This is a genomic window from Stenotrophomonas sp. YJH_SMC_69 (assembly GCF_059370495.1).
Genome location: NZ_JCAFTS010000013.1, coordinates 56,012 through 103,511, shown reverse-complemented (window position 1 = coordinate 103,511; position 47,500 = coordinate 56,012). Strand labels below are relative to the sequence as shown.

Annotated in this window: 34 protein-coding genes and 1 riboswitch (1 of these 35 only partly in view); of the genes, 13 read left to right on the top strand and 21 right to left on the bottom strand. The window is 67.0% G+C overall.

Annotated elements, in window-relative coordinates; translation table 11 throughout:
- The first annotated feature begins 339 nt into the window (after nucleotides 1–339).
- A complete protein-coding gene (locus AC5P8F_RS18705) occupies nucleotides 340–2,304 on the top strand; it encodes a M2 family metallopeptidase (RefSeq protein WP_032960031.1) in 1,965 nt (654 codons plus the stop codon).
- 120 nt (nucleotides 2,305–2,424) lie between these two features.
- On the opposite strand, the gene AC5P8F_RS18700 is transcribed toward AC5P8F_RS18705, so the two are convergent.
- The 3 genes from AC5P8F_RS18700 to AC5P8F_RS18690 all read right to left on the bottom strand — a co-directional run bounded on the left by AC5P8F_RS18700 (nucleotide 2,425) and on the right by AC5P8F_RS18690 (nucleotide 5,146).
- Complete coding sequence (locus AC5P8F_RS18700; protein ID WP_014648016.1) at nucleotides 2,425–2,817, bottom strand: hypothetical protein; 393 nt, start codon at nucleotides 2,815–2,817, stop codon at nucleotides 2,425–2,427.
- Nucleotides 2,818–2,885: 68 nt separating this feature from the next.
- On the bottom strand, nucleotides 2,886–3,779 hold the full coding sequence (locus tag AC5P8F_RS18695; RefSeq protein WP_046431970.1) for a siderophore-interacting protein: 894 nt from the start codon (nucleotides 3,777–3,779) through the stop codon (nucleotides 2,886–2,888).
- 140 nt (nucleotides 3,780–3,919) lie between these two features.
- Complete coding sequence (locus AC5P8F_RS18690) at nucleotides 3,920–5,146, bottom strand: multidrug effflux MFS transporter (protein WP_032960036.1); 1,227 nt, start codon at nucleotides 5,144–5,146, stop codon at nucleotides 3,920–3,922.
- Between the two features lie 299 nt (nucleotides 5,147–5,445).
- Nucleotides 5,446–5,548: riboswitch (glycine riboswitch) on the top strand.
- A gap of 62 nt (nucleotides 5,549–5,610) precedes the next feature.
- Here AC5P8F_RS18690 and gcvP point away from each other — a divergent pair.
- Nucleotides 5,611–8,478: an aminomethyl-transferring glycine dehydrogenase gene (gcvP, locus tag AC5P8F_RS18685; protein ID WP_032960028.1), complete on the top strand. Its 2,868-nt coding sequence runs from the start codon at nucleotides 5,611–5,613 to the stop codon at nucleotides 8,476–8,478.
- Nucleotides 8,479–8,569: 91 nt separating this feature from the next.
- Here gcvP and AC5P8F_RS18680 read toward each other — a convergent pair whose 3' ends face one another.
- The 3 genes from AC5P8F_RS18680 to AC5P8F_RS18670 all read right to left on the bottom strand — a co-directional run bounded on the left by AC5P8F_RS18680 (nucleotide 8,570) and on the right by AC5P8F_RS18670 (nucleotide 11,291).
- Nucleotides 8,570–8,980, bottom strand: coding sequence for a VOC family protein (locus tag AC5P8F_RS18680; RefSeq protein WP_005418291.1), 411 nt, complete (start codon nucleotides 8,978–8,980; stop codon nucleotides 8,570–8,572).
- A gap of 138 nt (nucleotides 8,981–9,118) precedes the next feature.
- Nucleotides 9,119–10,486 carry an amino acid permease gene (locus tag AC5P8F_RS18675; RefSeq protein ID WP_126411255.1) on the bottom strand — a complete coding sequence of 456 codons (1,368 nt, stop codon included), beginning with the start codon at nucleotides 10,484–10,486 and terminating at the stop codon, nucleotides 9,119–9,121.
- 82 nt (nucleotides 10,487–10,568) lie between these two features.
- Nucleotides 10,569–11,291 (bottom strand): AraC family transcriptional regulator, encoded by a 723-nt coding sequence (locus tag AC5P8F_RS18670; RefSeq protein ID WP_014038112.1) that lies wholly within the window; start codon nucleotides 11,289–11,291, stop codon nucleotides 10,569–10,571.
- Nucleotides 11,292–11,405: 114 nt separating this feature from the next.
- Here AC5P8F_RS18670 and AC5P8F_RS18665 point away from each other — a divergent pair, with 114 nt between their 5' ends.
- Entirely contained in the window at nucleotides 11,406–13,496 is a 2,091-nt protein-coding gene (locus AC5P8F_RS18665; protein ID WP_049441934.1) for a catalase, read from the top strand.
- A gap of 22 nt (nucleotides 13,497–13,518) precedes the next feature.
- On the top strand, nucleotides 13,519–14,007 hold the full coding sequence (locus AC5P8F_RS18660) for a hypothetical protein (RefSeq protein ID WP_014648023.1): 489 nt from the start codon (nucleotides 13,519–13,521) through the stop codon (nucleotides 14,005–14,007).
- Nucleotides 14,008–14,015: 8 nt separating this feature from the next.
- Here AC5P8F_RS18660 and AC5P8F_RS18655 read toward each other — a convergent pair whose 3' ends face one another.
- Nucleotides 14,016–14,717: an alpha/beta fold hydrolase gene (locus tag AC5P8F_RS18655; protein WP_495228735.1), complete on the bottom strand. Its 702-nt coding sequence runs from the start codon at nucleotides 14,715–14,717 to the stop codon at nucleotides 14,016–14,018.
- Between the two features lie 133 nt (nucleotides 14,718–14,850).
- On the opposite strand from AC5P8F_RS18655, the gene AC5P8F_RS18650 reads away from it, so the two are divergent.
- Nucleotides 14,851–15,138, top strand: coding sequence for a hypothetical protein (locus AC5P8F_RS18650; protein ID WP_032960023.1), 288 nt, complete (start codon nucleotides 14,851–14,853; stop codon nucleotides 15,136–15,138).
- Nucleotides 15,139–15,224: 86 nt separating this feature from the next.
- On the opposite strand, the gene AC5P8F_RS18645 is transcribed toward AC5P8F_RS18650, so the two are convergent.
- Nucleotides 15,225–17,348, bottom strand: coding sequence for a methyl-accepting chemotaxis protein (locus tag AC5P8F_RS18645; RefSeq protein ID WP_495228733.1), 2,124 nt, complete (start codon nucleotides 17,346–17,348; stop codon nucleotides 15,225–15,227).
- A gap of 233 nt (nucleotides 17,349–17,581) precedes the next feature.
- Between AC5P8F_RS18645 and AC5P8F_RS18640 the strand changes: the two genes are divergently transcribed.
- The 3 genes from AC5P8F_RS18640 to AC5P8F_RS18630 all read left to right on the top strand — a co-directional run bounded on the left by AC5P8F_RS18640 (nucleotide 17,582) and on the right by AC5P8F_RS18630 (nucleotide 21,400).
- The gene (locus AC5P8F_RS18640; protein ID WP_049441936.1) at nucleotides 17,582–19,585 is read left to right on the top strand and encodes a CARDB domain-containing protein; all 2,004 of its coding nucleotides are present in this window, start codon (nucleotides 17,582–17,584) and stop codon (nucleotides 19,583–19,585) included.
- Nucleotides 19,586–19,755: 170 nt separating this feature from the next.
- Nucleotides 19,756–20,718 (top strand): L,D-transpeptidase family protein, encoded by a 963-nt coding sequence (locus AC5P8F_RS18635; protein ID WP_049441943.1) that lies wholly within the window; start codon nucleotides 19,756–19,758, stop codon nucleotides 20,716–20,718.
- A 4-nt stretch (nucleotides 20,719–20,722) separates the two neighbouring features.
- On the top strand, nucleotides 20,723–21,400 hold the full coding sequence (locus AC5P8F_RS18630) for a M23 family metallopeptidase (RefSeq protein ID WP_495228732.1): 678 nt from the start codon (nucleotides 20,723–20,725) through the stop codon (nucleotides 21,398–21,400).
- On the opposite strand, the gene AC5P8F_RS18625 is transcribed toward AC5P8F_RS18630, so the two are convergent.
- The 5 genes from AC5P8F_RS18625 to hflK all read right to left on the bottom strand — a co-directional run bounded on the left by AC5P8F_RS18625 (nucleotide 21,330) and on the right by hflK (nucleotide 26,618).
- Complete coding sequence (locus tag AC5P8F_RS18625; protein WP_049407584.1) at nucleotides 21,330–21,992, bottom strand: hypothetical protein; 663 nt, start codon at nucleotides 21,990–21,992, stop codon at nucleotides 21,330–21,332. The two genes, AC5P8F_RS18630 and AC5P8F_RS18625, sit on opposite strands and share 71 nt — an antisense overlap.
- A gap of 116 nt (nucleotides 21,993–22,108) precedes the next feature.
- Nucleotides 22,109–23,401: an adenylosuccinate synthase gene (locus tag AC5P8F_RS18620; RefSeq protein WP_014648029.1), complete on the bottom strand. Its 1,293-nt coding sequence runs from the start codon at nucleotides 23,399–23,401 to the stop codon at nucleotides 22,109–22,111.
- 971 nt (nucleotides 23,402–24,372) lie between these two features.
- On the bottom strand, nucleotides 24,373–24,558 hold the full coding sequence (locus AC5P8F_RS18615; protein ID WP_005414170.1) for a DUF2065 domain-containing protein: 186 nt from the start codon (nucleotides 24,556–24,558) through the stop codon (nucleotides 24,373–24,375).
- A 66-nt stretch (nucleotides 24,559–24,624) separates the two neighbouring features.
- Nucleotides 24,625–25,488: a protease modulator HflC gene (hflC, locus tag AC5P8F_RS18610; protein ID WP_014648031.1), complete on the bottom strand. Its 864-nt coding sequence runs from the start codon at nucleotides 25,486–25,488 to the stop codon at nucleotides 24,625–24,627.
- A complete protein-coding gene (gene hflK, locus AC5P8F_RS18605) occupies nucleotides 25,485–26,618 on the bottom strand; it encodes an FtsH protease activity modulator HflK (protein WP_005418335.1) in 1,134 nt (377 codons plus the stop codon). Before hflK ends, hflC begins: the two co-directional genes overlap by 4 nt.
- A 153-nt stretch (nucleotides 26,619–26,771) precedes the next feature.
- Here hflK and AC5P8F_RS18600 point away from each other — a divergent pair, with 153 nt between their 5' ends.
- A complete protein-coding gene (locus tag AC5P8F_RS18600) occupies nucleotides 26,772–27,767 on the top strand; it encodes a YhdH/YhfP family quinone oxidoreductase (RefSeq protein ID WP_053495211.1) in 996 nt (331 codons plus the stop codon).
- Between the two features lie 88 nt (nucleotides 27,768–27,855).
- On the top strand, nucleotides 27,856–28,227 hold the full coding sequence (pilH, locus tag AC5P8F_RS18595) for a twitching motility response regulator PilH (RefSeq protein WP_014648033.1): 372 nt from the start codon (nucleotides 27,856–27,858) through the stop codon (nucleotides 28,225–28,227).
- Nucleotides 28,228–28,325: 98 nt separating this feature from the next.
- On the opposite strand, the gene AC5P8F_RS18590 is transcribed toward pilH, so the two are convergent.
- Nucleotides 28,326–29,213, bottom strand: a complete 888-nt coding sequence (locus AC5P8F_RS18590) for a DnaJ C-terminal domain-containing protein (protein WP_012511838.1) — start codon at nucleotides 29,211–29,213, stop codon at nucleotides 28,326–28,328.
- A 260-nt stretch (nucleotides 29,214–29,473) separates the two neighbouring features.
- On the opposite strand from AC5P8F_RS18590, the gene AC5P8F_RS18585 reads away from it, so the two are divergent.
- Both AC5P8F_RS18585 and AC5P8F_RS18580 read left to right on the top strand, forming a co-directional pair.
- Complete coding sequence (locus tag AC5P8F_RS18585) at nucleotides 29,474–29,956, top strand: peroxiredoxin (protein ID WP_111206448.1); 483 nt, start codon at nucleotides 29,474–29,476, stop codon at nucleotides 29,954–29,956.
- 29 nt (nucleotides 29,957–29,985) lie between these two features.
- Complete coding sequence (locus AC5P8F_RS18580; RefSeq protein ID WP_014648036.1) at nucleotides 29,986–30,561, top strand: ferritin-like domain-containing protein; 576 nt, start codon at nucleotides 29,986–29,988, stop codon at nucleotides 30,559–30,561.
- Nucleotides 30,562–30,678: 117 nt separating this feature from the next.
- Here the strand turns inward: AC5P8F_RS18580 and pbpC are convergent, their stop codons facing one another.
- The 7 genes from pbpC to prpB all read right to left on the bottom strand — a co-directional run bounded on the left by pbpC (nucleotide 30,679) and on the right by prpB (nucleotide 45,884).
- The gene (pbpC, locus tag AC5P8F_RS18575) at nucleotides 30,679–33,060 is read right to left on the bottom strand and encodes a penicillin-binding protein 1C (protein WP_495228731.1); all 2,382 of its coding nucleotides are present in this window, start codon (nucleotides 33,058–33,060) and stop codon (nucleotides 30,679–30,681) included.
- Between the two features lie 49 nt (nucleotides 33,061–33,109).
- Nucleotides 33,110–38,017, bottom strand: coding sequence for an alpha-2-macroglobulin family protein (locus AC5P8F_RS18570; RefSeq protein WP_495228729.1), 4,908 nt, complete (start codon nucleotides 38,015–38,017; stop codon nucleotides 33,110–33,112).
- A 227-nt stretch (nucleotides 38,018–38,244) separates the two neighbouring features.
- Nucleotides 38,245–39,705 carry a bifunctional 2-methylcitrate dehydratase/aconitate hydratase gene (locus AC5P8F_RS18565; protein WP_329768557.1) on the bottom strand — a complete coding sequence of 487 codons (1,461 nt, stop codon included), beginning with the start codon at nucleotides 39,703–39,705 and terminating at the stop codon, nucleotides 38,245–38,247.
- A gap of 146 nt (nucleotides 39,706–39,851) precedes the next feature.
- Nucleotides 39,852–41,030, bottom strand: a complete 1,179-nt coding sequence (gene prpF, locus AC5P8F_RS18560) for a 2-methylaconitate cis-trans isomerase PrpF (protein ID WP_495228727.1) — start codon at nucleotides 41,028–41,030, stop codon at nucleotides 39,852–39,854.
- 51 nt (nucleotides 41,031–41,081) lie between these two features.
- Nucleotides 41,082–43,700 carry a Fe/S-dependent 2-methylisocitrate dehydratase AcnD gene (gene acnD / locus AC5P8F_RS18555; RefSeq protein WP_495228725.1) on the bottom strand — a complete coding sequence of 873 codons (2,619 nt, stop codon included), beginning with the start codon at nucleotides 43,698–43,700 and terminating at the stop codon, nucleotides 41,082–41,084.
- Between the two features lie 97 nt (nucleotides 43,701–43,797).
- Nucleotides 43,798–44,955 (bottom strand): bifunctional 2-methylcitrate synthase/citrate synthase, encoded by a 1,158-nt coding sequence (prpC, locus tag AC5P8F_RS18550; protein ID WP_005418357.1) that lies wholly within the window; start codon nucleotides 44,953–44,955, stop codon nucleotides 43,798–43,800.
- A gap of 35 nt (nucleotides 44,956–44,990) precedes the next feature.
- Nucleotides 44,991–45,884 (bottom strand): methylisocitrate lyase, encoded by an 894-nt coding sequence (gene prpB / locus AC5P8F_RS18545; protein ID WP_495228723.1) that lies wholly within the window; start codon nucleotides 45,882–45,884, stop codon nucleotides 44,991–44,993.
- Nucleotides 45,885–46,037: 153 nt separating this feature from the next.
- Here prpB and prpR point away from each other — a divergent pair, with 153 nt between their 5' ends.
- A protein-coding gene (gene prpR / locus AC5P8F_RS18540; protein ID WP_049441273.1) for a propionate catabolism operon regulatory protein PrpR crosses the window boundary here: on the top strand, nucleotides 46,038–47,500 show its 5' portion. It continues 121 nt past the right edge of the window; only the first 1,463 of its 1,584 coding nucleotides appear in the window; its start codon is at nucleotides 46,038–46,040; its stop codon lies beyond the right edge, outside the window.

Genomic DNA, 47,500 nt, shown 5'->3' with positions numbered 1-47,500 from the left:
CCCGGGTGCGCGACGCTGAAAACGGGCTGGTCCCTGCCTGAGGCCAGCCAGGGCGCAGACCAAAGGCTGCCGGCCAGCGGCCGGCACTACCGTGCCCGTCTCCTGGAGGGGCCAAGCCCCTCCATCAACACAGTTGCTACACGGACGTACTTGCGGCGTCCCCGCACTCCGACACCGCCCCGCCAAACCACGGATAGTCCGCTGTTGCTGTTGCTTCGGCTTTGCCGTTTGTTGAAGGCCTCTGCGGGTGCCGGGCGCCGCCCGGCCGACTTCCGCCACTTGCGGAGGCAGCGGCTGCCCACTAGCCTTCGGCCGTCGTTCACCACCCAAGGACCGCCCGTGAAACACCGTCATCTCCTGCTGGCCTCGGCAATCGCCGCCGCCACGCTGGCCCTGGCCGCCTGCAAGAAGGAAGCTGCCCCAGGCACCGATACCGCCAGCAGCAGCGCCCCGGCCGGCGAAACCGCCGACCAGTTCGTGGCCCGCATCAATGCCGAGTTCAAGGCCGCCTACCCGGAGATGACCTCGGCGCAGTGGCTGTCCTCCACCTACATCAACAGTGATTCGGAACGCATCGCGGCCAAGGCCAACGAGCGCTCGCTGACCCAGCTCAACAGCTGGATCGAACAGGCTGCGAAGTTCGACGGCAAGCCGATGAGCGAGGACAGCAAGCGCGCCATCCACCTGCTGAAGCTGATGTCGTCGATGCCGGCACCGCGCGACCCGGCCAAGCTGGCCGAGCTAACCCAGATCGCCACCCGCATGGAAGGCAGCTATGGCGCCGGCAAGTACTGCACCGATGCCAACGATCCGAACTCCTGCCGCCAGCTGGGCGAGCTGGAGCAGGTGCTGGCACGCAGCCGCGACTACGACAAGCAGCTCGACGCCTGGCAGGGCTGGCACAGCACCACCAAGAACATGCGCGGCGACTACCAGAAGTTCGTCGGCCTGGTGAACGAAGGCGCCAAGGGCATGGGCTTCACCGATGCCGGCCAGATGTGGCGCAGCGGCTATGACATGCCGCCGGAGCAGATCGGCCCGGAAACCGACCGCCTGTGGGAACAGGTCAAGCCGATGTACGAGCAGCTGCACTGCTACGCACGCGGCAAGCTGGACAAGACCTACGGCAAGGACAAGGCCGAAGTGGGCAACGGCCTGATCGCCGCGCACCTGCTGGGCAACATGTGGCAGCAGGACTGGTCGAACCTGTGGGACCAGCTGGAACCGTACCCGGGCGCCGGCAGCCTGGACATCACCGCGGCGCTGGAGAAGCAGTACCAGACCAACCTGAGCGCGGCGCTGGCCAAGGCCGGCAAGGATGCCAACGTGGCCGCGCAGTACAAGGCGCAGCGCGAGGCCGAACTGCGCACCGCCAAGCAGATGACCGAACGCGCGCAGGACTTCTACGTGTCGCTGGGCATGCCGTCGCTGCCGCAGTCGTACTGGGAACGCACCCAGTTCATCAAGCCCGATGACCGCGATGTGGTCTGCCACGCCAGCGCCTGGGACATGAACATGGAAGGCGACGTGCGCACCAAGATGTGCATCAAGCCGAACGAAGAGAACTTCACCACCATCTACCACGAGCTGGGCCACATCTATTACGACCTGGCCTACAACCCGCTGCCGCCGCTGTTCCAGGGCGGTGCCAACGATGGGTTCCATGAAGCGATCGGCGACACCATCGTGCTGGCGATGACCCCCAAGTACCTCAGCTCGATCGGCCTGGTCGATGCGCCGACCGAAAGCCGCGAAGCGGTCATCAACAACCAGATGCGCATGGCGCTGTCGGGCGTGTCGTTCCTGCCGTTCGGGCTGATGATCGACCGCTGGCGCTGGGGTGTGTTCGATGGTTCGATCACCGCCGACAACTACAACAAGGCATGGTGGGACCTGAAGGCCAAGTACCAGGGCGTGGCGCCTGCCAGTACCCGTGGCGAGGAGTTCTTCGATCCGGGCGCGAAGTACCACGTGCCAGGCAACACCCCGTACACCCGCTACTTCCTGGCGCGCATCCTGCAGTTCCAGTTCTACAAGGGCCTGTGCGACGCGGCCGGCTACAAGGGCCCGCTGCATGAGTGCACCTTCTACGGCAACAAGGAAGCCGGCCAGAAATACTGGGCGATGCTGAGCAAGGGTGCCAGCCAGCCGTGGCAGGCCACGCTGAAGGAGCTGACCGGCACCGACAAGCTCGATGCCGGCCCGATGATCGAGTACTTCACGCCGGTCAACGAGTGGCTGAAGCAGCAGAACGAAGGCCAGATGTGCGGCTGGCAGGCCAACGCGGCACCGGCGGCGAAATGAGAAAAGGGGCGGGTCCGCAAGGATCCGCCCCTTCCTGGTAGTGCCAGGCCGCTGGCCGGCAACCACGCGATGAAGACCCCGCGGGCAGCCGGCCAGCGGCCGGCTCTACCGGAATGCCTGTCAGCTGTCCTTCTTCGCCGCCATCGCCGCGGCCAGGTCCGCCTTGAACTCCTCGAAGGTCTGGCCCTTTTCCTTCGCTTCGGCCTGTGCGGCGTCGCGCAGCGCATCGGAGTACATCAGGCGCACCGGCGTGCCGTTGCGCTCGTGCAGTTCACCGGCCTGCATGATCAGCGCCAGTACCTGCGCGGCGGAGTCACTGTGGCCGGCGATACGGCCGTCCATGCCCAGCACCCATTCGCCATCGCGGCGCACGACACCGGCCAGCAGGGTGCGCTGCGCGTCGCGCAGTTCCGCATGCGGCTCCACCGGCGAGGCCTGGGCAGCGGCCTTGTTGGCGGCCTGCTTTTCCTGGCGACGGCGCTGGTCGCGGCGGGTCTTGGAGCTGGTGGACATGGTGCGGTACCGCTGCGAGGGGGGCGCAAGGATAGCGCACCCCGCCCGCCACACCGCTTCACACCCCCTCAGTCCAACACTTTCCCGTGCCGCCAGTAACCCATGAAGGTGATCGTGCGGCGGTCCAGCCCGCACTCGCGGACCAGATGGCGACGGATCGCCATCACCGCTCCCGCCTCGCCTGCCACCCAGGCATACAGCGGCCCCGCCACGCTGGCATCGGCCTGTTCCCAGAGAATCTGCGCGTCGACGTCGATCTCTTCCAGTTCTTCGCCAGCGACCACGCTCGAGGCGGCCAGGCGCGCCTGCACCGCCTGCAACAGGGGCGCCCCGTACGCCGCCCGCCCGCGCGGCAACCAGACCAGCTCGGCCGTGGCCGGCGCCTTCAGGCGAACCGCATCACCGGCCTGCGCCACTTCCAGCAGGGCCAGCGTACGTGGCGGATCCACCCTGGCCGCCAGTTCCTCAAGAATGCCGGCCACTGCCGGCAGCGCGGTCTCGTCAGCCACCAGCAGCACCTGGCCAACGCCGGCCGGCGGCTTCCATTCCCAGCCCTCGCTGCTGTCGGCGCAGTCGGCATCCGGGGCCAGCAGCACCACGCGGTCGCCCGGCCGTGCATGGATGGCCCATCGCGAGGCCGGCCCGGTCTCGCCATGCAGCACGAAATCAACATCGACCTCGCCCTGCTCTGCACGCAGCTGGCGGAGGGTGTAGGTGCGCATCGGCGGGCGCTGATCGTCCGGCAGGGCCCGATAGCGTGGGTACCAGTCCTCGCCGCTGGGGACCTGCGGCACCTCCTGGCCGGGCAAGGGGAAGAACACCTTGATGCGCTGGTCCGGCCCTCCGGTCGTCATCCGCGCCACATCGGCACCGGTGAACACCATGCGGTCCAGGGAAGGGGAAAGAACGCGGCGCTCCTTCAGCGCCACCTCGAACAGGCGGTAGGTCTGCTGCGCAGCCATGGGGAACCTCATGCAACGACAGTGGATCGGCTGGCTGTCGTGCACCTGCGCACCGGCTGGCTGGAGTGTCCAGCCTAGTCCGGCGGTTTCCCGTCGCAAGCGTTGCGGGCGTCGTAGCCTGCCCTACCCCTGCGCGCTGCTCAGTGACCCGTGCAGGCTGCCTGCGCCGCGCGTTCGCGCCGGTGTTCCCAGTACCAGAACACGAAGCCGGCGCCGAAGAACCCAGCCTGGCCCAACGCCAGGTGCAGCGGGCTGGCGCTGAGCAGCGGCGACACCACGCCGGCCACCACGGTGCTGATCATCAGCTGCACGAAGGCCTGCAGCGACGAGGCCAGGCCGCGCTGGTGCGGGTACATGTCCAGCACCGCCAGCGCCAGGATCGGGAAGATCAGCGCCATGCCCATGCCACCCAGGAAGATCGGCAGCACCGCCCACGGCAGCACGAACTGCGGCGCCAGCGCCACGTAGCCGACGTTCAGCAGCACCGACAGCGCGCACAGGCCGAAACCAATGGATACCTGGCGGGTGGGCGTGGTGTGCCCGGCCATGCGCCCGGACAGGAACGAGCCGGTGGTCATGCCGCCGATGGTGGGGATGAACAGCCAGGCGAAACCGCCCTCGCCCAGGTGCAGGTGTTGCATCACGAACACCGGTGCCGAGGAGATGTACAGGAAGATGCCACCGAAACCGATGCTGCCGGCCAGCGCCAGGCGCAGGAAGCGCGGATTGAAACCGATGCGCACGTAATCACGCATCAGCACCCGCGGCGACAACGGAACGCGCGCTTCGAGCGGATGGGTCTCCGGCAGGTAGCGGGCGGTGGCCGCCAGCAGAACCAGTGCGAACACCACCAGGAACCAGAAGATCAGCGGCCAGCCAGCACCGCTGAGCAGGATCCAGCCACCGATGATCGGCGCGATCGCCGGGGCGATGCCGAACAGCATCGACACCTGGCTCATCAGCCGCTGCGCGTCGTGACCGTGGTACAGGTCGCGGATCACCGCGCGGCCGACGATCATGCCGACGCCTGCGGACAGGCCCTGCAGGGCGCGGAACCCCAGCAGCGTGGTCAGATCCGTGGACAGCGCACAGCCGACCGAGGCGCCGACGAACACCACCAGGCCGCCGAGGATCACCCGCTTGCGGCCCCAGGCATCGGACAGCGGGCCGTGTGCCAGGCTCATCAGGCCGTAGAACAGCAGGTACACGCTGATGGTCTGCTGCACCGCCACCTCGTCCACCGCCAGGCGCTGGGCCAGCTGCGGGAACGCTGGGAAGATGGTGTCGATCGAGAACGGACCGAACATGGCCAGGCCGGCGAGCAGCAGGGCCATGCGGCGGGTGGAAGGAGCAACAGCGGCGGTCATGGAGAAGGCGTCCGGCAGGGCCATGCGCGGCACGCACGGCGGGCGCCAGTCCCCTGCAGCAGGGACGGCGCCAGATGAATTCGGGTATCCGCCCATCATAGGTGGGGATTGCGCCTGATGCCATGCAGCAGTGCACAAAACGCACGGGCGGGCCATCGGCCATTCAGGCGCCGCGGCCGGGCCCGCAGGCGGCTGGCGCGCCCGCAACGGGCTATAATCGGCGGGCAACACGGTGGGAGAAGCGGAACACCGCTGCCGAAGGCGCAACGCCCGTAATCGCTCAGGCCCGATACCACCCGTAACACAACTCTGGAGAGACCGGTTCGATCCGGCGCCGAAGGGGCACGAAGCCGCGGTTTTCCGCGCTTCCAAACTCTCAGGCAAAAGGACAGAGGGGCGCCCCGCAGACCGCCGACCGGCGGCTTGTGCCCGTGCGTGTGCCCTTTCCTGACGGATCCTTCGCCATGTCCCAGAACACCCCTTCCCTGCGTGAGCTCGAGCACCACAATGCGTTCGTCGAGCGCCACATCGGCCCCAACGATGCCGAGATCGCGCAGATGCTCGACGTCGTCGGCCACGCGTCGCTGGATGCGATGACCGATGCCATCGTACCGGCCAAGATCAAGTCGCCGGCGCCGCTGGCACTGCCGGAATCGATGACCGAAGTGCAGGCACTGGCGAAGATCCGTGCGATCGCCGACAAGAACACCGTGCTGCGCAGCTTCATCGGCCAGGGCTACTACGGTACCCACACGCCGAACGTGATCCTGCGCAACATCCTGGAAAACCCGGCCTGGTACACCGCCTACACCCCGTACCAGGCCGAGATCTCGCAGGGCCGCATGGAAGCGCTGATCAACTTCCAGACCCTGTGCGCCGACCTCACCGGCATGGAAATCGCCAACGCCTCGCTGCTGGACGAAGCCACCGCCGCAGCTGAAGCGATGACCCTGGCCAAGCGTTCGGCCAAGTCGAAGTCGGACACCTTCTTCGTGCACGACGCCGTGCACCCGCAGACCCTGGAACTGCTGCGTACCCGCGCCGAGCCCATGGGCATCGTGCTGCGCGTCGGCACCCCGGCCGAGGCACTGGAAGCAGAAGCCTTCGGCCTGCTGCTGCAGTACCCGGACACCTTCGGCCAGATCGGCGACTACAAGGCGCTGGTCGAGGCCGTGCACGCGCGCGGCGGCCTGGTGGCCGTGGCCACCGACCTGCTGGCGCTGACCCTGCTGGCCGCCCCGGGCGAATGGGGTGCGGACATCGTGGTCGGCAACAGCCAGCGTTTCGGCGTGCCGTTCGGCTTCGGCGGGCCGCACGCCGCATTCATGGCCTGCCGCGACGCCTACAAGCGCTCGATGCCGGGCCGCCTGATCGGCGTCTCGGTCGATGCCCAGGGCAACCCGGCCTACCGCCTGACCCTGCAGACCCGCGAGCAGCACATCCGCCGCGAGAAGGCCACCTCCAACATCTGTACCGCACAGGTGCTGCTGGCGGTGATGGCCTCGATGTATGCCGTGTACCACGGCCCGGAAGGCCTGACCCGCATCGCCCGGCGCACCCACCGCCTGGCCTCGATCCTGGCCGCCGCGCTGCGCGAGGCCGGCGTGCAGGTCGGTGGCGACTTCTTCGACACCCTGCATGTCACCGGCGTGCACGCCGATGAGATTCACGCCAAGGCCCGCGCCGCCGGTTACAACCTGCGTGCGATCGACAGCGACTCGGTCGGCATCAGCCTGGACGAGACCGCCACCCGCGCCGACGTGGTCGCACTGGCCGCCGTGTTCGGTGCGCAGGCCGACGTCGACGCGCTGGATGCCAGCACCGCCGATGCGCTGCCGGCCGGCCTGCTGCGCCAGTCCGCATTCCTGACCCATCCGGTGTTCAACACCCACCACAGCGAGCACGAACTGCTGCGCTACCTGCGCTCGCTGGCCGACAAGGACCTGGCGATGGACCGCACGATGATCCCGCTGGGCTCGTGCACCATGAAGCTCAACGCCACCGCCGAGATGATCCCGGTGACCTGGCCGGAGTTCTCGCAGATCCACCCGCTGGTGCCGGCCGACCAGGCGCTGGGCTACAAGGAACTCATCGACACGCTGGAAGCGATGCTGGTGGAATGCACCGGCTATGACGCGGTCAGCCTGCAGCCGAACTCCGGCGCGCAGGGCGAGTACGCCGGCCTGCTGGCGATCCGCGCCTACCACCGCTCGCGCGGCGAAGGCCACCGCGACATCTGCCTGATCCCGGATTCGGCGCACGGCACCAACCCGGCCTCGGCGCAGATGTGCGGCATGAAGGTGGTGGTGACCAAGACCGATGCCAACGGCAACGTCGACGTCGAGGACATCCGCCTCAACGCCGAGAAGTACAGCGACCGCCTGGCCGCGATCATGATGACCTACCCGTCCACGCACGGCGTGTTCGAGGAAGAGGTGGTGGAGATCTGCGAGATCATCCACAAGCACGGCGGCCAGGTGTACACCGACGGTGCCAACATGAATGCCCTGGTCGGCGTGGCCAAGCCGGGCAAGTGGGGGTCGGACGTTTCGCACCTGAATCTGCACAAGACCTTCTGCATCCCGCACGGCGGTGGCGGCCCGGGCGTCGGCCCGTGCGCGGTCAAGGAGCACCTGGCCCCGTTCCTGCCGGGCAAGCTGGGTGACAACGGCCCGGTCGGCATGGTCAGCGCGGCCAGCTTCGGCAGCGCCTCGATCCTGCCGATCAGCTGGATGTACATCGCAATGATGGGCCGCGACGGCCTGCGCAAGGCCACCCAGGTCGCGCAGCTCAACGCCAACTACATCGCCAAGCGCCTGGCCCCGCACTTCAAGACCCTGTACACCGGCCGTAACGGCCTGGTGGCGCACGAGTGCATCCTGGACGTGCGCCCGCTGGAGAAGACCAGCGGCATCGGTGCCGAGGACGTGGCCAAGCGCCTGATCGACTTCGGCTTCCACGCCCCGACCCTGAGCTTCCCGGTGGCCGGCACGCTGATGGTGGAGCCGACCGAGAGCGAATCGCTGCACGAACTGGATCGCTTCATCAACGCGATGATCCAGATCCGCGAGGAGATCACCGCGATCGAAGACGGCCGCCTCGACCGCGAGGACAACCCGCTGAAGAACGCGCCGCACACTGCCACCGCAGTGACCGCCAGCGAGTGGACCCACGCCTACCCGCGTGAACTGGCCGCCTTCCCGCTGGCCAGCCTGAAGCAGAGCAAATACTGGCCGCCGGTGGCGCGTGTCGACAATGTGTACGGCGACAAGAACGTGATGTGCGCCTGCATCCCGGTCGATGCCTACAAGGATGATGAAGTCGAGGCGTGATTCCTCACTGCATCGGTAAAGAAAACGGCCCGCGCAAGCGGGCCGTTTTCATGGGGCGTGTGGACCAAGGCCCACACCCACAAGCATCCGATCACGGGTCCGGCATCTGCCCCAGGCTCAACTGCCACGACACGCCAAAGCGGTCCTGCACCCAGCCGTAGCGATTGCTGAAGTCATAGTCGCCCACCGGCATCAACCAATGGCCGCCCTCACCCAGCACGCGTGCCGCGCGCTCGAACTGCTCGGCACCGGAACACTCGACGAACAGCGAGATCGACGGCGAGAAGGTAAAATCGTGCACGTCCAGGCTGTCGAAGCACAGGTAGTGGGTGCCACCGAGCAGGAAGATGGCCTGGCGGACCTGCCCCGGCACGCCGGCGCCGGCCCCCTCGGGATGGCGTTGCAGGGCCAGCAGCCGGAAATCGGCAAAGGCTTCGGCGTACAGGGCCAGCGCGGCCTCGGCCTGGCCGGTGAACATCAGGAAGGGACGGCTGCGCAGCATGCGGTACTCCTGGTCGACGGGCCGATGACGGCCTGCCTGCACAGTGCCACGCGGAGTGTGTGCCTGTTGTAGAGCCGAGCCCATGCTCGGCTGGCGATCGCGCAAACAGCAGCCGACCGCAGGGTCGGCTCTACAGAATCACGCCTGGCGCATGCGCCGCGCGATGGCACTGCTGGCGGCGATCGTGGCGGTCAACGCCACCATCGACAGGAACTGCAGGCGGGTGTGCGACTCACTCAGCAGCAGGCCGAAGATCAGCGCAAGGATCGCCAGTGCACAGCAGGTCAGCCACGGGAAACCGGCCATGCGGAACGGCAGTCGGGTACCCAGACGATCCGCGCGACGACGCAGCACCAGCTGCGAGACCAGCGACAGCGTCCACACCAGCAGGCAGGTGGAACCGACGATGTTCAGCAGCACCGGCAGCACCCGGTCCGGGAACAGCAGTTCCATTACCGTGGCGGCAAAGCCGAACAGCACGCTGGCCAGCACGGCGATCACCGGCACCTGGCGCGGGTCGGTCCAGCCAAGCACGGCCGGCGCTTCGCGACGCTGCGCCAGCGAATACATCATGCGCGAGGCGCCGTAGAGGTTGGCATTGAGCGCCGACAGCAGCGCGATCACGGCGATCAGCGTGATGGCGGTACCAGCGCCCGGGATGCGGGCGATGTCCAGCACGGCGGCGAACGGCGACTTCAGCGCCTCGCTGGTCCACGGCACCACGGCGATGATCACGCTCAGCGAGCCGATGTAGAACACCAGGATGCGCCAGGCCACGGTGCGGATGGCACGGGCAATGCTGCGCTCGGGGTCTTCGGTTTCGGCCGCCGCCACGGCCACGATCTCGGTGCCGCCGAAGGCGAACACCACCACCAGCAGCGCCGCACCGATCCCGGCCAGGCCCTTCGGTGCGAAGCCACCATGCTCGGTGAAGTTGCTCAGGCCCGGCGAAGTCACCTGCGGCAGCCACCCCATCAGCAGCGCCACGCCAATGGCGATGAAGGCCAGGATCGCCGCGACCTTGAGGATGGCGAACCAGAATTCGAACTCGCCGAAGCTCTTCACTCCGAGCAGGTTGATCGCGGTGAAGAACAGCATGAACGCCAACGCCGCCATCGGTACCGGTATCGCCGGCCAGACCGTGGCCAGCAGCCCGGCCGCACCCACTGCTTCGGCGGCGATCACGATCACCAGCTGCACCCACCACAGCCAGCCCACGGTGGCACCGGCGGTAGCGCCCATGGCGTCGGCTGCATACACCGAGAACGCGCCGCTGGTCGGTTTGGCCGCCGCCATCTCGCCCAGAGCGTTCATCACGATGATCACCAGCGCTCCGGCGACCAGATACGACACCAGGACCGCCGGACCGGCCGCCTGCACACCCACGCCCGAGCCGAGGAACAGCCCGGCGCCGATGGCGCTGCCCAGGCCCATCATGATCAGCTGGCGGGGCTTGAGCGAATGTCCGAGGCGGGACGGCGAAGCGGTCGGAATCGAGTTGGGCATCGGCGGGGCTGGCGGCGGGCTACAGGGGCGACACCTTACCCTGTCCCGTGCCCACGGGGATAGGCACAGCGCAGCAGGCCGCTCAGGCCAGCGCCGGCTCGCCGACGTTCCCACCGATACGGGCACGATAGGCACGCGGCGAGAAACCGGTTTCAGCCTTGAACTTGCGGGTGAAGGCACTCTGGTCGCTGAAACCGCAGGCCTGGCCGATGCAGGCGATGCTGTCGTCGCCATGCAGCAGATGCATGGCCATCTGGATCCGCAGCCGGGTCAGCACCTGCTGCGGGGTCATCTGGAACACCTTGCGGAAGCTGCGCTCCAGCTTGGACAGCGAAAAGCCGGTGATGTCCAGCAGGGTCTGCATGCGCACGTTCTCGGCGTAGTGCGCGTTGAGGTGGGCCAGCGCCAGCCGCAGCTGCTCGTACTGGGTGCCGAGGCTGTCCTTCTGGCCAAGGTCGCGGGAAATGCCGATCAGGCCCTCGATGGCCCCGTCGACCACCAGCGGGCGCTTGCAGGTCAGGCACCAGCCCGGTTCGCGGTTGGCGAACAGGTGCAGCTCCATCAGGTTCTCGATCACCTCACCGGACAGCACACGGGCGTCCTGGTCAACGTAGTCCGCACTGAGGCCGGTCGGGTAGATTTCGGCCGCCGTACGCCCGATCACGTCCTTGCGCGCGCGCAGACCCAGCCGCCGCAGCATGGTCTGGTTGACGTGGGTGTAACGCCCCTGGCGGTCCTTGATGAAGAACAGCACATCCGGGATGGCGTCGAACAGGGCTTCGATGTCGGCGGGCTCGACTCGCATGCGGCAAGCATACCCGAGCCTGCTTTTGCCCGTACGTTCACCTTTGCCGGACCGTGGTTTAACGGGGCTGGTTCCAGTGTCGTGGTTCCTTTTGATGATCCGGAGCCAACGTCCATGGCCGCCAGCAAGCCGACCGGCAAGCGCGCAACCGTCCCTGCTGAAAGCCACCGCCGGGGCGATGGCGATGAACTGCACCAGCAGGCCGGGGGCAGCCATCCGGCAATGACCACCGACCAAGGCATTCCGGTGGCGGACAACCAGAACTCCCTGCGGCAGGGACCTCGGGGGCCCACGCTGCTGGAGGACTTCATCCTGCGCGAGAAGATCACCCACTTCGATCACGAACGCATTCCCGAGCGCATCGTGCACGCACGTGGCAGCGCAGCACACGGCTACTTCGAGCTGACCCGATCACTGGCAGCCCATACCCGCGCACGCATCCTGACCGAGGTCGGCGTGAAGACGCCGGTATTCACCCGCTTCTCGACCGTGGCCGGTGGCGCAGGCTCGGTGGATACCCCGCGCGACGTGCGCGGCTTTGCGGTCAAGTTCTACACCAAGGAGGGCAACTGGGATCTGGTCGGCAACAACATCCCGGTGTTCTTCATCCAGGACGCGATGAAGTTTCCGGACCTGGTGCACGCAGTGAAGATGGAGCCGGACCGCGCCTTCCCGCAGGCCGCGTCGGCCCATGACACGTTCTGGGACTTCATTTCGCTGATGCCCGAATCGATGCACATGATCATGTGGGCGATGAGCGACCGCGCCATCCCGCGTTCGCTGCGGATGATCGAAGGCTTCGGCGTGCACAGCTTCCGCCTGCTGAACGAGGCTGGCGAGTCGACGTTTGTCAAGTTCCACTGGCGGCCCAAGCTGGGCATTCAGTCCACGGTCTGGGACGAAGCGTTGAAACTGCAATCGGCCGACAATGACTTCCATCGCCGCGACCTGTTCGAGGCCATCCAGCGCGGCGACTTTCCCGAATGGGAGCTGGCGGTGCAGCTGTTCACCGAAGAAGACGCCGACGCATTCCCGTTCGACCACCTGGATCCGACCAAGATCATTCCCGAATCGCTGGTGCCGTTGCAGGTGATCGGGCGCATGGTACTGGACCGCTGGCCCGACAACTTCTTCGCAGAGACCGAGCAGGTGGCGTTCTGCCCGGCCAACGTGCCGCCCGGCATCGACTTCAGCAACGACCCGCTGCTGCAGGGCCGCCTGTTCTCCTACCTGGACACCCAGCTGCTGCGCCTGGGCGGCCCGAACTTCCACCAGATCCCGGTGAATGCACCGAAGTGCCCGTTTGCCAATCATCAGCGCGACGGCCACATGCAGATGCAGGTGCCCAAGGGCCGCGTCGCCTACGATCCCAGCTCGCTGCAGGACGACACCCCGCGCGAGACGCCTGCCGGATTCCGCAGCCATGCCAGCGCCGACGATGGCCGCAAGGGCCGCACCCGCGCGGAGAGTTTCGCCGACCACTACAGCCAGGCCCGGATGTTCTTCCGCAGCCTGGAAAAGCCGGAGCAGGCGCACCTGGCATCGGCGCTGGTGTTCGAGCTGTCCAAGGTGGAAACGCTGAAGGTGCGGGTGCGCACCGTCAGCCACCTGCGCAACATCGATGACGCGCTGGCGCAGCGCGTGGCCGATGGCCTGGCCCTGCCTGCGCTGCCCGACCCGGCCCCAACCGCCACGCCGGTGCGGGACATGCCACCCGCTCCCGAGGTGCGCGTGATCGGGCGTAACAAGCCCACCCTGCAGGGTCGCTGCATCGGCATCCTGTTCGACGAAGGCTCCGACGCGCGCGTGATTGCCAGCCTGAGCAAGGCCGCCCGGAAGGCAGGTGCAGACGTGAAGCTGGTCGCGCCAAAAGTGGGAGGCGCCACGCTGAGCGATGGCGCATTGCAGGCGGCAGATGGGCAGCTGGCGGGCACCCCGTCAGCCGTGTTCGATGCAGTAGCCGTGGTGCTCAGCCTTGAAGCCGCGAAGGCCTTGTCGAAAGAGAGTGCAGCCGTCGAATTCGTCAGCCAGGCGTGGGCACACCTGAAGGCCATCGCCAGCGACGCGGGCGGCCAGGTGCTGCTGAAGGCGGCGCGCGTCGGCAACGACCCCGGCATCGTCGAAGCAGAAGACGCCAAGGCATTCCTGGCGGCGGCCGCCACCCGCCAGTGGGCGCGCGAGCCCAAGCTGCGCCTGCTGGCCTGACCACAACGACAGGAGAATCGTCATGCCCCGTGGTGACAAATCCGCATACACCGAAAAGCAGAAGCGCCAGGCCGAGCACATCGAGGAAAGCGAACGTGATCGCGGCGCGAGTGAAGGCACCGCCGAGCGCATTGCCTGGGCCACCGTGAACAAGCAGGACGGCGGCGGCAAGCGCGCCGGCAGTGCCCGCAAGGGCGCGAAGAAGGCGACCAGCAAGAAGGCTGCCAAGAAGGCGCCTGCCAGGAAATCGGCCACAAAGAAGGCCGCAACCAAGAGGACGGCGGCGAAGAAGGCACCTGCGAAGAAGGCGGTGGCGAAGAAGGCACCGGCTCGCAAGACCGCGACAAAGAAGGCCGCAAAGAAGACGGCGAAGAAGGCAGCGGTAAAGAAGGCGGGTACGGCCGCCGCGCGGAGCGCCGCCGCGAAGAAGGCAGCCAAGACGCGGGCCGCGAAGAAGACCGTGCGCAAGGCGGCGGCGAAGAAAGCCGCGCGCACGCGTGCACGCGGCTGAGTCTTCGATCAGGAGGGGAGCGCCCTCATCCATGCGGCAACTTCGGCTGCGGCTGCCTCGGCACGGGCCTGCAGCAGTAGATGCGGCCCTTCCAGCGATACGTGCCGGGCATCGGGCAACAAGACCTGCAGCTCGGCCACGCTGGGCGGCCACAACAGGTGGTCCTGTCGTGCATGCAGGCATAACGTCGGCAGCATGAGCTTCGGCAACTGCGCGCGGACATCGATCTGCAGTGTCGCCGCAGCGCGCTGCCGCAGGATCGCGGTCGGTACCGCAGCGATCGCATGCCGCAGCTCGCGAAGGTTCATGCGTGTCCGCCAATGCCCCAGCAGAAGCCGGGCCAGCAACGCCAGCGGCGGCGGTGGCCATGCAGGGGCAAGCAAGCGTGCGCTCCCCGCTGGCAGCGGCACCGGTCGCCGCGCGAAGGTCGTACTCAGTATCAATCCGCGCAATCCCGGCGGTGAAGCCACCGCCAGTTCGATAGCCAGCGGCCCGGCAAACGATTCAGCCAGCAGCACAAAGGGAGAGATGGGAAGCTGCGCGCGCAGGATCGACGCCAATGTAACGTAGTCCTGTGGCCCGTGCATGGGCAGCGGCAGCACCTGCACGGTAACCCCCTGGTCCTGCATCGCTTCCACGAAGCATGTCGACAGCAGGCCGCTGCCATCCAGCCCGGGCAGCATCACGATCGGGAGCATCACGGCGTTCATCACATTGCTCACCTCTCAGGTCCCTTCGCACGACTCGCTGCCGCGCAGCTTCGCTTATCGGCTCGACCCAGGGAAGTGCACGCCGCTGGTCGCGGCGCTACCCTGATGGCCCCGGACAGACGAGGAAGGCGGCATGCGCAAGCCACGCTGGCTCAGCTGGACCGGCATTGCCCTATGCGCGCTCTATCTCGCGCTTACCACCTGGCTGGTGCTCGATGCCCGGTCCAACAGCGACCCCAAGAGCGCCTACATCCTCATGCAACTGCCGGTGATGCTGCAGACCGCAGCACTCAACGTCATCGGCGTGGGACGCTGGCTTTCCGGAATGACCTGGATCACCGTCTACCTTCTGGTGATTCCTCCCACGCTTGGCGTGCTGTACGTGCTTGGGGCCATGCTCGGCAGCGTCCTGGAGCAATGAGGGCGATCCTCCCTGCTGCCTGAGCGGGCAATGCAAATACGGCCGCTCAAGGCGGCCGTATTCCTGTCACGGGGTCAGCAGCCTGCTCAGGCTGCATGGCGCGGCGCGGCCGAAGCCCCTGCGCCTTCCACCTTGAATACCGCCACCGACGTGGTCAGCGCATGCGCCTGTTCTTCCAGCGCGCGGCTCGCCGCAGTGGCTTCTTCCACCAGGGCCGCGTTCTGCTGTGTCACCTGGTCCATCTGCACCACCACCTGGTTGACCTGCTCGATGCCGGCGGCCTGTTCCTTGCTGGCCGCTGCGATGTCGCTCATCAGCTGGGTGGTGCGCGAACTGGCCTGGGCCACGCGTGCGATCGCTGCTTCCGATTCAACGGTCACCGCCAGGCCACTCTTCACCTTGGCAGCGGCGTCTTCGATCAGCTCCTTGATTTCCTTGGCCGCGACGCCGGCGCGCTGCGCGAGCGTGCGTACTTCGCTGGCGACCACGGCAAAACCACGGCCCTGCTCGCCCGCGCGCGCGGCTTCCACCGCAGCGTTCAGCGCCAGGATGTTGGTCTGGAACGCGATGCCGTCGATAACGGTGGAGATTTCCGAGATGCGTGCCGAGGACTGATCGATCTCACCCATCACCGAGGCCATCTGCGCCATCGCCTGCTCGGTCTCGCGTACGGCGGCACCGGCGGCATGCGCTTCGCTGTCGGCCTGACGCGCCAGCACGGCGTTCTGGCGCACGGTGGAGGTCAGCTCCTCCATCGACGCGGCAGCTTCCTCCAGGTTGGCCGCCTGCTGCTCCGTGCGGCGCGACAGGTCGTTGTTGCCGGCGGCCAGTTCCTGGGCCGCGTTGTTGATGCTGTCGGCAGCCACCTGGATGCCCCGCACAATGCCCGTCAGCTGCGCGGTGGTGGTATTGGCGTCGTCGCGCATGCGCGCGAACACGCCGTCGTACTCACCGTCCATGCGTGCGGTCAGGTCACCGTGCGAGATCGCGCGCAGCACGTCGGAAACATCGGCAATGCTGGCCTGCGAACTGGCCATCATGCCGTTGAGGTGTTCGACCATCGCCTTGAACTGGTACTGGAACGCAGCAGCATCGCCACGCATGCTGAAGTCGCCGGCGCGAGCCGCACGGGCCAGTTCATCGATCTGCGCGTTGATCGCCATCAGGCTCTGCTTTACCGCGGCCAGAGTGCGGGTCAGCGTGCCCTTCTCGCCCGGGTAGTCCGGCAGGTCACGGCTGAGGTCGCCGATCGCGTAACGCTGCATCACTTCGGCCATCAGCAGCTCCACCTGCACGTGCGATTCGACCAGGCTGTTGGTGGCCTGCACCATGCGGCCGAAATCACCGGGGAAGGCACTGTCGTCCATGCGATAGCGGATCGCACCCGCTTCGTGCTGCTCAGCCATCTGCAGCTGCGCGCCGATCGCCGCCTGCACGCTCTGCCGCACACTGGCCATGGCCTCGCCCAGCTGGGTCAGTTCATCCCGGCCACCGAGGCGGAACTCCTGGTCCAGCTGGCCCTTGGACAGCCGCTCGGCCAGGTTCACCGCGCGCGCCAGCGGGCCGGTCAGGCTGCGGCCGATCATCACCGAGGCGCCGATGCCGGCAAGCAGCGCGACGCCGCCCAGCACCAGCAGCTGCAGCAGGCTGCGTTCGCCCAGGCGGATCGCTTCGGCGGCAGCTTCACGGCTTTCCTTCTCCTCGAAGTCCACGCCATCGGACAGCGCCTTGTTCCAGCCGTTGGCCGCTTCCTGCACCGCGCCCAGGGTCAGCGCCACGGCGCCAGGGTAATCACCCTGCTCCATCAGTTCGCTGGTCTGCTTGTTGAGCGGGCGCGCAACGGCACGCTTGGCCGCGATGGTTTCCGCGATGGTCTTGCCCTGGGCATCGCTGGGCAGCGCCTGGTAGGCGGTCCAGCTGGCCTCATAGCGCTTGACCAGGTCGGCGATGCGCTTCTCGTCGCTGCCGCGGTCTTCGCCCTGACGGATCAGCATTTCGCGGCGCACGACCATCATCTGGTTGTTGGCATCGAGCATCTGCGACAGCAGGCGCACCTTGGCCACGCTGACGTCGACCACCTGCTGCATCGCACGCTTCTGCACGACACTGGCAGTGGCGCCGGTGGCCACCACGGCGGCGACCAGCAGCAGCAACAGGCCAAAGCCCAGCCCAAGACGCCAGGCAACCCTGACGTTCCTCAAGTAGTTCATGGGGGTATCCAATACGGGGGGATGTGGCCTTATCGGCGGCCTCATGCTGGGTCTTGACCCGTAAATTCTGAACGCTTCGGGCGCGGTTCACGTTTGCATCGCCATTGCTAGCAACGAATGCGCAGCATCTCCGTAGGCGGTCTGATCCACGCGGTTGTTGCCGTTATGCTGGGCCACCGCTGATCTGCAAGATGCCAGACCTCGGCCACCCTCGCCATCGTACAAGGACGACCATGAGGCATTATCTCAGTGCACTTCCGCTCCTGCTTGCCTGCATGACAAGCCCACAGTCCGCGCACGCCCAGGACGCATACACCGGAAGCAACTTCAAGTTCCTCTACGCGTACAACATCATCGGCAATGCTGACCCCGCAGTCCGCTCCCAGCTGACCGAGCTGCACAATGCCGGCGCGAATGTGATTCCCGTGACAGGATGGAATACGGGTGAACTCAGCTCCCGTTTGCAGGCGCTGCGGCAGGACCCGCTGTTATCCAGATTCAAAGTGCTGCTCCAGTTCAACGGACCCGTTCACGACGCCTGGTACGCAGATCCCGGCAGTGCCTGCTCTCCTGGCAACGAGCGTCTACCAGACTGGCTTCAACAGGAGCTTGACGCTGTTGCTGCACTTGCCCTGCAGAACTCAGACATCGTAGTTGGTTACTACACTTTTGACGAACCAGCTCTGCCACAGACACCACAGAACCTTGGTATCTGCAAGCGCTTCCAGGAACTGGTCTACGAAAGGCTTCGGCAAGCGGATCCCGATGCATCCGCGCGCCCGGTGATCATCGCCAATCTGATGGGCACGTTGAGCGATGTCCAGATCCAGTACGCAATGAGCCCACACGCACAGGATGTCGTCTTCGTTGACCAGTATCAGAACACCGTCAACGAACAGGTCGCTCAGTACCAGAAATGGAAACGGCACGGATTGCTGGGAGGTGGAATGGTTCCGGTCCTTCCTGCTTTCAACTACACCAGCTGCAATGACCCCGGACTGCGCACCAGCTTCCGGGTGAAACTCGAAGCTTCATTGCAAGCCGTGTATGGAGCGGACCGCCCTCGCAACCTAGGCAGCGCCTACTTTGCGTTCTGGCCGGGTGCACGCCCTGATTTTCAGTTCGACGGGCAGAACTGCCCTGCCATCTTCAACTCAATGATCGATGACCTCACGCATCAACCGGACCTTCAGGTCACGCGGATCGACACGATTCCAAGCCAGTTCCGGGCAGGGGAGCCAGTCCGTTTCCGGGCAACCATCCGAAATGCCGGCAATGCTCCGTCTCCCATGAATCACCACAGTGTCCTCGTCCATGAGGAGGGACAGTGTTTCGAGGGAGGATGCCAATGGGGGATCTTGACCATCAGTCTGGCCCCTGGTCAACAGGCCACCATAGATCTGAACCAGGGACCCAGCTGGACACCTTCGGCAGGGCTGCATGCGATGACCGTGTTCGCTGATGACGCGGACCGCATCAAGGAACTCGACGAACACAACAACGAGTTGACCCGGGAAATCATGGTGGGGGATCTGCCCGATCTGCAGCCATACCTGATCGAAACGATTCCAGCCAGTTTCAAGCCAGGCGATGCAGTGACATTCCGCACGGCAGTAACCAACCGCGGATCAATGCCCGCACCTGCGGGTTGGCTCGGAGCGGTCTATCTGGTAAACGGCGCGTGCCCAGCCAGTGGCTGCCCCTGGAGTGGCCTGACAACGGCCTTGGCGCCGGGCGAATCCGTATGGTTGAGCCCCGCAGGCCCCGTTTGGCCAGCCGCGGGTGGCCAGCAACAGATCACCTCCATTGTTGACGACCAAGGGCTGATCCAGGAGTCGAATGAGGGCAACAACCAGCTGGCTCGAATCATCCAGGTCTCGGACAAGCCAGACCTTCGGATCACCAGCGCCCATTCACAGCCGCTGCGTCCGAAATCCGGCGATGCAACCTCGTTCACCGCAACCATCGAGAATGTCGGCTCGGTCGCCGCCAGCGCGCCTTGGATTGGGCTGATGGCCATGAAGAACGGGCAGTGTTTCATTGAAGGTTGCGTGTGGGGCGGCCTCCAGAACTACACCCTGGCACCCGGCGCCAGCGTCAATGTCAGGACTTACAACGACGTCTGGCGCCCGACCCCAGGGGTGCACTCCATCCAGCTGCTGGTTGACGATCAGAACACCGTGAGCGAGTCACGGGAGGACAACAACAGCATCGACATCATGGTTACTGTGGATTGAACATCAGGGCAGGCGGCGACGGATCCGTGGTCGCCTGCCCTCGTTGCTTTCCATGTGCAGACGCGGCCCCACAAGGGATGGTCACGTTGGCACCACTCATCCCGGCGTCAGATTCTTTTCACATCAGTCCTGCATTGCGCACAGGCATGGTAGTTCCGTGAATGCCGGAGATGCCCATGCGTGTACCCTATCCTGTACTGTTCGTCCTGTCGCTACTGATATCACCCGCCTTCGCGCAGTCCCCTGCGCCCAACCTGCCCGCCCCCATTGCCGAGAAGGCCGGCCCGGACGCCGCAGTGCGCTCCGCCCTGCACGCCCAGGTGCTGCTGGATCGCGCGAATTTCTCGCCTGGCCAGATCGATGGCGAAGTGGGCAGCAACCAGCGACGCGCGGTGGCGGGCTTCCAGGCCGCGCATGGGCTGACCGTGACGGGTGAGCTGGACGACGCCACCTGGAAGGCTCTGCAGGCTGATACGGTGGGGCCGCTGGCCAGCTACACGCTGACTGCCGAGGATGTCGCCGGCCCGTTCCAGCCCATACCGAAAGGACCTGCCGCACAGGCCAAACTGAAATCGCTGGGTTTCAGCAGTGTGGAAGAAGCCCTGGGCGAGCGCTTCCACGCCTCGCCGGAGTTGCTGAAGGTGCTCAATCCCGGCGTGGATCTGACCAAGGCTGGCAGCCGCATCCAAGTGCCCAACATCGCACCAGCGGCATTGCCGAAGGCGGCGAAGATCGTGGTCGACAAATCCGACTCCACCCTGCAGTTGCTGGATGCGCAGGGCAAGCTGATCGCGCAGGTGCCGGTGTCGTCGGGCAGCCAGCACGACCCGTTGCCGATCGGCGAATGGAAGATCCTGGGCGTGTATCGCGACCCGCCGTTCCACTACAACCCGAAGTTGTTCTGGGATGCGCGCAAGGGCGAAAAGAAGGCGACGCTGCCGCCGGGCCCGAACAATCCGGTCGGCCGGGTCTGGATCGACCTGTCCAAGCCGCACTACGGCCTGCATGGCACGCCCGAACCCAGCCACGTGGGCAAGACCGAATCGCATGGCTGCGTACGCATGACCAACTGGGATGCGGTGCGTGTGGCCGACGCAGTGGATACTTCGGTGCCCGTGGTGATGCAGGAGTAAGCCCATGCGTCTTTCGCAGCTGATCGTATTGGGCGTACTGCTGGGACTGGGGGCAGGTTGGTGGCTGCGTCGCGATGGGAGTGAGCCGGTAGCCGCCTCGCTGCCGGCAGCGCCATCGGCGGTGTCCGCCGCGCCGGTGGTCGAACCAGCGCCACGCGCAACGGCCCCACCCGCCACCACCGCGCCGCCGGCCGCGCAGGCTGCGGATGCACCGTCCGGCCTGCTGCTGCCGGTGCAGGGCATCCTGGCCTCGCAGCTGCGCGATACCTTCACCGATGCACGCAGCGAAGGCCGCGTACACGATGCCATCGACATCCTGGCCGATGCCGGTACTCCGGTACTCGCGGTGGCTGATGGCACGGTGGAAAAACTGTTCGACAGCAAACGCGGCGGGCTGACTCTCTACCAGTTCGAGCCCAGCGGACGCTGGTGCTACTACTACGCGCACCTGCAGCGCTATGCCGATGGCCTGGCCGAGAAACAGGCGATCAAGCGCGGGGATGTGATCGGCTACGTCGGCAGCACCGGCAATGCCAGCGCCGAGGCCCCGCACCTGCACTTCGAAGTGCATGTCTTGGGGCCGGAGAAGCAGTGGTGGAAGGGAGAGTCGATCAATCCCTATCCCTTGCTGAAGTCGGCGGCACCGATGCCCGGCGCTGCTGGCGCCGCAACGCCACAGTGAAGACAGTCAACGCAGCCCCCGGAATCAGCAGGAACAGCGCCGCCATCTTCCAGAAAAAGAACGGCCACAGCCAGAGGTAGTCCAGGTCGGTCAGCTTCAGCAGACCCAGCGGCGGCTGCAGCTCGATGTCTGCAGTGCGTCCCGCCAGCGCCGGATCCACCTCCAGCACGGTTACCCGCAGCCATGAGCGGCCGCGTGGCAATGCGTCGCCGCGACCGTAACCAAAGTAGGAGGCCATGAGGCCGCTGGACTCAACCGATACCAGCGCGCGGTCGATGCCCTGCCCGGCCACTCCCCAACGCTCCCCTGCGCGGAAGTCTCCATGTTCGGTGGGAGTCTCGATGCGCAGCAGCACTTCAGGGTCAGCCTCTGTACCGTCCGCGGCATAGCGCAGGCGCAGCCGAAGCTGGTCATCGATGAGGCGGTAGACGGTGATCTGGGCGGTTGCGCCAGGGCGCAGCACCAGCGGCACCGTCTGCGTGCGCGAAGCCAGGGCATTGGCGGCTGCACCCAACACAAGTACCAGGCCGGCCATGCACCACAGGCTCCACGACACCCACAGGGTGACCCGCACTACCGTCCCGCCTTTCACGCTGACATCCTGGTCATCGCGTCGCTTCCCCGCTGGCCTGGCCACACAGTAACGAAAAAGCCCCGCGTGCGCGGGGCTTTTCCTGTCACCAACGCCGGGCATGGCCCGGCGCCACCTCAGGCGAACGGATCCTGCAGGACCATGGTGTGGTCGCGGTCCGGGCCGGTGGAGACGATGCTGATCGGGCAGCCGGCCAGCTCTTCCAGCGAACGCAGGTAGGCGCGTGCGGCCGGCGGCAGATCGTCCCACTGGGTGATGCCGTGGGTGTTCTCGCTCCAGCCCGGGAACTCCAGGTACACCGGGGTGCATTCTTCCCAGCCCTGCGCGTCCAGCGGCGCGTACTCGGTGCGCTTGCCGTTGTATTCGTAGGCGATGCAGACCTTCAGCTTTTCCATGCCGTCCAGCACGTCCAGCTTGGTGATGCACAGGCCGCTGATGCCGTTGATGGCCACGGCGCGCTTCAGCGCGACGATGTCCATCCAGCCACAACGACGCGGACGGCCGGTCGACGCACCGTACTCGGCGCCGCGGTCACGAATGCCCTGGCCGACTTCGTCGTCCAGCTCGGTCGGGAACGGGCCACCGCCGACGCGGGTGGCGTAGGCCTTGGCGATGCCCAGCACGTAGTCGATCGAATCAGCGCCGACGCCGGAACCGGCCAGCGCACCACCGACGGTGGTGTTGGAGCTGGTGACGTACGGGTAGGTGCCGTGGTCGATGTCCAGCAGCGCGCCCTGCGCACCTTCGAACAGCACGCGCTTACCCTGCTTGCGCAGGTCGTGCAGGATGCCGGCCACGTCGGACTTCATCGGCTGCACGTATTCGCCGAAGGCCAGTGCTTCGTCGAAGGTCTTCTGGAAGTCGACCGCATCGGTGTTCAGATACTTGGTCAGCACGAAGTTGTGGTAATCCAGCGCGGTGCGCAGCAGTTCTTCCAGCTGCTTCGGGTAATGCAGGTCGGCGATGCGGATGCCGCGACGCGCCACCTTGTCTTCGTAGGCCGGGCCGATGCCGCGGCCGGTGGTGCCGATCGCCTTGCCACCGGCTGCGCGCTCGCGCGCCTGGTCCAGGGCGATGTGGTACGGCATGATCAGCGGCGCGGCCGGGGAGATCTTCAGGCGCGAACGCACTTCCACGCCGGAGGCTTCCAGCTCGGCGATTTCCTTCTGCAGCGCGGCCGGCGAGATCACCACGCCGTTGCCGATCAGGCACAGCGCATCGTCACGCAGGATGCCCGATGGGATCAGGTGCAGGACGGTCTTCTTACCGTTGATGACCAGGGTGTGGCCGGCATTGTGGCCGCCCTGGAAGCGCACGACGGCGCCGATTTCCTCAGTGAGCAGATCGACGATCTTGCCCTTGCCTTCATCGCCCCACTGGGCACCCAACACTACGACAGACTGACCCATGACGGGCTCCTCGGTTTGTTGCGGCCATCGGGGCCGCGGACGGGTAAACCGTGGCGGGGCTGGCCAGCACCTGGAGGGCGGCTCCAAACGGGGAGCGGCCGGCGATGGAGGGCCCAGACACGGAAAAAGCCGAACGGGGAGGCCCGTCCGGCTTTTGTGCATTATCCGGGTTTACGGGGTCCGCTGCCACCTTTCCGACGGACGGCTTCACCGGCCGGTCAGCCGCCCCGCCCGGTCGTGCCGGCCGCTGGCCGGCAATGCCAACCAAGGTTGGCATCTACCAGAGCCTGGCCACGCAGGTGCAGGTCGGTCAACTGCCCCGCCCGGTAGTGCCGGCCGCTGGCCGGCAATGCCAACCAAGGTTGGCATCTACCAGAGCCTGGCCACGCTGGTGCCAGTCGGTCAACTGCCCCGCCCGGTCGTGCCGGCCGCTGACCGGCAATGCCAACCAAGGTTGGCATCTACCAGGGCCTGGCCACGCAGGTGCAGGTCGGTCAGCCGCCCCGCCCGGTCGTGCCGGCCGCTGGCCGGCAATGCCAACCAAGGTTGGCATCTACCAGAGCCTGGCCACGCAGGTGCAGGTCGGTCAGCCGTCCCACCCGGTCGTGCCGGCCGCTGGCCGGCAATGCCAACCAAGGTTGGCAGCTACCAGAGCCTGGCCACGCAGGTGCAGGTCGGTCAGCCGCCCCGCCCGGTCGTGCCGGCCGCTGGCCGGCAATGCCAACCAAGGTTGGCATCTACCAGGGCCTGGCCACGCAGGTGCAGGGCGGTCAGCTGCCCCGCCCGGTCGTGCCGGCCGCTGGCCGGCAATGCCAACCAAGGTTGGCATCTACCAGAGCCTGGCCACGCAGGTGCAGGTCGGTCAGCCGCCCCACCCGGTCGTGCCGGCCGCTGGCCGGCAATGCCAACCAAGGTTGGCATCTACCAAGGCCAGGCCACGCACGTAGTCGCAGGCGGCCGCGCCGGGGCGTCTAGTGCCGCACCCACCACAGCAGGCTCAGGCCGGCCAGCAGCACCAGTCCGCCGAAGCTGCGCAGGGCCGGGCTGGGCAGGTCCAGCAGGCGTTCGGCCATGCGCTTCCAGGCGAACGGCGCGACGAACAGGAACAGGCCTTCCAGCACCGCGACCAGGCAGACGGCGGCGAACAGATCTTTCATCGGAACTCCGGAAAAAGCACGGGGCCCGGCAGTTGGCCGGGCCCCGTGGGGTAATGCCCTGCGACCTCAGCGGTCGTTCTTCAGGTACTGCAGGAACGGGTCGTTCTTGTCGAGCACGATCACGCCGTTGCCGTCGGTCATGGAGCCGCGGTACGCCTCCAGGCTACGGTAGAACGCGTAGAACGATGGGTCAGCCGAACCGGCCTTGCCGTAGATGCGGGTGGCTTCCGCATCACCTTCACCGCGCAGGCGCTGTGCATCGCGCTCGGCCTCGGCGATCAGCACGGTGCTGTCACGGTCGGCCTGGGCGCGGATGGTCAGCGACTGTTCCTCGCCTTCCGCGCGCAGCTTGGCGGCTTCCTGCTTGCGCTGGGCGCGCATGCGCTCGTACACGTCGTTGATCACCTGGCTGTCGGTGGGCAGGTCCACCTGCTTGATGCGCAGGTCGATCATCTGCATGCCCAGGCCGGCCACGGCCTCGTTGATTCCCTTCAACTGCTCGGCGATCAGCTCACTGCGGTCGCCGGACACCAGCTGCTGCAGGGTGCGCGAGTTGATCTGGTTGCGCAGCGAATCGGTGATGATCGGCGCCAGGCGGGCGTTGGCCACGCGCGGGTCGCCGCCGGTGGCACGGAAGTAGTCACCCACGTTGGAGATGTAGCCGATGGCGAAGAAGTCGACGCTGACGTCCTTCTGCTCGGCGGTGAAGTAGCGCGCCGGCGCGGTGTCGAGCACCTGGAAGCGGCGGTCGAAGACCTTCACCGTTTCCACCACCGGCACCTTGAAGTGCAGGCCTGGCTTGATGTCCGACCGCACCACCTTGCCCAGGTTCAGCACCATGGCGGTCTGGTCCTCACGGACCACATACACCGAGCCGAGCAGGCCCAGCACCACCGCCACGATCACGGCGATCCAGATAGGACTCTTCATCGGCTGCCCTCCTCACGGCCGCTCGGTCGCCCGGTCGGGCGGCCCACCGGCCGGCCCGGATCACGGGAAGCTTCCACCGCTGCGCCCGGCAGCGACGGCATGACCACGTCCGGGTTTGCCACTGCGGCCGGGGCCGACGTGGTGGGACGGGTGTCGCCGGTCATCGGCACGTAGATCAGCTGGCGGCCATCGCCGCCGATCACCTTGCGGTTCTCGCTCAGCACCTGCTGCACGGTCTCCAGCCACAGGCGCTTGCGGGTCACTTCCGGCGCGTCCTTGTACTGGGCCTGCAACAGGCTGAAGCGCTGCGCGTCACCCTCGGCCTTGGACACCACTGCCTGCTTGTAGCCTTCGGCGGTGGTACGGGCGCGCGAGGCCTGGCCTCGGGCTTCCGGCACGACCTTGGCGGCGTAGGCCTGGGCTTCGTTGATCAGGCGTTCCTTGACCTGCTGGGCACCATTGACCTCGTCGAAGGCCGGCTTCACTTCCTCCGGCGGACGGGCGTCCTGCAGGGTCAGGCCGGTCACGGTCAGGCCGGTCTTGAACGCCTTCAGCAGCGCCTGCAGGCGCTCCTCGGCGGCCACGGCCAGCGGGCCACGGTTGTTCAGCACGGCATTGAGGTCGGCGCGGCCGACTTCCTCGCGCACCGCGCTCTGCGCCGACTGCTCCAGCACCTGGTTGGCATCGACCGTGCCGAACAGGTACTGCTGCGGATCGTCGATGCGGTACTGGACGTTCAGCGAGACGTTGACGATGTTCTCGTCACGGGTCAGGACCGGCACCTGGATCGAGAAGGTCTTGATCTCGGTGGCGTTGACCTTGGTGACCGACTCGATCGGCCACGGCAGCTTGAAGTTCGGGCCGGGCTGCAGGATGCGCGAGAACTGGCCGAAGCGCAGGACCACGCCACGCTGCTGTTCACCGATCAGCTGGAAGCTGGAGAACAGCACCAGCAGCACCACGGCCGCCACCACCCAACGCACGATGCCGCCGTCGAACAGGTCCTTCAACGGCCCGGGCAGTCCGCCCCAGCCACCACCATTGCCACCGCCGCGCGACCCGAACGGCCCGCGTCGATTGTCCTCGGGGCCTTGTCCGCCCTTGTTGCCGCCGGGTGTATTCCAGGCCATGCACGCTCCATCAAGATGTGGGCTGCGGCGCGGGCCCTTCCCGCGGCGCCAGCCGTGAAACCATTACCGATCATACAAGATGGGGCGGATCGGCAGGATCGAAAGGGCGACGACGGGGTAAGGTGGCGTTTTCCTCGAAGTCAGGCAACGCCGATGGCCCCCACCACCCCGTTCACCGCCTTCCGCATCGAAAACGACGACGCCGGCTATCGCAGCGGCCTGACCCGGCTCGGTGTCGACGACCTCAACCCCGGGCAGGTGCTGATCCGCGCCCACTGGTCCTCGGTCAACTACAAGGATGCCCTGGCCGGCACCGGCAAGGGGAAGATCCTGCGCCGCTTCCCGCTGGTCGGCGGCATCGACGTGGCCGGCACCGTGGTCGCCAGCACCGACCCGGCCTGGCGTGAAGGCGACGCGGTGCTGGCCACCGGCTGCGGCCTCAGCGAGACCCGTGACGGCGGCTACAGCCAGTATGTGCGGCTGGAGTCGCGTGCGGTGATTGCACAGCCGGCCGGGCTGAGCCCGCGCGAGGCGATGGTGCTGGGCACCGCCGGCTTCACGGCGGCGCTGGCGCTGCTGCGCATGCAGGACAACCGCCAGACCCCGGAGCTCGGCCCGCTGGCGGTCACCGGCGCCAGCGGCGGCGTCGGTGCGCTGGCGCTGTCGATCTTCAGCCGTGCCGGCTACACCGTGCACGCGGTCAGTGGCAAGCCGGACCAGACCGACTTCCTGCGCGACATCGGTGCCAGCGAGGTGCTGCCGCGCGAGGCGCTGGCCGACACCGGCCCGCTGCAGTCGGCGCGCTTCGGCGGGGGCCTGGACAATGCCGGCGGCGCCATGCTCGCCAGCCTGCTGGCGCAGACCGTGCCCTACGGCAGCGTGGTCAGTGCCGGCCTGGCGGCCAGCCCGACGCTGGACATGACGGTGATGCCCTTCATCCTGCGCGGTGTGTCGCTGCTCGGCGTGTCTTCGGCCAATGCGCCGCGCCGGCTGCGCGAAGAGGTGTGGTCGCGCCTGGGCGGTGAGTGGAAGCCGCAGCACCTGGACCGCATCTGCACCGCCGAGGTCGGCCTTGATGGCCTCCGGGCAGTGTTCGAGCGGATGCTGGCGGGTGGATCGCTGGGCCGCACGGTGGTGCGGATCGACTGAACGTCGCAGGCAGGCGACGGACGGCAGATGCCCCCCTCCCGCCGGTAATGAGCCCGCACTACACTGCGGGCATTACATGGGGAACAACATGGCACGCATTCTGATCGTCGACGACTCACCGTCGCAGCTGTTGGGGATACAGCGCATCGTCGAGAAGCTCGGGCACCAGATCCTGACCGCCACCGATGGCGCCGCCGGGGTCGAAACCGCCAGGGCCGAGCTGCCCGACCTGGTCCTGATGGACGTGGTGATGCCCAATCTCAATGGCTTCCAGGCCACCCGTACCCTCGCCCGCGACGAGGCGACCCGGCATATCCCGGTGATCCTGGTGACCACCAAGGACCAGGACACCGACCGCATGTGGGGCATGCGCCAGGGGGCCAAGGCCTACATCACCAAGCCGTTCTCGGAAGACGAGCTGTCCGAGGTGCTGGAGCGGGTGTTCGCCGGCCAGGGCTGAGACGCGCGTGGTCGTGCCGACCGCTGGCCGGCAACCACGCGTCACCGTCCCAGGTCATGAAATTGCCGGCCTGCGGCCGGCACGACCGCAAGGCGTGCTCAGATCGACTCGCCGAAGGCCTTGGCCAGATTGCGGTAGGCCTTCTTCTGCGCCTCGTCGGTCGCGGCCGGGGCCACGATCTCGATTTCAACGATCTGGTCGCCGTCCGGGCTGCCCGGCAGGCCGCGGCCACGCAGGCGCAGTTTGCGGCCGGCATCGGAGTCGGCGGGGATCTTCAGCTCCACCGCACCGCCCAGGGTCGGCACGCTGATGCTGGTACCCAACGCGGCCTGCCAGGGCGTGACCGGCAACGTATAGAGGATGTTGCGGCCGTCGACCTCGAACTGCGGATGCGCGGCGTACTCCACTTCCAGCAGCAGGTTGCCGCCATGGTTGCCCTGCCCTGCCAGGCGGATCACCTGGCCCGGACGGATGCCCTTGGGCACGCGCACGTCCAGCTGCTTGCCGTTGACGGTGATGCGCAGGCTGTCGCCGCTGTAGGCCGCTTCCAGCGGGACCGACAGCTTGGCGCGGGTGTCGCGGTTGGGTGCGTGGCCCTGGCTGCTGAAGCCCGGGCCCGGACCGGCACCGCCACGCTGGCGCGCGAACAGGCTTTCGAAGAAGTCGCTGAAGCCGCCGTTGGGGCCACCACCGCCGAATACTTCCTCGAAATTGAAACCGCCGGCGCCGCCGTAGTTCGGCGGCACGTTGAACTCCTCGCCCGGGCGATAGCCCTGCGCGCGCAGCTGGTCGTAGGCTGCGCGCTTTTCCGGATCGCGCAGCGCCTCGTAGGCCTCGTTGACCGCCTTGAACTTGTCTTCGGCCCCGGCCTCCTTGCTGACGTCCGGGTGGTACTTGCGTGCCAACCGGCGGTAGGCGGTCTTGATCTCCGCCTCGCCCGCGCTCGGTTCCACCCCCAGGGTGGCGTAGTAATCCTTGAATTCCATCCAGCTACCTCGATCTGCTTCGGCCGCGCCGGTGGCGCCGCCCCGGGTTCATTCTACGCGCCGGCGATGCTACGCCGCCCCTCGTGCGGCCCCGGTGAGGCCGACTGATCCTGCGCAATGCCGCTGCCATCCCGATGCCCCAGGCTGTGGCTGGAAGCCCCCGCCGCAACGCCTGAGATGGGGCCTGCACACGGGTTTTCCAATGTCTTGACGCCCCTGTCCCATCCGGCCCACTAGCCTGCCCCAGCAAGGAGTTCCCCATGACCATCCATGTCGGCGACCGCATTCCGGAAGTGACCCTCAAGCGCATCCGCGAGGGCATCGAAACGCTTGATACGCATTCGCTGTTCGACGCCCGCAAGGTCGTCTTGTTTGCGGTGCCCGGCGCGTTCACGCCCACCTGCTCGGCCCGCCACCTGCCCGGCTACGTCGAAAAATTCGAGGCCTTCCGCCAGCGCGGCATCGATGTCTACTGCATGGCGGTCAACGACCCGTTCGTGATGAAAGCCTGGGCCGCCGACCAGAAGGTGCCCGACGGCCTGCTGATGCTGTCCGACGGCAATGCCGAGCTGACCCGCGCGCTCGGCCTGGAGCTGGATGCCAGCGCCTCGGGCATGGGCATGCGCTCGCGCCGCTTCGCGCTGTACGTGGTCGATGGCGTGGTGCGTGCGGCCTGGATCGAGCAGCCGGGCCAGTTCGAGGTGTCTTCCGCCGAGTACGTGCTGGAGCACCTGCCTACCTGATTCCCCACCGCAGAAGGAAACGGCCAGCAATGTCCAGCAAGCCAGCCAAAGCCAGCAAGCCCGCCGCCGGGATTCCCGGCATCAGTGACCGTCAGACCCTGCGCGAGCGTGCCCGGCATAACATCGAAGACGGCGCGATCACCGACAGCTACAGCGCCGACCGCAAGGTGGTGATCAAGCTGCTCAACGATGCCCTCGCCACCGAGTACGTGTGCGTGCTGCGCTACTACCGGCACTATTTCATGGCCAAGGGCATGCTGGCCGACGCGGTCAAGGCCGAGTTCCTCGAGCATGCACAGCAGGAACAGGCGCATGCCGGCAAGCTGGCCGAGCGCATCGTCCAGCTTGGCGGCGAGCCGGACCTGAACCCGGATACGCTTACCACGCGCTCGCATGCCGAATACAAGGAAGGCAGCGACCTGCGCGACATGGTGCGCGAGAACCTGGTGGCTGAACGGATCGCCATCGACAGCTACCGCGAGATGATCAACTTCATCGGCGACCGCGATACCACCACCAAGCGCATCCTTGAAGAGATCCTGGCGCAGGAGGAAGAACACGCCGACGAGTTCGCCGACCTGCTGGACGGGTGGATCGGGGAATAGCGGCCCCGCAAACGCCTTGGTAGATGCCCACCTTGGTGGGCGCATTTATCGCGCGCCAACCAAGGTTGGCACCTACCAGAGCATGGATGCGTCGGGTCGACGGGCCATTCCCAGCACCTATCGCAGGACGTTGAACCGCACCTGCGTCCACGCGCCGTCGGCTGCCAGCGCGGTCAGGGTGTGTGCGCCCGGATCGGCGAACTCGCGCTGCATCAGCTGCGCGCCGTGGGTCTGTGCAATCCAGCGTCCATCCAGCAACCAGTCCACCGCCTGCTCGCTGCCCAGCGCGCGCAGCTGCAGGCGCACGCCGTGTTCGGAATTCGGCGCGCGCGCCAGCGTGGCGCCGTCATTGAGCCCGTCCACGTGCAGCGCGACGCTGGCCTCACGCCCGTCGTCGCGGCAGTCCGGCGACAGCGCCGGCAGCTGCGAAGCCTCGCGCGTGGCCTTCGGCAGCCACGGCGACAACAACGCCGGCCAACGCGCGATCTCCCGCGCGACTTCCTGATGCGGCAAACGGCAATCAGCGGATACACGCAGACCGGTCCGCGCGTCGGCCAGGTAACGCTGCCGCCCCGGCTGCCAGCGCCGCGCCTCGCGCTCGGGGAAGGTCGGCGGTGCCGCACCGTCCAGCAGATAGGCCGACATCCGCCGCTGGCACAGCGCCGCTGGCAGGCCCTCGGCACGTTCGCCGGTGGGCCAGCAGACGTCCTCCTGGCTGACACTGGCCGGCATCGGTGCAGCAGCTGAATCACCGCGCTGGCGCGGCAGGCTGTCCACCACCTCGAACATCAGCGGCAGCGCGGTCACCGCGCCGTACTGGCCCGGTAGCGGTGTGCCGTCCGGCCGACCCACCCACACGCCCACGGTGTAGTGGCGGGTGCTGCCGATCGCCCACGCATCGCGGTATCCGTAACTGGTGCCGGTCTTCCACGCCACGCGCGGGCGGCCACCGACATCGAACGTCCCGACGCTATACCCCGGCCGCGGATTCGATTCCAGCATCTCGCGCACGATCCAGCTGGCGCCCGGCGAGGCCAGGCGACGCTCGATCATCGGTTCGTCATCGGTGTAGCGCACGCGCCCGGCGATGCCGTTGCGGTTGAGCGCTGCGAACGCACCGACCAGATCTTCCAGCCGCGCACCGGTGCCGCCCAGGATCAGCGACAGATTGGGTGTACTGCCCGGCGGGAAGCGCAGCTGGATGCCGGAGTGCGACAGGCGTGCGGCGAAGCGCGCCGGACCGACCCGCTGCAGCAGGTCCACCGAGGGCACGTTGAGTGACAGCCGCAGCGCGCTGGAGGCACCAATCGGCCCATTGAAAGCCATGTCGAAGTTGCCGGGGCGGTAGCTGCCGAAACTCTGCGGCGCATCGACCAGCAGGCTTTCCGAATGGATCAGGCCATCGTCCAGCGCCATGGCATACAGGAACGGTTTGAGCGTGGAGCCCGGCGACCGCCAGGCCTGCACCATGTCCACGTGGCCCAGCCGCTGCCGGTCACCGAACGCCAGCGTGCCGACATAGGCACGCGCCTGCAGGGTCTGGTTGTCGACTACCAGCAGGGCGGCCGAGGTGCGTTCCGGCAGCGTCGAGAAATAGCTGGCCACGCGTTCTTCCAGCGTTCGCTGCAGGCCGATGTCGATGCTGCTCTGGATGCGTGCTTGGCCCGGATGCGCCGAGTGCAGGCGCTGCGCCAGCAGCGCGGCGTGCAGCGGCGGGCGCAGCGAGCGCGCCACCACGTTCTCGATGCGCGCGTCTTCCACTTCGTCCGCCGTCCACACGCCCAGCTCGTTCATGCGGGACAGCACCTTGTCGCGCGCCTTCTGCGCCGCTTCCGGATGACGGTCCGGGCGCAGCCGGCTCGGCGCCTGCGGCAGCACCGCCAGCAACGCGGCCTCGGCATGCGACAGCTGCGCCGCCGGCTTGCCCAGGTAGGCCCAGCTGGCCGCTTCCACCCCCTCGATGGTGCCGCCGTAGGGCGCGCGCTCCAGATACAGGGCCAGGATCTGCTGCTTGCTCAGGTGCACTTCCAGCTGCACCGCGCGCAGCATCTGCTTGAGCTTGCCCCACGGCGTGCGCGTATGCGGATCGAGGATGCGGGCGACCTGCATGGTCAGGGTCGAGCCACCGGAAACGATGCGGCCGCCACGCAGCAGCTGGCCGCTGGCACGCAGGATCGCCAGCGGGTTGATGCCCGGATGCCGCCAGAACCAGCGGTCTTCGTAGGTCAGCAACGCCTGCAGGTACAGCGGCGAGACGCTGTTGATCGAAGCCGGGTAGCGCCACACACCCTCGGCGTCGGCGAATGCACGCAGCGGCGTGCCGTCGGCAGCCACCACCAGGGTGCTGGTATCACGCTGCTTCGGCAGCGGTGGCGGGAAGGCGAAATCCAGCACCAGCAGCAGCGCCAGCGTGGCGGTCGTACCCCAGCGCAGCCAGGGCCACGGCGGCTGCAGCCGGCGGCGCAGGGCCGCCAGCCGGATCGACATCGTGTTGTTCATTGCAGGTTGCCAGCAGGACGGGCCGCGCCGTCGCGGCCCGTCCGCGCGGTCACGGCTGTACCACCGTGATCGTGGTCGGGTTGCTGCGGCCGACGCCGCGCAGCTGCGGCCGGTACATGTCCTCCACCAGCGGCGGCGGCACCGAGTAGGTTCCCGGCGTCACCGCGCGTACCAGGTAGAACACGTTGGCCTTGCTGCCACGCGAGAGCTTCAGCGCGGCCACATAGCGGTCATCGCGGAACTCCTCGTGCTTGGTGTCGGCGGCCTCACCACGGTCGCTGATGGTGATGCCATCGACCACCACGTCGGCCCACTGCTTGGTATCGCCCAGGTTGAAGTTCTCGATCTCCAGGCCCGCCGGCAGCAGGTCGGTCAGCAGTGCATCGGGCATCGTGGTGTCAGCGGTGACGGTGACGCGCACGATCAGTGCTTCGCCTTCCTTCAGCGGGCGCGGCGACCACGGCTTGCCATCGGTGCCGTAGTAACTGCGCTCGACGCCCAGCACGCTGTTGTCCGGTGCCGGTGCGCTGCGCGGGATGCCGGCCACATCAATGCTGGCGAACATCGGCGGCTGCCCCTGCGGGGTGAAGCGCACGCCGCTGGCCAGCTCACTGGCGCTGAAGTTGCGGCCGAACAGCTTGCGCTCGCCGATGGCTTCGGTGCTGCCACCGATCACCAGCTCACCGGCCACCAGCGCCTTCTGGTTGGCGGCCAGGGCCTTGCCGAGGCGGGCAATCGCCACCTGTTCCTGCGTGCTCAGCCACATCCAGCCGGCATTGCGGCGCGCATCCAGGCCACGGCCAAGATCCACCGCACGCGCATCCCAGGCGGGCTTGGCCAGCTTGTTCTCGTGGGTCAGCGCGATCATCAGCGCGTCATCACGGATCGCACTGCCGTAGTCGCCGAAGTACGACGGACGTTCACTGCTGGACTTGGCGAAGGCCGCCGCCAGCGCGGCCTGGCCACGCTTGGCATCACCCTGCAGCGACAGCGCCACGCCCAGGTGGACCAGCGACAGGCCACCGACCGCCTTGCTGCGCTCGTTGTCGTACAGCGTGCGCAGGGTACCGAGCGGTGCACGGTTGACCCGGGCCAGCACGTAACCCGAATACGCCTGGTTGGCGAACTTCAGCTTCTCGCGATCCTCCTGGCCATAGAACTGATTGCCGCCGGACAGCAGATCCTCGCTGAGCCGGTTGAGCGCCTTCTGCAGCACGTTGTCGGGCACGGCGAAGCCGGCGTCCTTGGCATCAAGCAGGAACTCGGTGATGTACGGGGTCAGCCACGGATTGACGTAGCCGTCGTCACCCCACATCGAGAAGTTGCCATTGGCCACCTGCATCGACGCCAGGCGACCGAACGCACCTTCCATGCGCTCTCTACGGGTCTTGGCATCCAGGCCGTCGGCACCGAGCATCGACGACGTCGCCTGGTCCAGGATCAGCGCGGCGTAACCCTTGCTGGTGGTCTGCTCGGCACAGCCATACGGGTAGTTCAGCGCGCCCTGCAGTGCACTGGCGAACGGGATCGGCGGCAGCGGGCTGACCAGCAGGCGGGCATTCACCGACTCGGCCATCAGGCCATCGGTCAGGCTGTTGTCGAGGCTGACCGCGGCCAGCGGATCGAGTGTGCGCACCTGCGAACGCAGCACCTGCGGCCACGCCGCACGCACCGGCAGGTCGTAGCGGCGATCAGCCTTGAAGCCGTTGCCGTCCACCCGCACCCGCACCTTGGCCACGCTGTGGCCCTCGCGAGCCGACAACGGGAAGCTCAGCGTGGTCTTGGCATCGGCATTCAACTGCACGCTGCGGCTGCCCTCACCCAGGTTCAACGGACCCTCGCTTTCCACCTTGACGTTGAACTGCCCCGGCTTGCCGGTGAAGTTCTGCACGTCCAGGGTCACGGTGCTGCGGTCGCCCGGGGCCAGCACGCGCGGCATGCTGGCTTCGGCCAGGATCGGGGCGCGCACGATGGTTTCCACGTCACGCTTGCCGTACTGGTCATCGCTGTAGACCAGCGCGGACACGCGCAGGGTGCCGTTGAAGTCCGGCACCTTCAGGCGGATGCGGGCATTGCCCTTGGCATCGAGCTGCACCGGGCCGGAGAACAGGTCCACGGTCTGCACGCGCGCGGTCGGGCGCTTGGCCTGCGGCAGTGCCTGCAGCGCCATGTCGCCGCCGAACTTCAGCTTGCCGCTGCCACCATCGAAGCTCTCGATCACCCGGCTGTAGATGTCATAGGCATCGATACCGAGGCGACGCTGGGCGAAGAAGTGCGCGCCGGCGTCGGGCACCGGGAAACGGGTGATGTTGAGGATGCCCACGTCCACCGCCGAGACGGTCACGTGCGCGGCCCTGCCGGCCAGCTGCGGTGCGCTGACCGTTACCGGCAGGTCCTGTTCCGGCCGCATCTGCTTGGGCGCGACCAGGCCGACGGCCACGGTTCGGCCCTTGCGGTCCATCGGCACATGCACCACGCCCACGGCGCGGGCCGGGGTGATCTTGCTCGGCGCACTGCCCCCGCGGAACACCAGCGCGGTGATGTAGACGTCGTGGCGTTCCCAGTCGGCGGTGACCGGGATCTTGAAGGTCGAGCCCGGCTTGGCCTCGATGTCCTGCACATACAGCATGCGGTCGGTCTCGACCATCAGGATGCCCTTGCCGGCGTGCGGCGGGGTCACCGTCACTTCCAGGGTGTCACCGGCCTTGTAGCCGGTCTTGTCCAGGCCCAGCTTGACCTTGTCCGGGCGTGCATCCAGGCCACGGTTGTCATCGCCCCAGCTCCAGCCCGCACGGAACGGGTAGCGGCTGGTCAGTCCGGTGGACGGATCGAACACGTCCACCCGGTACTCGCCCCACTCCACCGGGAAATCGAAGGCAACCGCACTGCTACCGGCATCGACGGTGCGGGTTTCCTTGTTCTCGAAACGGCGGGTGAAATCGTAATCCCAGCGGTTGTCGTTGAAGGTCCAATGGTAGTCGCGCAGTTCCCGCACCAGGGTGATCTTCAGGCCCTTGGCTGGCTGCGGTGTGCCGGCGGCATCCACGCGCATCAGTTCGAAGCGTGCGTTGCCGTTGGAATCAGCACCATCGTCGGGGTTGAACAGCGGCCGCACGCCGACCAGCGCGTTGGCCGGCCACATCACCCGTTTCAGGGTACGGGTGACCGTGCGGCCACCGGTTTCATACAGGCTGCCGGACAACACCACGGCGATCGGTGCCTTGGCCTTGGCCGCCTCTTCCGGCAACGCCACATCCTCACGCAGCTGGCCATTGGCCGGCAGCGTGGTATCGATCACGTCCTTGGCCTCGCGCGGCAGCTGCAGGGTCGGGTCACCGAAGAAATAGCCCGGCAGGCCCTCCACCGGCTTCTGCTCGGCAGCCACCGCCATGCGCGCAGTGAAGCGGTTGCCATCGGCCGGCGCGCCGTACAGATAGGCGCCGTTGGCCTGCAGGCGCAGGTCCTCGCCCGGCTTCAGCGTCTTCTGCGCGCTGTCCAGGTCCAGCTTCATGCGCTCGGGCAGGAACTCCTCGATGCGCAGGGTCATGCCCTGGATCGCTTCCTTGCTGGCCGGGTCGGTGCGGAACTCGACCTGCCAGCGCCCGGTCGGCGCCTCGGCGGGGATCACCTGCTCGAAGTTGATGTAGCCCTGGTCGCCCGGCTGCAGGCGGGTCTCGCGGAAGGTCTTGCCGTCGGGCTGCTTCAGGCGCAGGAACACCGGTTGTGCCTTGACCGGCTTGCCGTCGTTGTCGCGCAGCAGCGCGGACAGGCGCACGGTCTCGCCCGGGCGGTACAGGTCGCGGCCGGACCAGGCGTAGACGTCGAACCAGGCGTTGTCACGACCGGCCACGGCGAACTCACTCAGGTCCAGCGCCGGCTGGTTGAACGGCAGGAAGCTGGTGTCCTTGCCACTGCTGGCGACCAGCACGTGGGTGGCATCCAGGGTGTAGTTCAGCAGCGCATTGCCGTTGCCGTCGGTGCTGCCCTTCAGCACCACCTCACCCTTGGCGTCGAGCACGCGCAGGTCGATGCCCTTCAGCGGCGCACCGTCCTTGAGGCCGGCGGTGTGCACGAACAGCTTGTCCTTGTAGGCACGGGTATGCAGGCCGATGTCGCTGACCGAGAAGAACGCGGTATCGAACTCGCCCTCGTAGTCACCGGTGGGCTTGAGCAGGGCGAAGTACAGGCCCGGCTCCTGCAGTTCCTTGATGTCCTGGGTCGGCAGGTAGGTCAGCACCCGCTCGTTCTGTTTGCCACCCAGGATGAAGCGGTTGACGTAGACCGGCTCGGCCAGCTTGTTGATCGGGCTGCGCTCGTAGTCGCTGCTGAGCTCCCAGCTGCCACGGCGGCCGCCGCGCTGGTACTGGCTGAAGAAGGTCGGCAGGTCCTTCTCGCGCACGCGCAGGAACTCGACGTCGACCTCCGGCACGTTCACCGAGACCACCGGCAAGCCGCGGCTGTCCTTGGCCGGCAGCACGCTGCCCTGCGAGGCGAAACCGACCACCGGCTTCAGCTCGCCGCTGAACACCTTCTGCTTCAGTTCCTTGCCCAGCCGGCTGCCGTCGGCGGCCAGCAGGTCCGGCGAGACCACCAGGCTGAACTCCTTGCCGGCCTCAACGAACGGGTAACGCAGGGTCAGGCCGTCATCGGACAGGGCCCAGCTGCTGTCCTCGGTGCCGACCTTCTCTTCGAAGCGAACCAGTTTGTCGAAATCCTGCGTGCCGACCAGCGGGCGCGAGAACTCCAGCGCCAGCGACAGGCCGTCATTCTTCTGGTCCGGGTACGCACGCAGCAGGGTGAATTCCTTCACCTGCTCGGCCTTGGTGGTGATGGCTTCACCACTGGCCTTGGGCAGCTGCCCGCTGTCATTGCGGCAGCCGGCCAGCCCCAGCAACAGGCCTCCTGCCAGTACGGCCGCCGCCCATCCCCACCGCTTCCGCCGTGCCGGACCGCTCATGTCGTCACTCCTTGATCGAGGCGGCCATTATAGGCAGGCCACGTCAAGGTGTTGACGCAAATCCGGCAATTGCCGCGGTGCGGGTAGTGCCGGCCGCTGGCCGGCAGTCTCGGTAGCCGCCAACCTTGGTTGGCGTCGGCCGTGCCAACCAAGGTTGGCACCTACCCAAGCGGATCGAGCCATGTGCCCGGCAAGCAGGCGTGGTATCAGATCCGGTGAAGCGTCCCCTACCCCGGCAGGTACAGGTCCACATAGTCGGTCACCGGCATCGCCGCCAGCGCCACCGGATCCAGCGATGCGGCCAGGATGCGCTGCTGCTGGGTGGTCGGGAAGCGATGGGCCAGGTGCCGGCGGAACTTGTCCATCAGCAACGGGATGCCCTCCTCGCGTCGGCGCGCGTGGCCCAGCGGGTATTCCACCAGTACCTCGGGCAGCTCAGTGCCGTCGCTGAAGCGCACGCTCAGGCCGTTGGCGATGCTGCGCTTGTCCGGGTCCAGGTAGTCGGCGCTGAGCTGCGGATCCTCATGACAGGCCATCTTCGCGCGCAGTGCGTCGATGCGCGGGTCGGCGGCAACGTCGTCCTCGTAGTCCTGGGCCACCAGCCGCCCATGCAGCAGCGCGATGGCGACCATGTACTGCACGCAGTGGTCGCGGTCGGCCGGGTTGTGCAGCGGCCCCTGCTTGTCGATGATGCGGATGCAGGCTTCCTGGGTGCGGATGGCGATGTGCGCGATGTCCTCGACCCGACGCCCCATCGCACGCAGCTGCTGGTGCAGCGTGATCGCCGCCTCCACCGCGGTCTGGCCATGGAACTCGGCCGGGTAGCTGATCTTGAACAGCACGTTTTCCATCACGTAGCTGCCCAGCGGTCGCTCCAGCGTCAGCGCCTTGCCCTGCATCGATACCGCTTCAAAACCCCAGGTCGGCGCGCTCAACACACTGGGATAGCCCATCTCGCCACTGGCCGCCATCAGCGCCAGGCGCACGCCACGGCTGGTCGCATCGCCGGCCGCCCAGCTCTTGCGCGAGCCGGTGTTGGGCGCGTGCCGGTAGGTGCGCAGCGCCTGGCCATCGACCCAGGCCAGCGACAGTGCATTGAGCATGCGTTCGCGATCCAGGCCGAGCAACTGCGCGACCACCGCGGTGGTGGCCACCTTGACCAGCACCACGTGGTCCAGCCCGACCCGGTTGAAGGAATTCTGCAGGGCCAGCACGCCCTGGATCTCGTGTGCCTTGATCATCGCCAGCAGCACGTCATGCAGGGTCGGCGCTGGGCGATGCAGGGCCTGCGCGTTGCGCCCCAGCCAATCGCAGACAGACAGGATGCCGCCCAGGTTGTCCGACGGGTGGCCCCACTCGGCGGCCAGCCAGGTATCGTTGAAATCCAGCCAGCGCACCATCGCGCCCAGGTTGAAGGCGGCCTGCACCGGGTCCAGCACGTAGTGCGTACCCGGCACGCGCGCCCCGTTGATCACGCTGATACCCGGCACCAGCGGACCGAGCAGCTTGCTGCAGGCCGGGAAGGACAGCGCTTCCAGCCCGCAGCCCAGCGTGTCGAGCAGGCAGTAGTGCGCGGTCTGGAAGGCCAGGGGGGAGTCGATGCGCGCGTCGCGTACGTAATCGACGATGTCCACCAGCAGCGCATCCCACGCTGCACGCTCGTTGGATGGGGTGTGGCTGTCAGACATCGTCGATCTCCTCTTCAGAGCCCAGGCCGCGCCTCCCGGTAGTCGCCAACCTTGGTTGGCGCTGGACGTTGCCCGGGCGGTGCCAATGCCATGCCAACCAAGGTTGGCATCTACCGAAGCATGTGATGCCAGCGCCGACCGGCTGGTTATTCGGCCGGCACCCGCACCTTGCCTTCCATCAATACGCGGGCGCTGCGGCTCATGATGGCCTTGGTCACTGTCCACTGGCCGTCAACGAGGCCGGCCTGCGCGCCCACGCGCAGCGTGCCGGAAGGGTGGCCGAAGGTCACCGCTTCGCGTTCACCACCACCGGCCGCGCGATTGACCAGCGTGCCCGGAATCGCCGCCGCAGTGCCGATCGCCACGGCGGCGGTGCCCATCATCGCGTGGTGCAGCTTGCCCATCGACAACGCCCGCGCGTGCAGGTCGATGGCCGAGGCCGGAATGGCCTTGCCGCTGGAGGACACGTAGTCCTGTGCCGGCGCCACGAAGGCCACCTTCGGCGTGTGCTGGCGGGTGGCCGCATCTTCCAGGTTCCTGATCAGACCCATGCGCAAGGCGCCGTAGGCGCGGATCTTCTCGAAGCGCTCCAGCGCCCCCTTGTCCTCGTTGATCGCAGGCTGCAGTTCGGTGCCGGTGTAGCCCAGGTCGGCCGCATTGAGGAAGATGGTCGGAATGCCGGCGGTGATCATGGTCACCTCAAAACTGCCGACGCCCGGCACGTCCAAGGTGTCGACCAGGTTGCCGGTCGGGAACATCGCGCCCGCATCGCCGTCATCGGACGGATCGATGAACTCCAGCTGGATCTCGGCGGCCGGGAAGGTCACGCCATCCAGCTCGAAATCGCCGATCTCCTGCACTTCGCCATCGCGCATCGGCACGTGGGCGATGATGGTCTTGCCGATGTTGGCCTGCCAGATGCGCACGGTGCACAGGCCATCGCGCGGCACCCGGGCCGGATCGATCAGCCCATTGGCGATCGCGAACGGACCCACTGCCGTACTGAGGTTGCCGCAGTTGCCGCTCCAATCGACGAAGGCGGTGTCGATCGAGACCTGGCCATACAGGTAGTCCACATCGTGGTCCGGCACCGAGGCGGTGGAGATGATCACGCACTTGCTGGTGCTGGAGGTGGCACCGCCCATGCCGTCGGTCTGCTTGCCATACGGATCGGGCGAGCCGATCACGCGCATCAGCAGCGCATCGCGCGCGGCGCCCGGCACCTGAGCGGCTTCGGGCAGGTCCTGCAGGCGGAAGAACACGCCCTTGCTGGTGCCGCCGCGCATGTAGGTGGCGGGAATACGAAGTTGCGGAAGAAAGCTCATGGAATGATTCCTTGCAATGAAAGACGGCCCGTTGCCGGGCCGTCGGCTGCCTCATGCCACCCAGGCGCCTTCGAGGAAATCCTGGGCGAAGCGCTGCAGCACGCCGCCCGCCTCGTAGATCGCCACTTCCTCGTCGCTGTCCAGGCGGCAGGTCACTGGCACGATCACATCCTGGCCGTCGCGGCGGTGGATGACCAGGGTCAGGTCGGCGCGCGGGGTGCGCTCGCCGATCACGTCGAAGGTCTCGGTACCGTCGATGCCCAGGGTCAGGCGGGTGGTGCCCGGCTTGAACTCCAGCGGCAGCACGCCCATGCCGATCAGGTTGGTGCGGTGGATGCGTTCGAAGCCTTCGGCCACGATCGCTTCCACACCGGCCAGGCGCACGCCCTTGGCGGCCCAGTCACGCGAGCTGCCCTGGCCATAGTCGGCACCGGCGATGATGATCAGCGGCTGCTTGCGGTCCATGTAGGTCTCGATCGCTTCCCACATGCGCATCACCTTGCCTTCCGGCTCCACGCGCGCCAGCGAACCCTGCTTCACGCTGCCATCGTCGTTGCGCACCATTTCATTGAACAGCTTCGGGTTGGCGAAGGTGGCGCGCTGTGCGGTCAGGTGGTCACCGCGGTGGGTGGCGTAGGAATTGAAGTCCTCTTCCGGCAGGCCCATCTTCGCCAGGTATTCGCCGGCGGCACTGGACGCCAGGATCGCGTTGGACGGCGACAGGTGGTCGGTGGTGATGTTGTCCGGCAGCACCGCCAGCGCACGCATGCCCGACAGTGTGCGCTCACCGGCCAGTGCGCCCTCCCAGTACGGCGGACGGCGGATGTAGGTGCTCTGCGGGCGCCAGTCGTACAGCGGGCTGACCGCCGCGCCATGCTCCACGCGCACGTTGAACATCGGGTTGTAGACGCGGCGGAACTGCTCGGGCTTCACCGAGGCCTTCACCACCGCGTCGATCTCGGCATCGCTCGGCCAGATGTCCTTCAGGCGCACCTCGTTGCCCTCGGCATCCACGCCCAGCACGTCCTTCTCGATGTCGAAGCGCACGGTGCCGGCGATGGCATAGGCGATCACCAGCGGCGGCGACGCCAGGAAGGCCTGCTTCGCATACGGGTGGATGCGGCCATCGAAGTTGCGGTTGCCCGACAGCACGGCCGTGGCGTACAGGTCGCGATCGATGATCTCCTGCTGGATGGCCGGATCCAGCGCGCCGCTCATGCCGTTGCAGGTGGTGCAGGCGAAGGCGACGATGCCGAAGCCGAGCTTTTCCAGGTCCGGCAGCAGGCCGGATTCTTCCAGGTACAGCTGCACCGCCTTCGAGCCCGGCGCCAGCGACGACTTCACCCACGGCTTGCGCAGCAGGCCACGTTCGTTGGCCTTGCGCGCCAGCAGTGCGGCAGCGATCACGTTGCGCGGGTTGGATGTGTTGGTGCAGCTGGTGATGGCGGCGATGATCACCGCGCCGTCGGGCATCAGGCCCTGCGCCTGCTCGGCCCTGCCCGCTGCCAGCTTGGCTTCGTCGGCGATGCCGCGCTCGGCCAGCTCGGCGGTGGCCACGCGCTTGTGCGGGTTGGACGGGCCAGCCATGTTGCGCACCACGCTGGACAAGTCGAAGCGCAGCACGCGCTCGTACTGCGCGGTGGCCAGGTCATCGGCCCACAGGCCGGTGGTGCGCGCATAGTTCTCCACCAGCGCCACCTGCAATTCCTCGCGGCCGGTCAGGCGCAGGTAATCGATGGTCTGCCCGTCGATATAGAACATCGCGGCGGTGGCGCCGTATTCGGGGCACATGTTGGAGATGGTGGCGCGGTCACCGATGGTCAGTGCCGACGCCCCCTCGCCGAAGAATTCAAGATACGCACCCACCACGCGTTCCTTGCGCAGGAACTCGGTCAGTGCCAGCACCACGTCGGTGGCGGTGATGCCCGGCTGCGGCCTGCCGGTCAGCTCGACGCCGATGATATCCGGCAGGCGCATCCACGACGCGCGGCCCAGCATCACGTTCTCCGCTTCCAGGCCGCCAACACCAATCGCGATCACGCCCAGCGCGTCCACGTGCGGGGTGTGGCTGTCGGTGCCCACGCAGGTATCCGGGAAGGCTACGCCGTCCTGCACGTAGATCACCGGCGACATCTTCTCCAGGTTGATCTGGTGCATGATGCCGTTGCCCGGCGGAATCACGTCCACGTTCTGGAACGCCTGCTTGGTCCAGTCGATGAAGTGGAAACGGTCTTCGTTGCGGCGATCCTCGATGGCGCGGTTCTTCTCGAACGCCTGCGGATCGTAGCCACCGCATTCCACCGCCAGCGAGTGATCGACGATCAACTGCACCGGCACCACCGGATTGACCTTGGCCGGGTCGCCGCCCTTGTCGGCGATCGCATCACGCAGGCCGGCCAGGTCCACCAGCGCGGTCTGGCCGAGGATGTCGTGGCACACCACGCGTGCCGGGAACCACGGGAAGTCGAGGTCGCGACGGCGCTCGATCAGCTGCTTCAGCGAATCGCCGAGCGTGGCCGGATCGCAGCGGCGCACCAGGCTCTCGGCCAGCACGCGCGAGGTGTACGGCAGGGTGGCATAGGCGCCGGGCTGGATCGCATCGACAGCGGCGCGCGCGTCGAAATAGTCCAGCGCGCTGCCGGGGAGGTTCTTGCGGTAATCGGTATTCATGGGCTGGCGGAGTGCTTGGGGCGGGCCGGGTGCCGGCGGTGCGGCGGCGAAAGCACCCGGCCGGCATGCGGCCGGCCGGATGGGTACAGCAGGGGGATCAGACGCGCTTGTCGATGGCGACGAAGTCGCGGTCTTCCGGACCGATGTAATTGGCGCTCGGGCGGATGATCTTGCCGTCGATGCGCTGCTCGATGATGTGCGCGCTCCAGCCGGCGGTGCGCGCGATCACGAACAGCGGGGTGAACATCGCGGTCGGCACGCCCATCATGTGGTAGCTGACCGCACTGAACCAGTCCAGGTTCGGGAACATCTTCTTGATGTCCCACATCACCGACTCCAGGCGCTCGGCGATGTCGTACATCTTCATGCTCGACTGTTCCTCGGACAGCTCGCGGGCCACGTCCTTGATCACCTTGTTGCGCGGATCGGAGACGGTATAGACCGGGTGGCCGAAACCGATCACCACTTCCTTGCGCTCGACGCGCGCCTTGATGTCCTCCTCGGCCTCATCCGGGTTGTCGTAGCGCTTCTGCACTTCGAACGCCACTTCGTTGGCGCCGCCATGCTTCGGGCCACGCAGCGCACCGATGCCACCGCAGATCGCGCTGTACATGTCGCTGCCGGTACCGGCGATGACACGGCAGGTGAAGGTCGAGGCGTTGAACTCGTGCTCGGCGTACAGGATCAGCGAGGTGTGCATCGCCTTCACCCACGAATCCTGCGGCTTTTCGCCATGCAGCAGGTGCAGGAAGTGGCCGCCGATCGAATCATCGTCGGTTTCCACATCGATGGCGCGGCCGTTGTGGCTCCAGTGGTACCAGTACAGCAGCATCGAACCGAGGCAGGCCATCAGCTTGTCGGCGATGTCGCGTGCGCCCGGGTGGTTGTGGTCGTCCTTCTCCGGTGCCACGCAGCCGAGCACGGACACGCCGGTGCGCATCACGTCCATCGGGTGCGCCGACGGCGGCAGCTCTTCCAGCGCGGCCTTCACCGCGGCGGGGATCCCACGCAGCGACTTCAGCTTGGCCTTGTACGAAACCAGCTCGGCGCGGGTCGGCAGCTTGCCGTGCACCAGCAGGTAGGCGATTTCCTCGAACTCGCTGGTGTTGGCCAGGTCCAGGATGTCATAGCCGCGGTAGTGCAGGTCGTTGCCGCTGCGGCCCACGCTGCACAGCGCGGTGTTGCCGGCCGCGGTGCCGGACAGGGCGACGGACTTCTTCGGCTTGAAGGTCGGGGTTGCGGTCGTATCGTTCATGTTTCCCTCCGAAACTTGATGGTGCAGGGTACTGCTTATTTCTTGGCGGCGAACAGCGCATCGAGCTGCTGCTCGAAGGCGTGATAGCCGATGCGGTCGTAGAGTTCCTCGCGGGTCTGCATGGTTTCCACCACGTTGCGCTGGTGGCCATCGCGGCGCACCGCCTGGTAGACGTTCTCGGCGGCCTTGTTGGCGGCACGGAACGCCGACAGCGGGAACAGCTGGATGGCGACGCCGGCCGAGGCCAGTTCATCGCGGCTGAACAGCGGGGTGGCGCCGAATTCGGTGATGTTGGCCAGCACCGGCACCTTCACCGCGTCGACGAAGCGGCGGTAGGTATCCAGATCGTAGGCGGCCTCGGCGAAGATGCCGTCGGCACCGGCCTCGACACAGGCGATGGCGCGCTCGATCGCCTTGTCCACGCCGTCCACCTGGATGGCGTCGGTGCGCGCGATCAGGAAGAAGTCCGGATCGGTCTTGGCATCGGCAGCGGCCTTCACACGGTCGACCATTTCACCCTGCGAGACGATCTCCTTGCCCGGACGATGGCCGCAGCGCTTGGCGCCGACCTGGTCTTCGATGTGGCAGGCGGCCGCGCCGGCCTTGATCAGCGACTTCACGGTGCGCGCGATGTTGAACGCGCTCGGGCCGAAGCCGGTGTCGATGTCGACCATCAAGGGCAGGTCGCAGACATCGGTGATGCGGCGCACGTCCACCAGCACGTCTTCCAGGGTGTTGATGCCCAGGTCCGGCAGGCCCAGCGAGCCTGCGGCAACGCCGCCGCCGGACAGGTAAATGGCACGGAAGCCGGCGCGCTTGGCCAGCAGGGCGTGGTTGGCGTTGATCGCACCGATCACCTGCAGCGGCGATTCGGCAGCCAGCGCCTCACGGAAGCAGGCACCGGCGGAGAAAGGGGCAGAAGCGGTCATGCGGCAATCCAGGTTGAAGTACGGGAAAGGAAGCGCAAGCACCATGCCAAGCTGCAAGCGGTTGATTTCACGGGAATGACCGGCATGCAACAGTGGAACATATGAAACATTGAAACGGATGTATCATGAAACATCCTCCCCGAAACGGCTGCCATGTATCTGCCCCGCTCCCCCCTGCGCCATGCCGATGCCGACCCGGGCCGTCCGGTGATCTGGACGGTCAGCGTCTCGCGGCTGACCGGCCTGCTCGGCGACGTGATCCCCGAGTTCGACCGCCGCGCGCGTATCGAACAGATCAACCTCGGCTTCGAGGAAGCGGTGGAGGTGATCGGCCAACGCCTGCGTCGCGAGCACTGCGACGTGGTCATCGCTGGCGGCTCCAACGCGGCCTGGCTGCGCGGCCGGCTGGAGCTGCCACTGGTGCCGATCCAGGCCAACGGCTTCGACCTGATGGAAGCGCTGGCCCGGGCACGGCGTATCGCCAGCCGCATCGGCCTGGTCACCCACGCCAGCGACGTACCGGTGTTCAGCAACTTCCAGCAGAGCTTCGGCCTGGATATCGAGCATCGCCGCTTCGTCACCCGCGAGGACGCCCGCGACTGCATCGCCGACCTGCGCGCCAACGGCATCGAGGTGATCGTCGGCACCGGCATGGCCATCGACCATGCCGAGCAGGCCGGCCTGCCCGGGGTGCTGCTGTATTCGGCCGACTCGGTGCGGCAGGCGTTCGAACATGCGCTGGAACTGACCCAGACCCTGGCACGTTCCGGCAGCAACCGCGCTGCACCGCGCCGGCGCCCGGCAGCGCGTGCCGATGCGCATGAACTGCTCGGCGACAGCGACGCGATGGCGCAGGTGCGCGCGCAGATCGCGCTGTATGCCCCACATGACAGCACCGTGCTGGTCAGCGGCGAAACCGGCACCGGCAAGGAACTGGTGGCGCGCCAGCTGCACGCCGCCAGCGGGCGCCGTGGCCGCTTCGTCGCGCTGAACTGTGGCGCGATCAGCGAATCGCTGCTGGAAGCGGAGCTGTTCGGCTACAGCGATGGCGCCTTCACCGGCGCACGGCGTGGCGGCCGCGTTGGCCTGGTGGAAGCTGCAGATGGCGGCACCCTGTTCCTGGACGAAATCGGCGAACTGCCGCTGCCGCTGCAGACCCGCCTGCTGCGGGTGCTGGAGGAACGTGAAGTGCTGCGCGTGGGTGCCACCGAACCGACGCCGGTGGACCTGCGCGTGGTCGCCGCCACCCTGCAGTCGCTGGAGCAGCGCGCGGCGACCGGCAGCTTCCGCCGCGACCTGTATTACCGCCTGGCCGCGCTGCGGATTGCCCTGCCCTCGCTGCGCGCCCGACGCGGTGACATCCCGTTGCTGGCGCAGCATTTCTTCCGCCAGCTGCGTGGCATCGACGCGCCATTGGATGAGGCGGCGCTGGCGGTGCTGTGCGCGGCCGAGTGGCCGGGAAACGTGCGCGAGCTGCGCAATCTGGTCGATCGCCTGCGCATCCACTGGCAGCCCGGTGAAGGGCTGATCGATACGGCGCGGCTGCTGCAGCTGGCACCCGAGCTGGTGCATGAAGGTGTCGCGGCGTTGCCGCTGGAAAGCAACGGCAGGCGCCC

Excerpts from the sequence above, each read along its gene's own strand:
- hflK (WP_005418335.1), bottom strand. The coding sequence starts at position 26,618 with ATGGCCTGGAATACACCCGGCGGCAACAAGGGCGGACAAGGCCCCGAG.
- AC5P8F_RS18695 (WP_046431970.1), bottom strand. The coding sequence starts at position 3,779 with ATGGCTGCGCAGCAGACCTACCGCCTGTTCGAGGTGGCGCTGAAGGAG.
- AC5P8F_RS18700 (WP_014648016.1), bottom strand. The coding sequence starts at position 2,817 with ATGTCCACCAGCTCCAAGACCCGCCGCGACCAGCGCCGTCGCCAGGAA.
- AC5P8F_RS18665 (WP_049441934.1), top strand. The coding sequence starts at position 11,406 with ATGGCCGCCAGCAAGCCGACCGGCAAGCGCGCAACCGTCCCTGCTGAA.
- AC5P8F_RS18650 (WP_032960023.1), top strand. The coding sequence starts at position 14,851 with ATGCGCAAGCCACGCTGGCTCAGCTGGACCGGCATTGCCCTATGCGCG.
- acnD (WP_495228725.1), bottom strand. The coding sequence starts at position 43,700 with ATGAATACCGATTACCGCAAGAACCTCCCCGGCAGCGCGCTGGACTAT.
- AC5P8F_RS18585 (WP_111206448.1), top strand. The coding sequence starts at position 29,474 with ATGACCATCCATGTCGGCGACCGCATTCCGGAAGTGACCCTCAAGCGC.
- AC5P8F_RS18570 (WP_495228729.1), bottom strand. The coding sequence starts at position 38,017 with ATGAGCGGTCCGGCACGGCGGAAGCGGTGGGGATGGGCGGCGGCCGTA.
- AC5P8F_RS18680 (WP_005418291.1), bottom strand. The coding sequence starts at position 8,980 with ATGCTGCGCAGCCGTCCCTTCCTGATGTTCACCGGCCAGGCCGAGGCC.
- prpC (WP_005418357.1), bottom strand. The coding sequence starts at position 44,955 with ATGAACGATACGACCGCAACCCCGACCTTCAAGCCGAAGAAGTCCGTC.
- AC5P8F_RS18640 (WP_049441936.1), top strand. The coding sequence starts at position 17,582 with ATGAGGCATTATCTCAGTGCACTTCCGCTCCTGCTTGCCTGCATGACA.
- AC5P8F_RS18620 (WP_014648029.1), bottom strand. The coding sequence starts at position 23,401 with ATGGGTCAGTCTGTCGTAGTGTTGGGTGCCCAGTGGGGCGATGAAGGC.
- AC5P8F_RS18630 (WP_495228732.1), top strand. The coding sequence starts at position 20,723 with ATGCGTCTTTCGCAGCTGATCGTATTGGGCGTACTGCTGGGACTGGGG.
- AC5P8F_RS18615 (WP_005414170.1), bottom strand. The coding sequence starts at position 24,558 with ATGAAAGATCTGTTCGCCGCCGTCTGCCTGGTCGCGGTGCTGGAAGGC.
- AC5P8F_RS18655 (WP_495228735.1), bottom strand. The coding sequence starts at position 14,717 with ATGAACGCCGTGATGCTCCCGATCGTGATGCTGCCCGGGCTGGATGGC.
- AC5P8F_RS18645 (WP_495228733.1), bottom strand. The coding sequence starts at position 17,348 with ATGAACTACTTGAGGAACGTCAGGGTTGCCTGGCGTCTTGGGCTGGGC.
- AC5P8F_RS18590 (WP_012511838.1), bottom strand. The coding sequence starts at position 29,213 with ATGGAATTCAAGGATTACTACGCCACCCTGGGGGTGGAACCGAGCGCG.
- AC5P8F_RS18690 (WP_032960036.1), bottom strand. The coding sequence starts at position 5,146 with ATGACCGCCGCTGTTGCTCCTTCCACCCGCCGCATGGCCCTGCTGCTC.
- AC5P8F_RS18565 (WP_329768557.1), bottom strand. The coding sequence starts at position 39,705 with ATGTCTGACAGCCACACCCCATCCAACGAGCGTGCAGCGTGGGATGCG.
- hflC (WP_014648031.1), bottom strand. The coding sequence starts at position 25,488 with ATGAAGAGTCCTATCTGGATCGCCGTGATCGTGGCGGTGGTGCTGGGC.
- gcvP (WP_032960028.1), top strand. The coding sequence starts at position 5,611 with ATGTCCCAGAACACCCCTTCCCTGCGTGAGCTCGAGCACCACAATGCG.
- prpF (WP_495228727.1), bottom strand. The coding sequence starts at position 41,030 with ATGAGCTTTCTTCCGCAACTTCGTATTCCCGCCACCTACATGCGCGGC.
- pbpC (WP_495228731.1), bottom strand. The coding sequence starts at position 33,060 with ATGAACAACACGATGTCGATCCGGCTGGCGGCCCTGCGCCGCCGGCTG.
- AC5P8F_RS18660 (WP_014648023.1), top strand. The coding sequence starts at position 13,519 with ATGCCCCGTGGTGACAAATCCGCATACACCGAAAAGCAGAAGCGCCAG.
- AC5P8F_RS18670 (WP_014038112.1), bottom strand. The coding sequence starts at position 11,291 with ATGCGAGTCGAGCCCGCCGACATCGAAGCCCTGTTCGACGCCATCCCG.
- AC5P8F_RS18675 (WP_126411255.1), bottom strand. The coding sequence starts at position 10,486 with ATGCCCAACTCGATTCCGACCGCTTCGCCGTCCCGCCTCGGACATTCG.
- AC5P8F_RS18635 (WP_049441943.1), top strand. The coding sequence starts at position 19,756 with ATGCCCATGCGTGTACCCTATCCTGTACTGTTCGTCCTGTCGCTACTG.
- AC5P8F_RS18580 (WP_014648036.1), top strand. The coding sequence starts at position 29,986 with ATGTCCAGCAAGCCAGCCAAAGCCAGCAAGCCCGCCGCCGGGATTCCC.
- AC5P8F_RS18600 (WP_053495211.1), top strand. The coding sequence starts at position 26,772 with ATGGCCCCCACCACCCCGTTCACCGCCTTCCGCATCGAAAACGACGAC.
- prpB (WP_495228723.1), bottom strand. The coding sequence starts at position 45,884 with ATGACCGCTTCTGCCCCTTTCTCCGCCGGTGCCTGCTTCCGTGAGGCG.
- pilH (WP_014648033.1), top strand. The coding sequence starts at position 27,856 with ATGGCACGCATTCTGATCGTCGACGACTCACCGTCGCAGCTGTTGGGG.